Origin of the sequence: Streptomyces sp. NPDC006430 (assembly GCF_040612395.1) — a bacterium.
In the GTDB taxonomy this organism is placed as follows: domain Bacteria; phylum Actinomycetota; class Actinomycetes; order Streptomycetales; family Streptomycetaceae; genus Streptomyces.
On sequence record NZ_JBEXQA010000023.1, the window covers coordinates 1 to 56429 of the forward strand.

The window sequence follows — 56429 nt, forward strand, 5'->3', positions numbered from 1 at the left end:
CGTCGGATCGGACAGTGTCGCCCTGCACCCCAACCAAACCTGACCGGGCCACCCTCAGGTTCTCAGCAGCCCTTGACTGCCAATAGGAGCATCAGTCGCCACGGGAGCGGGTCGCGGGCAGCGGGTCGCTCGCTCACGGCCGCTGCCCGCGCCGCTACGCTCTCTGCCGACCGGCGCCCCCACTCCCCGTCCCCGTCCCCCTCATCCTGGTCCTGGTCCTGGTCCTGGTCCTGCGGATCGGGTGTGCGCCCGCCGGGCCCACCTGGACAGGAAGGCGTGCGATGACTGCCGAGCGGCGCGGGATCCTGCGGCCGTTGGCCGCACTGCTGTTTCCGCCGGAGCCGGAGAGCGGGAACGCGCCCCACGGGACGCTGCCGCCGCTGCTGGTCGCGCTCACCTTCGTGAGCGGGGTGGTGGACGCGGTGAGCTTCCTCTCGCTCGACCACGTCTTCGTCGCCAACATGACCGGCAACGTGGTCCTGCTCGGGTTCGCGCTCGCCGGTGACGGCGAACTGTCGGTCGTGGCCTCCCTCTTGGCGCTCTTCGGCTTCCTGTCCGGGGCGTTCACCGCCGGCCGGTTGCGTCTCGGCCGGGAGCCGGCGCGGATGTTCGCGCCGCTGGTGGCGGCCCAGGCCGTACTGGTGGCCACCGCGCTCGCTCTGACGGCGAGCAACGCGGGCCGACTGCCGGCCGTGGTGCTGCTCGCCCTCGGCATGGGCCTGCAGAACTCCGTCGTCTTCCGGCTGGCCGTGCCCGATCTGACCACCGGCGTCGTCACCCGGGCGCTCACCGGCCTGGCCGCCAGCGCGTGGGATCACGCCGCGGTACGGCGGCTGGTGTCGGTGATGGTGCTGTTCTGCGGAGCGCTGACCGGCGGGCTGCTGACGCTGCACCACGGATCGGCCTGGGCCCTGGCACTGACGGTGGTCCTGCTCGTGTGGACTGCCGTGGCGGGCGCCCTGAACGCGGCCGTAACACGCCGCTCCTAGCGCTGTGACTCCCGGGCGGCTACGGCCGACGTGCGGGCGCCAGCGGCGCAGCTCGGCGGCGAGCGCCCTCGGACCCGATGAGGTACAGGCCGGCGGAAAGGATGCCGGCGGCCATGACGGCGGCATCCGCGGCCGGCGGCAGACCCGCCCACCACCGGCGGCCGGGCAGGGAGAACACCTGCTTCACCCTGCCAGCGGACACCGCCGGCCCACGGCCCGCGAGCGCGGTGGGCCATTGGTGCCCGGCGCCGGGCACCGCGGGGTCGGGGCGGGCGCTCCCGTGACTTCCGTGGACACGGGGCGCGGAGGTCACGGCGACGGCGACCCGGCGTCAGTCGGAGGGCGCACGGGCCACCGTGAGGGTGAACATCGCCCCCTCGGGATCGCGCAGGGAGACCCAGCGGTCGGTGGCGCTGGAGACGATGGTCGACAGCGTGGTCCCGCCGGCTGCGGTGGCCGCCTCGATGGCCTCGTCGAGGTCCGGGACGCGGAAGTAGACGTGCCACCGGGGCCTGGTCTCCGGGGCGTGCAACGCGCCCTCGATGATCCCGCCGTTCAGGCGGGCGACGGGCTCGCCCGCCTGCCGCAGGACGACCTGGTCGTCCTCGTAGGAGACCTCGCAGCACCCGGGGCGGCCGGTGGCCCACTCCAGCACCTCACCGTAGAAGATCGCCGCCTCGAAGCCGTCCCTGGTCCGCAGCTCCAGCCAGGCCGGTGCCGGGCCCCGGCCCACCCGCCAGTCGGCCGACACGCCGCCTTCCCAGATCCCGAAAACGGCCCCGTCCCGGTCGGCGGCCAGCGCACCCCGGCCGCCGGAGGGGAAGGAGACCGGGCCGACCGCGATCGTGCCGCTGCGTTCGCGGATCCGGTCCACCACCACGTCGGCGTCGTCGACGGCGAAGTACGGCGTCCACGCCACGGCGATCGGGAAATCCGCGGTCAGCGTCCCGATGCCGGCCACCGGCACCCCGTCCAACGCGGCGACCGTCCATCCCTCACCGAGTCGGGCGGGTCTGAACTTCCAGCCGAGGACCGCACCGTAGAACTGCTGGGCTCCTTGGAGATCACGGGCCATCAGGCTGACCCAGCACGGGGCGCCGAAGACCTCCCTCGTAGAAATCTCCACCACTCACGCTCCGTCCTTCGTCCCGCCCATCCTCGCGGCGGCGGTATTCCCGCGCACGTCGGGGGCGCAGCTGCTCCGGCCGGCCGGAGCAGCCGGTTCTCCCCTCCCATCATCCGTCACCACCCATGTCCGCCGTGTCTGCATTGCCCCTGAATCGTGACGTTCGGTAGCGTGGGGCGCACTCCGGGCGACACAGGAGGTACACGCGGTGCCGACGTCGACACGGAAGTCAGGCTTGGGGGAGGGAACGAAGCGCACCGCACTGCGCGGCGCCGGCGGGCTGGACGCCAGGCTCCCCCTGGCGGAGCTCACCCGTGCGGTCCTGCGCAAGGTGTTTCCCGACCACTGGTCGTTCCTGCTGGGCGAGCTGGCCCTGTACAGCTTGGTCGTCCTGCTGCTCACCGGGGTGTTCCTGACCTTCTTCTTCGACCCCTCGATGGCGGAGGCGGTCTATCGCGGCTCGTACACGCCCCTGCAAGGGGTGCGGATGTCGCAGGCCTACCTCTCCACCCTGCGGATCAGCTTCGACGTGCGCGGCGGGCTGCTGATCCGACAGGTCCACCACTGGGCGGCGATCGTCTTCATCGCCGCCATCGGCGCCCACATGCTGCGCGTGTTCTTCACCGGCGCGTTCCGGCGCCCGCGCGAGGCCAACTGGACGGTCGGCGTCACGCTGTTCCTGCTGGCGCTGCTGGAGGGGTTCGCCGGCTACTCGCTCCCCGACGACCTGCTGTCCGGTACCGGCCTGCGCATCGCCCAGGGGATCATGCTCTCCGTACCACTCGTCGGCACCTACCTCAGCATGTTCGCCTTCGGCGGCGAGTTCCCCGGTGACGACATCGTGTCCCGGCTCTACCCCGTGCACATCCTGCTCGTCCCCGGCCTACTGCTGGCCCTGGTCACCGTGCACGTCGTGCTGGTCTTCGTGCTGAAGCACACCCAGTGGCCGGGACGCGGCAGGACCGGCCGCAATGTCGTGGGCCTCCCGCTGTTCCCCCAGTACATGGCCAAGTCCGGCGGGCTGTTCTTCACCGTCTTCGGCGTGCTGACCTGCCTCGGAGCCGTGGCGCAGGTCAACCCCATCTGGGTGTACGGCCCCTACCGCCCCGATCTGGTCTCCACCGGCTCCCAACCGGACTGGTACATCGGGTTCCTGGAGGGGGCGCTGCGGCTGATGCCCGGTGTGGAGACCCGTGCCTGGGGCCATACCCTGAGCTGGAACCCGCTGGTGACGGGCGTACTGCTGCCCGGGATGCTCTTCACCGCCCTGTACGCCTACCCCTTCTTCGAGCGCTGGATCACCAGCGGGACGGGCGAGCGGCACCTGTGCGACCGGCCGCGCGACCGGCCGGTGCGCACGGGACTCGGGGTGGCGGCCCTCTCGTGCTACGCGGTGCTGCTCGTGGCGGGCGGTCAGGACATCGTGGCGTTCGTCTTCGACGTGTCCGTGAGTGCGGTGACGTGGGTGCTGCGCGCCGCCTTCTTCGTGGTTCCGGTGGCGGCGTTCTGGCTGACCAGGCGGCTGTGTCTGGCCCTTCAGGCGCAGGAGGCGGGCCGCCTGGCCGGGGGCGTCGAGTCCGGGCTCGTGCGCCAGGACGCCGGGGGCGGCTTCCACCCGGAGCACCGGCCCCTGTCGGCCGACGAGCGGTACGGCCTGCTCGTACGGGAACGGCCGCAGCCCCGGCGAGCGCCCTCCTCCGCGGGCGGCGGGCGGCTGCGGGTCCTGGTGAACCGCTCGCGGGCGGCGATCGGCTCCTGGTACTACCGGGATCGGGTCATCCTTCCGACGACCCCCTCACAGCGGCGCAAGGCCACGGCCATCGTCGCAGGACCGGACCGCCCGTCGCACGGATCGGACGGATCGGACGGATCGGACGGCTGAGCAAGACCGGTACGCGGCCGGGCTCAGGCCCGGGCCCGGCTACTCGGGGTGGTCGAGGTCCTGGAAGGCGAAGCCCAGGACCCCGGGCAGCAGCACCCCGCACCCGATGAGGCACAACCACAGCCCCTGCACCACGCCCAGCCCCACCAGCGCGCTGCCCGCGGCGGCCACGACCGGGAAGTAGCTGCGGGCCGGAAAGAATCCCCGCCGGCCGGCCGCTTCCCGCACCTCTCCCGTACTGCGGTCCTCCGGCCGCTCTCCGCCGCGCCGGTGTTGGCGCCAGAAGAACGCGGCGACCAGGCTCGCCATGAGGAAGGACACGCCCAGGGCGGCAGTTCCTGCCGGCTCCGCGGAGAACCATCCGTAGACGGCGGTCGTGGCCCCGAAGAACAGGGCCGTGCCGGTGAAGAGCCAGGCCTCAGTCTTCACGGGGCACCTCCGGGTGGTGCAGGTCGAAGGCCGGGGACTCGGAGCGGATCCGGGGCAGGACGCCGAAGTTGTGCCGCGGCGGCGGACAGCCGGTCGCCCATTCGAGCGAACGGCCCCATCCCCAGGGGTCGTCGACGGTGACCCGCTCGCCGTGGCGCTGGGTCTTCCACACGTTGTAGAGGAACGGCAGCGTGGACAGGCCCAGGAGGAAGGCACCGATGCTGGAGACCGTGTTGAGGGCGGTGAAGCCGTCGCTCGCCAAGTAGTCCGCGTACCGGCGGGGCATGCCCGCCTCTCCGAGCCAGTGCTGGACCAGGAACGTGGTCTGGAAGCCGATGAACAGCGTCCAGAAGTGGATCTTCCCGAGCCGCTCGTCGAGCATCCGGCCGGTGAGCTTGGGCCACCAGAAGTAGAAGCCGCCGAAGGTGGCGAACACGATCGTGCCGAAGAGGACGTAGTGCAGGTGGGCGACGACGAAGTAGCTGTCCGTCAGGTGGAAGTCCATCGGCGGCGAGGCCACCAGAACGCCCGTCAGCCCCCCGAGGAGGAACGTGACGAGGAAGCCGACCGACCACAGCATCGGCGTTTCGAAGGACAGCGACCCCTTCCACATGGTCCCGATCCAGTTGAAGAACTTCACCCCCGTCGGGACGGCGATCAGGAAGGACAGGAGGGAGAAGAAGGGCAGCAGGACCGCGCCCGTGGCGAACATGTGGTGCGCCCACACCGTCGCGGACAGGCCGGTGATGGCGATCGTGGCGGCGATCAGGGACACGTAGCCGAACATCGGCTTCCGGCTGAAGACCGGGAGGATCTCGCTCACCACGCCGAAGAACGGCAGGGCGACGATGTACACCTCCGGATGACCGAAGAACCAGAAGAGGTGCTGCCACAGCAGCGCACCCCCGTTGGCCGGGTCGAAGACGTGCGCGCCGAACTTCCGGTCCGCTTCCAGGACCAGCAGGGCGGCGGTCAGTACGGGGAAGGCCAGGAGCGCCAGGATGGACGTGAAGAGCACGTTCCAGGTGAAGATCGGCATGCGGAACAGCGTCATGCCCGGCGCGCGCAGGCAGACGATGGTGGTGATGAAGTTGACCGCGCCGAGGATGGTGCTCAGACCCGATACGGCCAGTCCCATGATCCACAGGTCGGCGCCGGAGCCCGGTGAGTACGGGGCCCCGTTGAGGGGTGCGTAGGCGAACCAGCCGAAGGCCGCGGCCCCGTCCGGCGTCAGGAAGCCGGAGACGACCAGGAGTCCACCGAAGAGGTACACCCAGTAGGTGAAGGCGTTGAGCCGCGGAAAGGCCACGTCGGGCGCGCCGATCTGCAGCGGCATGACCGCGTTGGCGAAACCAGTGAAGGTCGGGGTCGCGAACAGCAGCATCATGATCGTGCCGTGGACGGTGAACAGTTCGTTGTACTGCTGGTTCGAGAAGATCTGCGTTCCGGGGCGGGCGAGCTCTGCGCGCATCAGCAGGGCCAGCACCCCACCGAACAGGAAGTAGGCGAAGGCCGTCACGAGGTAGAGGTTGCCGATCACCTTGTGGTCGGTGGTCGACAGCCAGCGCACTACCGCCGCGCCTTGCCCGACACGTCGTGAGGTGCGCCGCTCGACGGGTTCGGTGCCTTCGACGGGGGGTGTCGCGTGCGGTGGTCCGTCCAGTGACGTCATCCGTCCTCCAGATTCTCGCCGCGTCGAGAACGGGCGGCCGCCGTGCTTGTATCCCACTCCCCTACAGGTTGCGGGGCGTCACGGTCGGGCGGCGCGCCGCGGAGGGACCCGGGCCGGGCCGGATGTGCGGGCCGGCGGGGGTCAGCCGCCGGCTCCGGGGAGCTGTGCGGTGATCAGGTCGGCGAGGGCCGGCATGCCGCCCTGCGCGAGGGCCCTGCGCTGCCGGTCCGCGGGCGTGCCCTGTTGGAGGAGCCGGTGCAGCAGGGCGCTCACCTCGCGCAGGTCCCCGGCCTCCTCCAGGGCGGGGGTGATGTACTGCATCAGCAGGCAGAGCACGTCGCCGGCGCTGCGGTTGTGCCCCATCGGATCGACGAGCGTGCTGTCGAGGCCGTGCCGGGCGGCGTGCCACATCGCGGCCTGCAGTAGCTCGGGGGCGCACTCCACCGGTGCGGCGCCGGCCTTCTCCTCGGCGATCGCGGTGCTGAGCAGTCCGCGGATGATCCCGGTGAGCAGGACTGCCTCGGTCGCGTCCAACTGCACGTCCAGGCAGCGCACCTCCAGCGTGGGGTAGCGCTCGGACAGCCGGGCCTGCCAGTACACCTGCCCCCGGTCCGCGATCACCCCCGCCTCCATCAGCGCGTCGATGCGTTGCTCGTAGTCGGCGAGCGTACGAAAGTACGGTGGCGGGCCGCTGACCGGCCAACGGCCGAAGACGATGGTGCGCCAGCTGGCGAATCCGGTGTCACGCCCGTCCCACAGGGGCGAGTTCGCCGACATGGCGAGCAGCGTCGGAAGCCATACGCGCAGTCGGTTCAGGGCGGCGACGCCCATCTCCCGGTCGGGCACCGCCACGTGCACGTGCATGCCGTTGATCAGCTGCTCGTCCACCAGCCTGCGGGCTTCCTCGCGCATCTTGAGGTAGCGCGGCTTCTGGGTGACCGGAACTGGCACCTCCGCGTCTCTCAGCGGCGCCGTGGCGGAGGTGGCGAGCAGACAGCCGTGCTCGTCCGCGGCGGCTCCCAGCGCGTGCCGCAGGCGCAGCAGGTGCCCGCCCACCTCCTCCAGGTCCGTGCAGATGGGCGTGGCGACCTCGACCTGCGCCTGGAGCAGCTCGTTCTGCACCTCGCCCTCGTCCACCAGGGACGCGAGGCCCCCTGCGGCCCGTACGTCCTCCGCCCGGGCCACCGGCAGATGGGTGACGGCGTCCAACAGCACGTACTCTTCCTCAACCCCGACCGTGATCATGTCGCGACGAACTCCTTGACGAGGGCAGCGCAGAAGGCGTCCAGATCGGCCGGCTTGCGGCTGGTGACCAGCGTGGACGGGGCGGCGCGACAGACGTGGACCTCCTCGTCGACCCAGGTACCGCCCGCGTTGCGGACGTCCGTGGCCAGGCTCGGCCAGGAGGTCAGCGTCCTGTCCCGGACGACGTCGGCCTCCACCAGCATCCAGGGGGCGTGACAGATCGCCGCGACGGGTTTGCCGGCCTCGAAGAAGCTCCGGACGAAGCCCACGGCCCGCCGGTCCGTCCGCAGCGCGTCCGGGTTGGCGAGGCCACCGGGTAGGACGAGTGCGTCGAAGGCCTCGGCGGTGTCGCCCGCGAGCACGTGGTCGACGGTGAACCGGCCCGCCTTCTCCAGGTGGTGGTACGCGCGTACCTGCCCCGCTCTGGTCGAGACCAATTGCGGGTTCCATCCGGCCCTGATCACGGCCTTCCAGGGTTCGGTGAGCTCGATCTCCTCGACGCCTTCGGGCGCCATCAGAAAGGCGGTGCGCACCAGGTCCACCTCCTCCGGTTCAGGGCGTCGGCGCGGTCGGCGCCGATCGGTGCGGTTGCGCGGGTCCTGCGCCTGCCCGGCGGGCGCCTCGTCCAGCACGGGAGGCGAGCCCGTCCCGGGGGTGGGCATTCGGCGGTTCCTTCGGGCGAATCTGGTCCCGCATGCGTGCAGCACCAGTCCCAGCGTGGCAGTTCGTGGGGAAATATACCTATTGGGCCACGGCAGAGGCGGTACATGACCAGGCGATCCGCAGGGCGGCCGGAGCCCCGCCCGAACGGGCCGCGTACGGAGGGCCAGCAATCCCCCGTACGGGTGACCGCCCGGCGCGTAAGGGGCCCGCGGCCGGGCGGGCGGCCGACCGTCGGACCGTCCGGGTCCTCCGTGTCGCCGCTCCTACGCACTGCCTCGGAGCACGCCTGGCGGCTGCTGGTGGTGGGCGCCCTCGTGTACGTGGTGTTCATCGTGCTGGGTCGCTTCCACGAGGTCGGACTGGCCGTCTTCCTCGGCCTGGTCGTGGCCGCGCTGCTGCGCCCGGTGGCCGATCTGCTGGCCCGCTGGATTCCGCGCTCGCTCGCCGTGGCCTGCTCGCTGGTGGGGAGCATCGTGCTCGCGCTCGGCGCGCTCGCTTTCGTCGGGGAGACCGTGGCCGCGGAATGGAACTCGCTCGTGGCCGAGTTCCGAGTGGGGCTGGACCGCCTCCAGCCCCTGCTGGAGCAGCCGCCCCTGCGGTTGAGCCCCCATGCGCTGAGCGACCTGCGGGACCGGATCGGTTCGTACCTCTCCAGTCATCGCGCGACCCTGCTCAGCACGGCCGTGAGTGGCGCCGGGCGGCTCGTGGCGGCCCTCACCGTGGTGGCGCTGTCGCTGTTCTGCTCGGTCTTCTTCATCTATTCGGGTGACCGGCAGTGGCAGTGGCTGTGCAGCCAGTTCCCGCGGGGCGGCCAGGAGCGGCTGGCGGTGGCGGGGCGCGCGGCGTGGCGGACGTTCACCGGATACACCCACGGCATCGTGCTCGTCGCCGCGACCAACGCGGTCCTCGTGGGCGTGGCGCTCTACGCCCTGGGTGTGCCGCTGGCCGTGCCGCTCGCGCTGCTGGAGTTCTTCGCCGCGTTCATCCCGCTGATCGGCTCTCCGGTCGCCCTGGCGGTGGCCGTGGTGGTCGCGCTGGCGGCCAAGGGTCCGCTGGTCGCCGCACTCGTGGTCGCCCTGATCGTGATCATCGGGCAGATCGAGGGACACCTGCTGCACCCGCTGCTGATGAGCTGGGCGGTACGCCTCCACCCGCTGGTGGTGGCCCTGTCCGTGGTCGCGGGCGCCATCGCCGCAGGCGTGCTGGGCGCGGTGGTGGCGGTGCCGCTGGTATCGGTCCTCTGGTCGGTGCGCCAGGCCCTGCGCTCCCCGACGGCAGGCGCGTGAGCCGCTCGGCGCCGCCGCCGCGGCTTCAGGCCCCCCGGACGGGGGTATATCCCGGAGGACAGCTCACGAGACGGCCGTGCCGCACGGAGGCACGCGGTGCGACCACCCGTCGGAGGAGCCCACATGCTGTACGCACAGGTCACCGAAGGCATACCGCAGGACACGCTGAGTGTGAGCACCGGCGAGGCCCGGACGCTGTCGGAGGCACTGTTCCACCGGCTGCGGAGCCTCGAAGAGGGCAGCGCCGAGTACTCCTACGTCCGCAACACCCTCGTGGAGCTCAACCTGAGCCTGGTGAAATACGCTGCCCGTCGGTTCCGCGGCCGGAGCGAGCCGATGGAGGACATCGTCCAGGTCGGCACGATCGGTCTGATCAAGGCGATCAACCGGTTCGACCCGGAGCGGGGGGTGGGGTTCACCACCTTCGCGATCCCGACCATCGTCGGCGAGGTCAAGCGTTTCTTCCGCGACACCAGCTGGGCGGTCAAGGTGCCCCGGCGGCTCCAGGAGCTGCGGCTCGATGCCGCCAAGGCCCACGACGCCCTGGAGCAGGACCTCGGGCGCGAGCCCACGGACGCCGAACTGGCCGGGCAGCTCCAGGTCACCTGCGAGGAGCTCGCGGAGGGGCAGAGGGCCGCGCACGCCTACTCCGCACGCTCCCTCGACGCACCGACCTCACAGGAGGACGGCGACCGGGAGGGCCATGCCGAGCGGCCCTCGCTCGGCATGGAGGAGACGGCGTACGACAAGATCGAGTGCCTGGAGTCCCTCAAGCCGATCCTGGCCGGACTGCCCGCGCGGGAACGCACGCTGCTCTCGCTGCGCTTCGGCGAGGGGCTGACGCAGTCCGAGATCGGCGATCGGCTGGGGCTGTCGCAGATGCACGTGTCGCGGCTGCTCAACCGGACCCTGGCCGCCCTGCGGACGAGCCTCCTGGAAGACCCGTGACCGGGGCCGGGGGCAGCGGCGGACGCCCCACCGGAACGGGGACTTCCGCCCACACCGTCTTGCCGATGCGCCCGTCGGCGTAGGGCTCCCAGCCCCAGGCGCGGGCGAGTCGCTCCAGGATGACCAGGCCGTGCCCGAGCGGGAGGGCGGGGTCCTCGGTCCCCAGGCGACGGGGGTGCTGGGGGCTCCCGTCGCCGACCTCGATGCGCAGCCGTGCGGCACTGCGACGCAGGGCCAGTGCGTGGGGCCCGCCCGCATGGACGCAGGCGTTGCTGACCAGTTCGGACACGATGAGCAGGACGTCCTCGGCGGCCTCCCGCAGGTCCGCGTCGTCCTCCCGGCCGGCCGCTTCGACCGGGCCGGTGAGCCAGCGCCAGTCGACGAGTGCGCGCCGGGTGAAGTCCCGGCAGCGGGTCACGGTGCCCTGGGTCCCTCCGCCGAGGACCAGCGTGCGGGTCTCCTCGCTCATGGAGTCCGCCTACCCAAAGCGGAGGGGAAAACTCCATGAGGACGGGACCGCCCGGCCGGAGACGGCGCCGCGTCGACCCGTCCGCTCAGGAACCGATGCTCTGTCCGAAGCTGAAGAAGCCGTCGGGGTCGACACGCTTCTTGATCTCCACGAGCCGCGGATAGTTGGCGCCGTAATAGGCCGTGCGCCAGTCGGGCAGGTCCGGGTCGATGAAGTTCTGGTACGCGCCGTCGGTCACGTACGGCGCGACCGCTTCCCGCAGCCCCGCCAGCCAGCGGAGATTGGCTTCGACGGTGGCCGGACCGTCGTGTTCGGCCCAGGAGGTGTCCATGCTGACCAGGAACCGGGCGTCCCGGTGGACGAACGCGGTGTCGGCCGGGGCCACTCGGTTGATCGCGCCGCCCCAGGTGTACAGGGCCAGACCGCAGCCGTCCGGGTTGTCACTGCCCGGCCGGCGTTCGAGCCGGGCGAGGACCGCGGCCACGGCCTCGGCGGGCAGCGGCCCGGTGGCGAAGTTGGTCCGCACGGCGAACGGTCCGCCGGAGGTCTCGTGCAGCAGATAGTCCTTGGCCTCCCAGAACGTCCGGTCCGCTATGTCCTCGCGCACCGGACGGACCGCTGCGAGCACCGGGGCGAGCAGGTCCCGCAGTTCGCTCGCGGGGCCGAGGTGCAACCCGACGGCGGACACCACGGGATCCGAGCCGCCGGCCGCGCTGACGCCCAGGCGGACCGAGAACTCGTCCGGTGCCCGGAGCGCGACCTCCTGCACCGCCGCGAAGGCACGGGGGGCGTCGCCCCCCTCCCACAGCAGCAGGCAGGTGGAGACGTCCGACACGGCGGTGGCCCGGAAGGTGAAGGAGAGGTTGATGCCGAAGTTCCCGCCGCCACCGCCGCGGCAGGCCCAGTACAGGTCCGGGTTCTCCTGTTCGTCGCAGGTCAGCACCTGCCCGTCCGCGGTCATGAGGGTGGTCCGTACGAGCGCGTCCGCGGTGAGCCCGAGCTTGCGCGAGGTGGAGGAGGAGCCACCGCCGAGCGTGAGGCCGGCGATGCCGACCGAGGCTCCGTTGCCCAGCGCGAACGCCATCTCGTGGGGTTGGACCGCGGCGTAGACGTCGGCCATGCGAGCGCCGCCCGCGGCCGTGACGAGCCCGGTGGTGCCGTCGACGGACACCCGGTTGAGCGCGCTGAGGTCGACGACCAGACCGGAGGTGACCGAGTGGCCCGCGTAACTGTGGCCACCGCTGCGGGCGACGAGGTGGACGCCCGTGTCGCGGGCCCACTCGATGGCGTGCCGTACGTCGGCGTGGTTGGCCGCGGACACGACGCCGCTCGGCGCGGTCGAGGCGAAGCGCGTGTTGAACGGGGCGCTGGCCGCGCGGAATCCGGACGCGCCGGGACGCAGCACGCGGCCCGCCACGGTCTTCTCCAGACGCTGCCAGTCCGCCTCGGATGCGCCGTTCACCGCACCTCCTCGATGTAGGAGACCCCGGTCGCGGCGTGCGGGCCGTAGCGCTCCCAGACCTCGCGCAGCCGCAGGCGGCCGTCGTCGGCCACCTCGGGGGTGTTGACGGTGCGCCCGCAGACCACCTCGCCGGTCGCGAACACGATGGTGTAGCCCATGGAGAGGGTGCCGTCCGGCCTGCACGTGCCGACGGTCCACCCGCGCCGCACCGCGCCGCCGACGACCTCTCCCCAGACCAGATCGCCCTGTTGGTGGTAGACGGCGACGGTCCGGGTGTCGCCCTGTGGCGTGCGGAACCTCCGCCCCTCGTAGTCGATCACGTGGTCGAGTCCGCTCCGTCCGTCTCCCCACCCTCGTGCCGCAGCTCGTGGGCGAGGAAGTCCTCCGACATGCTCCGCCCCCACCAGATCGCGTAGTACGAGAAGTCCTCGTCGTGCTCGTTGACGACGAAGTGCTCCGTTGCGGCCCTCATGAGTGCGATGTCGCCGGCCGCCAGGGCGTGGCGCCGGCCGTTGCAGACCACTTCGGCACGGCCGGACAGGGCGATGAACAGCTCGCGTTCGTGATGGGCGTGCGCCTCCGACACGTCGCCGGGACGCAGAATGCACCAAGCCCCGCGAAATGGCGCCTCTAGCCCCGGCCACGGCTGAAGGAGTTTGAGATCCAGTCCGTGGGCCCGGACCGCATTGTCCGGCTCACCCGTGCGAATGGTCACGTCGGCTTGTTCCAGGTCGGTCAACGTACAGCTCCGATCGACGTCGAGCAATTCCCGTGGCGGGCGACGACGATCAGGCTAGGAGCAGACCTCTCCCTTTCGACAGGGGAACTATTCCCCTGTCGAAAGGGAATCTGACATCAGCCCTGTCCCAGGCCGGCGTCGCGGGCCAGCACGATGGCTTGCGCGCGATCGGCCACACCGAGTTTTCCGAAAATCACGGACACACGGTTGCTGATGGTCTTCGACGCGAGGACGAGCTCTCGGGCGATGGCCGCATTCGACTTGCCCGCGGCAATGCGTTCCAGTACGTCCCGCTCCCGGTCGGTGAGCTGAGGGAACGGGTAGCAGTACGGTCCGCTCGCCTGGCGCATCAGGGCGCCGAGCCGACCCGCGATCGACTTGTCCACGATGGCCTCGCCGGCCGCGACCGCCAGGATGCCGCGCAGGATCTGGTCCGCATCGGCCCGCTTGACGAGATAGCCGCGCGCCCCGGCCTGGAGCGCCGAGGTGATGACCTCGTCGTCGTCGACCGAACTGAAGGCGAGGACACCGGTTTCCGGCCTTAAGCTGAGCACCTGGGCTATCACGCGCATTCCAGCGGGTTCGTCCATCAGCGGGTCGACCACGAGGACGTGGGGCCGGCAGCGCGAGGTCTCGGCGATGACCTCGTCCGCCGTGGCGGCTTCGCCGACGACGGCTATCCCCCCGGACCGTTCGAGGACGGACCGGACGCCGTGGCGGATCGCGGGCTGCGCATCGGCGAGCACGACGGTGACGGTGGTACGGGGTCTACTGACGACCGCGAGATCGCCGTCGGGCCGTCGGCCCGCGAACTCCCTTTGCACCTCATCGGGTGACGACAGTGGCCGGAGCAACCCCTTGATGTTGGTTTTCTGATGCATTTATACCTTCCCCCCGACTCGATCGTTCACGGCGGCCCAGGCCGACCGACCGTCACCAGAGTGATGCAGAGGCCAGTCATACCGCAACGGTCAGGGGAATATCCGTGGAGCGAGATAATCATGTCAGCAATGACATTCACATCCGGCCATGTCAACTACCGATCGATCCTGCTAGTCCTACCTCTTGTGCTCGACGAAGAATTGCTTCTCGGTCCCGCCAATGAGCCCAGAACGCTCCGGTGTATCCGAGCCCACTGAGACTGGTCAGGAACGGGTTGTCCGCATAGTTGTTGTCGTGCTCGCTGGAGCCGGACAGCGTCGGCAGCATCACCCGGTGGTAGTCACCGGGATCGACGAGCTCCCAGAGCAGCTCCACGGACCGGCTCCACCGTCCGGAAGGGTCGGCGACCGTGGCGGCGTCCTCCAGCAGGTCGGGCGAGAAGTAGCAGACCAGGCGGAAGTTGCCTGACGCGTCGAACATGAACTGCCGCTCGTACTCCACCGGGCCGGAGCACTTGGCCAGCGGCTTCAGCACGATCGGCTCGGCGGCGGTGTTGGATTGCAGGCCCGCCACCGTGCGCACCCCGTCGCACTGCTCGGCCATCGAGATGCCCAGCGGGGTGTGGGGGAAGAGGCGCAGCCCCAGGGAGAACCCGGTCACGGTGGCGTCCAGCGCCATGAACGCCTCGACGCACTCGCGCATGCTCTGCGGCGTCTCGCCGGGCATTCCGAACAGCGCCTCGACCATCGTCAGCATGCCGTTGGCGTGGCAGAGCCGGACCAGCTTCTCCGTGTCGGCGAAGGAGTAGTAGGTGGTGCCCTTCTCCGTGACCTTCCAGCCGTTGAGCATGTCCGCGCGCACGTGGTCGGAACCCACGTTCACACCGCGGCACCCCGCGGCCGCCAGCAGTTCGGCGAACTCCTCGTCGAACGGGGCGGGCTGGCAGTAGACCCACAGCCGCAGCTCGTTCAGCGGATTCCCGGCATCCGCGTGTTTGCGCCGTACGATCTCGCGCAGCAGGCTCTTGGCGTGGGAGATGGACAGGTTGAACTCGCTGTCGGTCGTGTGCTGGTCGAAGATGCCCTGCTCGGCGAGCGACTGCATCTCGTCGACCACGGCGGCGACGTCGCGCCGACCGAAGCGGATGCCCTTGGCGTCCGGCTCCACGCAGTGTGAACAGCGGTAGGTGCAGCCGTTCTTGGTGAGGATGCCCGCCAGTCCGCCGCGCTGGTAGTACAGCAGGTTGTCCACCTTGTGCGGCTCTCCAGAGCGGCGCAGGTACGTGCCGGCCCGGTCCACCTGCCACGCCCGGTCCTCGAACTGCCCGGCGCTCGGCGGCGGCAGGCTGCGGCGGGGCGGTGGGACGAGCGCCGGGGGCGGCACCCGGGTGACTCCCTGCGGGCCGTTGCGCAGGAGCCCGGGCACCGTGCCCGGGTCACGGCCGGTGACCAGCGCGTCGGCGAGGTCGCAGATGATCTGCTCACCGGGCCCCTTGACGCCGAAATCGATGCCGAAGTAGTCGACCAGGGCGAAGGGCATGGCCGAGAAACCGATTCCGCCGCCGATGATCGGGGCGTCGGTCAGGCGCCTGATCTCGGTGATGATCTCCTTGTGCTCCCCCACGAAGGGACGCTGCTCGAAGGCGTAGACCGTATCGGTATTGCGGATGGTGACGCCCACGAGCAGGGGGCTGCGCGCCCCGAAGTACTCGCTCAGGTACGACTTCCAGTCCTCTCGGTGGAAGGTGAGGTCGATCACCTCGACCTCGAAGTCGGCGGCTTCCAACGCGGTGGTGAGCACGTCGAGCGCGTAGGGCGCGATCGGCGGGTGCACCTTGTTGGGGTTGACCAGTAGTACGAGACCTCTACCCATCGGTTCTCCTCCCCCGTGGCCTGCGCGCAGGCGAATGGCCGCCGCGGACCCCTCCCGTCGGGTACTCGGGGTCCACGCGGCGTACGAAGTGAAATATGCGGATTGCCCTACTTGACGATGCCGAGACAGATGCCGAACTCGGGCTTCGAGTCCAGCAGGTAGGCGCCGGCCGATTGGAGGATGCGGTCCTGGGCGGTGGCGTGCTGGCACATGGTGGTGGTGTCGCGCATCCAGCGGTCCATCGGCGAGGACCGGTTGATCGACCAGGCCTGGTGCAGGTCGTAGAGGCGGTTCACGATCGCCCGCGAGGTCCTGAAGGCGTGCACCCAAGACAGCGGTGACGCGGCCCGTTCCACCGGGGTGAGGTCGTCCAGGGTGCCGCCGGCGGCCAGGACCTCCCACTGTCGGCTCATGCTCGCGTAGACCCCGTTGCGGGTGGCGTTGAAGTCGGCTTCGCACTCCGCGAGGGCAACCTGCACGCGGAAGGTGTCCGCCCACGGCGTGTTGGTCATCCTGTCCACCCGGGTGAGCGCCGTTTCCCGGGCGTGGTCCAGCGCGGCGCGGGCCACGCCGAGCGCGACACCGCACATGCTGCGGGTGAAGGCATCCGGCTGGGCGAGCGGCCCCGGTCGTCCCTTCACCGTGCCGAAGTTGTACGTGTGTTCCTCGGGCACGAACACGTCGGTCATCTTGTAGTCGCAGCTGCCCGTACCGCACATGCCCGTGGTGTCCCAGTTGTCGATGACCTCGACCTGCGCGCGCGGCACCAGGAACTGGCGCGACGCGTGCGCGTTGCTGCCGTCGGGACTCGCCCACGGCTCGCCGTCCTGGTAGATGAACGCCCCCGAGGTCACCCAGTCGGCATGGGTGATCCCGCTGCCGAACGACCACCGGCCACTGAGCCGGAAACCCCCGGGAACCCGTTCGGCACGGCCGGTGGGCTGGAGCAGCCCGGCGGTGATCGTGTCCGGGCCGGGGAACATCTCCTTGGCGACGGCAGGCTCCAGGAAGGCGCTGTAGACGCCCGTGCTCGCGCCCATCACCCCGCACCAGGCGGCGGAAGCGTCCCCGTAGGCCAAGGCTTCGACGACCTCGGTCATCTCCATCGAGGTCAGCTCGGGGCCGCCCCACTCACGGCCGAAGGCCATCCGGAAGACCCCTGCACCGCGCAGCAGGTCGACCACGTCGGCGGGCAGCCGCCGTGCCCGCTCGATCTCGTCCGACTTCTCCCGCAGGAGCGGAGCCAGCTCCTTCGCGCGGGCGAGGATCTCCGCCGCGGTTCCCGGCACCTCGGCCACCGGAGTCCGGACCATGCTCATGTGATTGCCCCCCAGCTGATTGGTCGTACGGGTCGTACGGGGTCGGTCGCGGACGGATGAGGCCGCCCTACTTGACGATGCCGAGGCTCATCCGGAACTTGGGCGGACGGCCCAGCAGGTAGGCGCCGCCCGATTCGAGGATCAGGTCCGAGGCGGCGACGTGCTGGCACATGGTCGCGGTGTCGCGCATCCAGCGGTCCATCGGCGAGGACCGGTTGATCGACCAGGTCTGGAGCAGGTCGTAGAGCCGGTTCACGATCGCCCGCGAGGTCCTGAAGGCGTGCACCCAGGCGAGGGAGGACGCGGCCCGTTCCACCGGGGTGAGGTCGTCCAGGGTGCCGCCGGCGGCCAGGACCTCCCAGTGCCGTCGCGAGCTGCCGTAGACCCCGTTGCGGGTGGCGTTGAACTCCGCCTCGCACTCGGCGAGGGTGACCTGCGCGCGGAAGGTGTCCGCCCACGGCGTGTTGGTCATCCGGTCCACCCGGGTGAGCGCCGTCTCCCGGACGTGGTCCAGCGCGGCGCGGGCCACGCCGAGCGGCACGGCGCTCAGGCTGCGCATGAAGGAGTCCGGCTGGGCGAGCGGGCCGGGCCTGCCCTTCACGTTGTAGAAGGTGAAGGTGTGCTCCTCGGGCACGAACACGTCGGTCATCGTGTAGTCGCAACTGCCGCTGCCGCACAAGCCCGTGGTGTCCCAGTTGTCGATGACCTCGACCTGCGCGCGCGGCACCAGGAACTGGCGCGACGCGTGCGCGTTGCTGCCGTCGGGACTCGCCCACGGCTCGCCGTCCTGGTAGATGAACGCCCCCGAGGTCACCCAGTCGGCATGGGTGATCCCGCTGCCGAACGACCACCGGCCACTGAGCCGGAAACCCCCGGGAACCCGCTCGGCACGGCCGGCCGGCGCGATCAGCCCCGCGGTGATCACGTCCAGGTTGGGGAACACCTCCTTGACCGTGGCGGGTTCCAGGAAGTTGCTGATCGCCCCGGTCATGGCGCCGATCGCCGCACACCAGCCCGCCGAGGCGTCCCCGTAGGCCAGCGTTTCGACGATCTCGACCTGCTCCATCGAGGTCAGCTCGGGGCCGCCCCACTCACGGCCGAAGCACATCCGGAACACGCCGGTGTCCCGCAGCATCTGCACGACGTCCTGCGGCAGTTGCCGGGCCTGCTCGATCTCCTGCGACCGTTCACGCAGCCGCGGGGCCAGCGCCTTCGCACGGTCGAGGATCTCCGCCGCGGTTCCGGGCGCCTCGGCCCCCGGGTTCCAGGTCGTGCTCATGTGGTCCCCCTCAGGTGTTGGTGTGTGCCGGTCATCCGTCGACGTCGAGCAGACCGGCCGGCATCTCGAACGGCGCGTCCGGATCGGGCGGGCCGATCGGTTCGGCGTCCAGTTCGACGAGCGCCGCCGCCGTGTCCAGCCGGTCGAGGCAGGTCCGCGCGTCGTCGGCCTCGCACACCACGAAGGAGTGGCGTGCCAGGTAGCCGCCCGGGGGCAGCCGCAGGGTGGTGCCGGGCTCGGCCATGGGAGCCGCGGCGACCAGACCGGGCGCCGCGGTCGGCACCGCGACCGATCTCAGGAGACAGTCCCGCTCGGGGTAGCCGAACCGGATTCCGGCCACCGCCCGCCGGGTGGGCCGGGTGTCCGGCCGTTGCCCGGTGGCCACGTCGAACAGCACCTCACCGGGCTCGATGCCGGTGGCGGTCCTGCCGAGGAAGGGGATCAGGTCCCCGCCCAGCCGGCCGTTGATCTCTACGATCAGCGGCCCGCGTCCGGTCAACCGCACCTCGCTGTGGGTGATGCCGTCCTCGATGCCGAGGACCCGGTGCGCCCGGGCCAGGGTGTGCATCAGCTCCTGGTCCTCCATCAGCGGGTCGGCCGCGTCGACGAGGTGCCCGACCTCCTCGAAGTACGGCTGGTCGCTGCTGTGCTTGCGGGCCACGAACATCGGGAGGTACTCGCCCTTGTGCACGGCGCCGTCGATGCTGATCTCCGGCCCCGGGGCGTATGCCTCGACGAGGGCGCTCGCGCGGTAGGGACCGGGGTCGACCTCGCTCGCGGACAGGGCGATGCGGTACGCAGCGTCCAGTTCGGCCTCGTCGGCCGCGAACACGACGCCGATGCTGGCGCCCATCGCGCGCGGCTTGATCACGACGGGATAGCCGATCCGCTCGGCCGCGGCCCTGGCTCCCTCCACCGTGGTGGTCAGCTCGAACCCCGGCTGGTGGAGGCCCGCAGCGGTGAGCTCGGCCCGGGTGAGCTGCTTGTCGCGGCAGCCGCGTACGCCGGGCACGGACAGCCCCGGCACGCCGAACTCGGCGGCGAGGAGCCCGGCGTCCAGGACCAGCGGCTCGTCCCAGCACATGAGGCCGATGATGCGGTGGCGTGCGGCGACCTCGCGTGCCGCCGCGCCCATCGCCTCGGAGTCGAAGACGTTGGCGACGACGATCTCGTCGAAGTAGTCGCGCTGCCAGGTGGGATTGAGGTTGTTGAGCAGCACCATCTCCAGGCCCGCCGCGCGGGCGCGGCGGCGGATCGGCGCGACGAGGTACTCGCGGTAGACCTTCAGCCCGCTGCCGATGACCAGCAGCGTGCCGTTGTGAGCGGTCATGCCGTACCTCCCACCGGGGTGGGCTGCTCGGCGGCGCGGCGGGCCAGGAGGTCGGTCAGAATGTCGTGGGAACGGTGCGCGAGGACGCTGATCAGAGAGTCAGCGATGCCATGGGTCTCCTCGTTCACCCCCTGGAGGTAGACCGCCCCCCAAGCCGACTCACCGAGATCGACCCGGTGCGCACGAGAAACCGACACCTCCTCGATCCCCACCCGCGCCGCCAACTCCCGCACCAGAGCAGGCTTGCGCGGGTCATAACCGGTACCGAGCAGAACCAGATCACACCGCAGGGGCTCCACCTTCCCGCTCAACCGGTCCCGCAGGTCCAACACCACCTCCCCCTCCTCCACCCGAGCCCCCACGACCTCGGTCATCGCCCGCACCTCGGAACGCTGCGGACCCAACGCCCGCTGCCGGTACAACATCGTGTACAACTCGTCCAAGAACGGCGGCGCCAACCCCGCATAATTCGTCAACCGCATCTCATCCAAAACCTGTGCCCGCACCTCCGCCGAACTGTCATAGAACTCATCCACGAACGACGGAAAGAACAACTCGTTCACGAACTTGCTCGTCTGATAGTTCTGCAACCCGATCGACCGCACCACCATCGTCACCCGACTCTGCGGCAAATTCTCATGCAACGCATAAAACATCTCCGCCGCACTCTGCGCCCCACCTACCACCACCACCCGCACCGGCTCATCACGCGGAACCCGCGCAATCCGCGTCCGATACTGCGCACTATGGATCAAGCGATCACCCGGCAAACCCGCAAACACCTCCGGCACCCGCGGATCACGACCACCACCCACCACCAGATCCCGACACCGGACGACATCCCCGTCCGTCAACACCACACTCCACCCCGACACCGACCCGTCCGCCCCACACACCGGATCGACCCGCGCAGCCCGCGCCCCGTAACGGATCTCCACCCGCTCCAACGACTGTGCAACCCACTGCAAATAATCCGAGAACTCCCACCGGAACGGATGGAACGTCCCCAAATTCACGAACTCGTCCAACCTCCCCTGCGCATGCAGGAAATTCAGGAACGTGAACCTGCTCGACGGATTCCGCAACGTCACCAGGTCCTTCAAAAAAGACACCTGACTACGCGCCCACGGCATCAACAGATCACGCTGCCACTTGACGTCCGGACTCTGCTCCAACAACAACATCCCGTCCGCCAACTCCGCCGAACCCGACTCCTCGACGGCCACCGCGAGCGCCAAATTCGCCGGCCCCGCACCAATCGCCAGAACACCGACCTCCCGAACAGTCACACTTCCCCCTCGATGTCGATCCGGATTCTGTCCGCGGCCGTGTCGGCCCGCCGGAGCGCCTCGGCAGGGCTGTCCGCGGTGGCCATGACGATCCCCGCCCGGTCCCAGGAGTGGCGCAGCCCGGTGAACCGGTCGCCCGGCTCGGCGGTGACCGCGACCAGGAAGACGCCGTCCACCTGCCGCGCCTCCTCGACGCCGTGAACGCCCACGACCCGGCCCGGCCCGGTCGCCAGGAACCGTACGGCCGCTCCGCCCTTGGCCCGCCGGGGCAGTTCGGCCGGCAGGTCCTCGCCCTTCATCACCGCGTAGTAGCTGCGCATCAGCTCGACCGGGTAGGCCAGTTGGATGGTGTCGATGATGCCGCCGCCGGCGAGCCGGCCCGCGCATTCCACGAGGTACGGGACACCGTCCGAGACGATCCATTCGCAGTGCACGATCCCGTCGCGGAAGCCGACGGCCTCCACCACGCGTGCCGTCTGCGCCCCGAGCGCGTGCGCGAGGTCCGCCGGGATGTCCGCCGGCACGATGTGCGCCATCTCCACCGGATGGGGCCCGGGGAACAGCTGCTTGCCGGTGACGTTGACGAACAGCGCGCCCCCGTCGCGTACGAGCATCTCGACGCTGTACTCGGGTCCGTCCACGTACTGTTCGACCAGCATGGACCGTTCCATCGGCCGGTCGGGCACGAAGATGCCCTCGTCCTGGACCAGGCAGTCGGCCCAGGCCTGCTCGACCTCGGCCGCGTCGCGGATCACCCGGGTGCCCACGGCGGCCTGGCGGTTGGCCGGCTTGAGCACGACGGGGCCCGGCCGGTCGCGCAGGAAGGCCAGGACGTCGGCGGGGCCGGTCACCCGGACACTGGCCGGATTGGCGATCCCGGCCGCGGCGCTGACCTGCCGTAACAGTGCCTTGTCGCGCAGGATCTGCGCCGCCCCGAGACCGGCGCCGGGCAGGCCGTAGCGTTCGGCGAGGCGCGCCGCGAACGGGGTCGCGTACTCGATCGCCGGGACGATCGCGCAGGGAGCGAGGTCGGGGTGGGCCTGGTGGAACTCGTCGGCCTTGCCCGCGAGGTGGTACTCCCACTCGATCAGGCCGCGGACGAACCCCACCCCGTCGATCTGGTCGCGGACGTGCCGCTTGCGGACGACGTCCGGCTCCTCGACGTAGATCACCGAGTCGTCCGGCTGGAACTCCCCCAGGGCCGCGAGCGTGACACCGACGAACCCGACGACCAGGACCGGCCCGCTGGTCGTGCCGGGCTGCTCGTTCACGACGTGCCTCCGACGACTTCCGCCGGGTCTTCGGCGCTGGGGTCCGCGGCCTGTGCGGGGCTGGGTGGGGGCGGCTGTTTGACGCCCGCCAGGGCGAGCAGTCCGGCCCCGGCGGTCACGACGCCGCACAGGAGCCAGAACCCGCCACCGAGCGTGGTCCAGAGGAAGACGCCGAACAGCGGCGCGAGCGCCGAGGCCGCCCCGCCCACGGCCTGCATCGTGGCGATGTAGCGGGCCTTCACCGCCGCGGGGAAGGTCGCCGGGTGGGCGAACATGCTCGGCGCGGCGATCATGATGCCGCAGACGACCAGCACCGCCCCGGTGATGGTGAACGCGCCGGACCGCGAGGACAGTCCGTAGACCGCGAGGCCGACGGCCTCCACCAGGTGGCCGGCGATCACCCGCACGTGCTTCGGCAACCTGCTGAGGTAGGCCGTGATCTTGAGCTCGCAGGTGATCAGCACGACGGACGACACCGTGAGCACCGTGCTGTAGAAGCTGGTCGGGTAGTCGTCCGCGGCCAGCTCCAGCGGCAGGGCGATGTGGCCCTGCGCATAGGTGAGGGAGCCGAGCAGGATGGCGGCCAGATAGAAGAGGTACTTCCGGTCCCGCAGCATGGTGGCGTACGCGGACGGGCCGTCCGCGGTGGGTTCGCTGCCGGCGGGTTCGCTGCCGGCGGCCCCCGTCTCGGCGGCTCCGGTCCCGGTGCCCGCTTCGGCCCCGGCGGCCGCCCGCGCCTCCTCGGCCTTCTTCGGGAGCAGGGCGAAGGCCAGCAACGAGTAGACCAGCGCGGTCGCACCGTCGATCCAGAACAGCAGGTCCCAGTCGACCAGGATGAGGACCGCGGCGATCAGCGGGGCCAGTGCCGCGCCGATATTCAGCGCGATCCGCATCATCGAGAACGCCATGACCTGGTACCGCTCCGGCATCAGGTCGCTGAGCATCACGGCCGCGGCCGGCCGGTAGGCCTGGGTGAACAGACCGGCGAGTGCGACCACGACGAGCAGCGGCCACAGCGTCCCCGGCCCGCTCAGCCAGGAGATCGAGGCCACCAGCGGAGCGGAGGCGGCCATGACCGTCATGATGGTGACCCGCGGTCCGAAGCGGTGGGTGACCTCCCCGCCCAGCATCGTGCCGAAGACGGAACCGATGCTGTAGGCGACGAGCGCCAGACCCGCCGCGTTGACCGACGCGCCGCGGAAGGTCAGGTACAGCACGAGGAACGTCTGGACGAACGCGCCGAGCTGGTTGATCAATACGCCGCCGAGGAGATATCGGACCGGTGTCGGAGTCGCCTTCAGCGCATCGAACACCCGGATCGGAGCATCCTCCGTCATGCCGCCCCTTCCCTCAAGACATCGACGATCCGGCCCGCGACGAGCGGTGCCGAACTGAATCCGGAGCCACCGCACGCCGGCCGCGACCAGACGGCCGGCGCGACGCGGGCGAGCAGCGCGCCGCCGGTGTCCGCGTCGGTCGCGTAGTGGCACGCCGTGATCGCGGCCACGGTGTAGCGGTCCAGGCCGCTCACCGGTGGTGCCTGGGCCAGCCGTTCCACCCAGGGCGCCTGGCCCTCCTCGTCGCCGTCCCCGGTGGTGTCCACCGCGCGGCACACCGCGTCGGAGCTGATCTTCAAGAGCGTGCCGTGTCCGGGCGGCACCGCCCAGGCCCGTCCGTCCGCGCCGAGGCCCCCTGCGGCGGGTGCGCTCTCCCACCACCGGACCGTGTCCTGCGGTGGTCGCAGGTAGACCATGGTCTGGCGGTGCAGGACGACCGGCGGCCCGACCAGGTCGCGGGTCCACGGGCCGGCCGCAACGAGCACCAGGTCGGCGCCCACGGACGCGCCGTCGGCGAGCCCGACCTCGCCGCGGTCCCCGTCGATCGCGGTCACCTCTCGGTACGGACGCACGTTCACCGCGGCGTGCCCGGCGAGCCACCGGGCCGCGGCGTGCAGCACCCGTTCGGCGAGCAACACCCCCGCGTCCACGTCCAGTACGCCTGCCGAGCCGGCCGGGAACTCCAGGTGCGGCAGCGCCCGCGGCTCGACCGTCCGTACGCGGGCCCCCATCTCGGCCGCCGACGCGGCGACCGCGTCGAGCCGCTCCCGCGGCCAGGCCGTGACCACCCCGACCGGACGGCGCAAGCGGGTGGCGAACAGGGTCTCCAGCTCCTGCCACCGGCGGTGGGCAGCGGTCATCTTCCGGGTGGCATCGGCGTCGTCCGGGCTGAAGGTACGGATGACCCGGTGCTGGTCGAAGGAACTGGACTGCGGGTTGGGGATCGGGCCCCGGTCCAGCACGGTCACGCGGTGGCCGGCGAGCGCGCACTCCACCGCGGTCAGCAGCCCGGTGACGCCCCCTCCCACGATCACCACGTGCTGGGCAGAAACCGCTGCCCTCACCGACCCGTCCCCGCCAGCCGGGGCAGCCGTACGGGCGTGAACTGCGTGGCGTGCGGCTCGGCGGGGATCGTACGGTCCGGGAGGGCCGTGTCGGCCAGGTCGATCAGGAGCGGCGCCGCGCAGCGCAGGAACAGGTCCACCTCGTGGCAGAAGTCGCCCGCGTCGGCCGCCCGCACCTCCCACCGGTCCAACCGTGCCAGTTGTTCGGACAGGGTGAAGGCGGCGGCGGTCAGGTTGAACCGGCGGACGTCGTAGGCGGCGGCGAAGCGCTCCACCAGGCGCGCGCCCGCTGACCTGGACCGTTCGGACACCGGCAGCGGACCGCGGCCCACCCAGCTGCCGACCTTGTCCACCACCCGGTTCCACGGCTGCACGAGCCGCTCGTCGGTCACGCGGGCCATGGCCTCGCGGGTGAAGTTGGTGCGCTGGTAGTCCGGGCTGGTCACCGCGAGGTAGAAGCGAATGAGGTCCCGGGGCACTTCGGCGGCCAGTTCGCGCCCCGACACGACGTGGCCGCGGCTGGTGGAGAACTTGTCGTGGTCGAGCTCGTAGAACTCGTTGGTGACGAAGTGCTCAGGCAGGGTGTAGCCGCCCAGCGCCTCCAGCATCGCGGCGCCGACGACCGCGAAGGCGAAACCGGCGTCCGACCCGAAGAAGTACACCACCTTGTTTCCGGTCTCGGAGAACCACAACTCGTCCTCGGAGGACATGACTTCACCGTGGTGTTCGGCTGCCAGCGCGGTGCAGTGCATGCTCCAGGCGATGGTCTCGGCATCCGCGTAGATCACCTGGCCGGCGACTTCCGGGAAGGGGGCGGGTATGCCCCACGCGATGGGGAGGGTGATCGGGTAGTCCGGGAGCGGCCGGGCCAGGATCTCCTCGATCATCTGCGCCAGGCGGGGCCGCATGGTCGCGCTCTGCCGGGCGAAGTAGGCGACGAGCGCGTCGCGGTGGTCCTCCAGCGGCAGCACCAGGACCTGCTTCTCGCGCAGTTCGACCGGTTCGTCGGGGTGCAGGGTCGAGCGGGGGTCGATCAGATCGCCGGAGGCGATCCAGTGGCCGCAGTTCTCGCAGAGGCCGGCGCACCCGTCGGCGAGGCACACCGGGCAGCCGCCGCGTACGTACGCGTCGGTGAGGTAGGCGCCGGTCCGCGGCGCGTAGGGGAACTGCACGCCCTTCAGGCGGAGTTTGCCGCTGCTGTGCAGGCGCTCGAAGAAGGTCCGGACGGCCTTGACGTACCGGTCGCCGAAGCGGACGAAGCCGTCCGGCCGGATGCCCACGGCCGTCAGGGTCTCCTCCACCTGCCCGGCCGACCGGATGCGCAGGTCCTCGGGTTCCACGCCCAGTCTGCGCGCGGTGGTCACGATGTAGCTCTGCGTGAAGTGCACGCCCGTGCCGAACAGCACGTCGCGGCCCGCGGCGCGCGCGTACCTCGTGCAGACGTCGGCGGCCAGGAACGGGCCGGCCAGGTGACCGAGGTGCAGGTCGCCGTTGGCGGTAGGGCCGGGGGCGATGACCAGTGTCCGCTCCATCAGGCGCTCCTGGATCCGGTGACGGCGCGGCGGGCCAGGAGGTCGGTCAGAATGTCGTGGGAACGGTGCGCGAGGACGCTGATCAGGGAGTCAGCGATGCCATGGGTCTCCTCGTTCACCCCCTGGAGGTAGACCGCCCCCCAAGCCGACTCACCGAGATCGACCCGGTGCGCACGAGAAACCGACACCTCCTCGATCCCCACCCGCGCCGCCAACTCCCGCACCAGAGCAGGCTTGCGCGGGTCATAACCGGTACCGAGCAGAACCAGATCACACCGCAGGGGCTCCACCTTCCCGCTCAACCGGTCCCGCAGGTCCAACACCACCTCCCCCTCCTCCACCCGAGCCCCCACGACCTCGGTCATCGCCCGCACCTCGGAACGCTGCGGACCCAACGCCCGCTGCCGGTACAACATCGTGTACAACTCGTCCAAGAACGGCGGCGCCAACCCCGCATAATTCGTCAACCGCATCTCATCCAAAACCTGTGCCCGCACCTCCGCCGAACTGTCATAGAACTCATCCACGAACGACGGAAAGAACAACTCGTTCACGAACTTGCTCGTCTGATAGTTCTGCAACCCGATCGACCGCACCACCATCGTCACCCGACTCTGCGGCAAATTCTCATGCAACGCATAAAACATCTCCGCCGCACTCTGCGCCCCACCTACCACCACCACCCGCACCGGCTCATCACGCGGAACCCGCGCAATCCGCGTCCGATACTGCGCACTATGGATCAAGCGATCACCCGGCAAACCCGCAAACACCTCCGGCACCCGCGGATCACGACCACCACCCACCACCAGATCCCGACACCGGACGACATCCCCGTCCGTCAACACCACACTCCACCCCGACACCGACCCGTCCGCCCCACACACCGGATCGACCCGCGCAGCCCGCGCCCCGTAACGGATCTCCACCCGCTCCAACGACTGTGCAACCCACTGCAAATAATCCGAGAACTCCCACCGGAACGGATGGAACGTCCCCAAATTCACGAACTCGTCCAACCTCCCCTGCGCATGCAGGAAATTCAGGAACGTGAACCTGCTCGACGGATTCCGCAACGTCACCAGGTCCTTCAAAAAAGACACCTGACTACGCGCCCACGGCATCAACAGATCACGCTGCCACTTGACGTCCGGACTCTGCTCCAACAACAACATCCCGTCCGCCAACTCCGCCGAACCCGACTCCTCGACGGCCACCGCCAGCGCCAAATTCGCCGGCCCCGCACCAATCGCCAGAACACCGACCTCCCGAACAGTCACACTTCCCCCTCGATCGCAGTGATTCCAGTCGCGGACAGGCAGTAGCGAGGCTAGATTTCTGCCGTTCCCGATCGATAGGGGAACTTGTCCCTTCGACTGGGGAATCTGAGGAGGGAAAGAGTAGGGAAAGGGGTTTTCCCGGGAACGCGGGTGTCAGGACACGGGTGCAGGATCGTTCCCCGCCGGCGCGCAGGAGCCGGTCGATGCGGCGTGCAGGGCGTCCAGTCGCCGCAGGGCGGCCCGCCGTTGGAGTACGGACAGCCCTGCGACCGCCGCTCCGAGCACCAGCCAGCCCGCCGGCCCGGCCGCCATCACCGCACCGGTCAGCAGCAGCGGCCCGGCGGACTTCTGTACGGACGGGGACATGCCCGCCACCCCCAGGTACGAGGCCCTCGCCTCCGGGGGCGCGAGGGAGACCGCCAGTTCCCAGGAGCTCACCGAGCGCATCAGCTCCGCCGCGGTGACCAGTACGGCCGCGGCCACCAGGGCGATCGAGGCGGCCCAGGCCCCGTGTTCCGGCGTGAAGGCCAGGAGCGTGCAGCACCCGAGCATCGTCAGTCCGTACAGCCGGACCGCGCCGGCGGCCCGGCGCGGTTCTTCGACCTGCGCCGAAACCCTCAACTGGAGGACGACGACGAGCACGGTGTTGACGACGAGGAAGGCCGGGACCACGGCGTGCGGCGCGTCGGTGTGGTCGACCAGCCATAGGGGCAGTCCGACGCCCAGGATCGAGTCGTCCAGGTTCATCGCGGTGTCCAGCAGGACGAAGCGGAGGTAGCCGCGGTCCCGCCACGGGCTCGGGGCGCGGCCGTGGCCCGCCACGGGCGCCCCGCCGGTCCGTGCGGCCACGCGGCCGTGCCCGTGCGGCTCCCGGGTGCGCCACACCAGTGCCGCGGCCGCCAGGAACGACAGCGCGTTGCCCAGGACGAGGGCGTGGTACGCCTGACGGGTTCCCACGGCGAGACCGAGGGCGGCGATGCCCGCGCCGAGCGCGTAGCCGGCGTTGGCGGCGCTGCGCGACAGCGCCTGGTAGGTAGCGCGCCGCTCGCCCGCCGCCCGCGTGGCGAAGAGCATCTCCATGGTCTTGGCCCCGCGGTCCCCCAGGGAGGTGACGGCGACCACGGCCAGCAGGACGTCGTAGCGGGTGACCACGAGCAGCGCGCTGATCGCGCCGAGGCGGAGCAGGTGAGCACCGATCAGGAGCGTGCGGACCGGGAAGCGGCCGGCCAAGTGGCCGGCCAGCGGCGAGCCGGCGATGCCCGCGATGCCGGCGGCACCGAGCAGCAGGCCCAGCCGTCGGGCATCCAGTCCGACCACGAAGGTGAAGAACAGGACCGAGGAGGCGGCCCAGACGCCCGTCCCGGTGCGGTCCAGCAGCTGGGCGAACAGCATGATCCGCGCGTCCCGGCCCCCGGGCGGACGGCGCAACTGCGCCAACAGGCCGGTCCCGTCCCGCCCGGCCTTCCGGGTCCCCGCGCCACGCCGCCACACCATTTCAGGCCTCCCCACCCCTCAAAGTATCTCGACATCGAGATACTTGGCGGCATCTTGCCTGCAATTAATCTTGACGTCAAGATAATTGGGTGGCGACCGGCGCCGGCGATACGCTCGTCCCCCAGGGGGCCTTGAGGGAGGAACCGTGACCGAGCGCAAGCCACCGGGCGTCAGTTTCGAGTCCTTCGTGGACCGGCAGATCAGGGAGGCCGCCGAGCGCGGCGACTTCGAGCAGCTACCGGGTTACGGCAAGCCGTTGGCCGCGATCGACGCCCCGTACGACGAGCTGTGGTGGATCAAGGACAAGATGCACCGTGAGGGCTTCGCCGCCCTGCCGCCCGCACTCGCCCTGCGCAAGGAGGCCGAGGACGCCCTGGAGGCGGCCCGCGCGGCCCGCTCCACCCGCGAGGCACGGGCCGTCCTCACCGAGATCAACGAGAAGATCCGCGCGGCCCTGCGCATGCCACCGCCGGGACCGCCCCTGAATCTCACCGAATTCGACGTCGAAGAGGTGCTCAGCACCCTGCGGGAGCCCCGCTCCGGCTGACGACGCCCGGGGTGGCGGTCGCGGCTCTCCCGGCCGCGGACGACCGACAGTGCTACAAATGGTTCGTGGCCCATCCTTGCAACCCGTGCCGGGGACGTCGGTGCGGTCACTGAGCAAAAAGCGCCCGCGCAGCGTCGCCCGACAGGCATTCGTCCTCCAGGTGGCGATCGTGGTGCTGCTCGCCGCCGGCGCGGTCCTGGCCCTGGTGCTCCAGTCCCGGCACGACGTCGACCGGGAGGCCCGCACCCGCTCGGTGGCGGTCGCGCAGACGTTCGCCCATTCGCTCGGTCTGCGCGCGGCCCTCAAGGCCCCCGATCCCTCCAAGATCCTCCAGCCCGTCACCGAGACGACCCGCAGGGCCGCCGGGGTGGACTTCATCGTCGTGATGGACACCCGCGGGATCCGCTACACCCACCCCCTCCCCGACCGCATCGGCAAACAGTTCGTGGGAACGATCGAGCCCTCGCTGGCCGGCCAGGTGTACACCGAGAGCGTGCACGGGCCGCTGGGCCAGGAGATCCAGGCCGTCGTCCCCGTCTACGCCACCCCCACCAGCACCAGCGGCAAGGTCATCGCCCTGGTGTCGGCCGGCCTCACCGTGAAGAACGTCACCGGTGTGGTCGACCGACAACTCCCCGTCATCCTCGGTACCAGCGCGGCGGGCCTCGCCCTGGCCACGGCCGGCGCGGCGCTGATCAGCAGCCGCCTGCGGCGCCAGACCCACGGGCTCGGCCCCCTCGAAATGACCAGGATGTACGAGCACCACGACGCGGTGCTGCACTCCGTACGCGAGGGCGTGCTGATCACCGACGGCGGCGGCCGACTCCTGCTCGCCAACGACGAGGCGAAGCGGCTCCTCAGACTGCCACCCGACGCCGAGGGGCAGCACATCCGGCAGCTGTCGGGACTCGACCGGCAGATGGCCGACCTCCTGCTGTCCGGCCGGGTGGCCACCGACGAGGTGCACGAGGCCGGGGACCGGCTGTTGGTCGTCAACCAGCGTCCGACCCGCCCCCGCGGCCGGCCCGAGGGCACGGCGGTCACCATCCGGGACTCCACCGAGATGCAGGTGCTCAGCACCCGCGCCGAGGCGGCCCGCAAGCGGCTCAAGCTGCTGTACGACGCCGGTGTCGGTGTCGGCACCACCCTGGACGTGGAGCAGACGGCCCAGGAGCTCGCCGACGTCGCCGTACCCCGGTTCGCGGACTTCGTGACCGTCGACCTGGCGGAACCCGTACTCACCGGCGACGAGCCCACTTCCGTCGCCGACCTGCGCCGTACCGGGTTCAGCGGTATCCGGGACGACGTCCCGCTCTACCCCAAGGGCCGGCTGATCGACTTCCTGCCCTCCACACCCCAGGCGCGCGGCCTCAACAGCGGCCGGGCCGAGAGGGTGACCGATCTGGCCGACGCGCCGGGCTGGCACGCCCAGGACCCGGCACGGGCCCGGGCCATCATCGACTACGGCGTCCACTCCCTGATCACGGCACCGCTCAAGGCCCGCGGCGTCGTACTGGGCGTGGTGAACTTCTGGCGCGCGGAGAAGCCGGAGCCCTTCGACGAGGACGACCAGTCACTGGCGGAAGAGCTTGTCGCCCGGGCCGGGGTCAGCATCGACAACGCCCGCCGCTACACCCGTGAGCACGCCCTGGCCGTGACCCTCCAGCGCAGCCTGCTCCCGCGCGACCTGCCCGTGCAGAGCGGCGTGGAGGTCGCCCACTACTACCTGCCCGCCCAGTCCGGGGTGGGCGGCGACTGGTTCGACGTGATTCCGCTGCCGGGCAGCCGGGTGGCCCTCGTCGTCGGTGACGTCGTCGGGCACGGCCTGTACGCCGCCGCGGCCATGGGCCGACTGCGTACGGCCGTGCTCAACTTCTCCTCCCTGGACCTGCCTCCCGACGAGCTCCTCGCCCGCCTCGACGACCTCGTCCAGTACACCGACCAGAGCGCGGACGGCGGCGGCGCCGAAGGCGGCCTGCTCGGAGCAACCTGCCTGTACGCCGTGTACGACGCGGTGACCCAGCGCTGCACGGTGGCCCGGGCGGGGCACGTCCCGCCGGCCGTGGTGCGCCCGGACGGCACCGTGGAGATCCCCGAACTGCCCGCGGGCGCACCGCTGGGGCTCGGCGGGTTCCCCTTCGAGTCGGCGGAACTGGACCTGAGCGAAGGCACCCAACTGGTGCTGTACACCGACGGGCTCATCGAGGACCGCACGCGCGACATCGACGAGGGTCTCGCCCTGCTCCGCGCCGCTCTGGCGCACGCCGACCGCAGCCCGCAGGAGACCTGCCGGGCGGTCCTCGATCAGCTGCTGCCGGTCCGCCCCCGCGACGACGTGGCCCTCCTGGTCGCCCGGACGACGGCGCTGCCCGCCGACCGCATCGCCGAATGGGACGTGCCGTTCGAGCCGAGCGCGGTGGGGGCCATGCGGGCCGTCGCCATGGAGAAGCTGGAGGAATGGGGCCTGTCCGAGCTCGCCTTCGGTACGGAACTCGTCCTGAGCGAGCTCATCACCAACGCCATCCGGCACGGCGCCGAACCGGTCCGCGTACGCCTCCTGCGCGACCGGGTGCTGACCTGCGAGGTCTTCGACGGCAGCAGCAGCTCCCCACGGCTGCACTACGCCACGACCACGGACGAGGGAGGCCGCGGACTGTTCCTCGTCGCCCAGATCAGCCGCCGGTGGGGGGCCCGGTACACCCCGGAGGGCAAGGTCATCTGGTCCGAACAACCCCTGCCGGAGCCCGAGGAGCCCTGACCGGGCCGGGCTGGGTGGGGCCGGGCCGGTGGCGCGTCGGGCGGGCGGGTGCACGCCCCCGTGGTCCGCTCAACCGATCCGCCGCACCCGCTGACTGGTGAGTTCGTACCGGGCTCCGATGACGGCCAGCTTCCCGGCCGCGATCCGACGGGCCAGTTCGGGCTCCGCCGCCAGGCGCGCGCGCACGAGCCGCACGTTCTCGGTGACCGCGGCGTCGATGCGTGCGTCCCCCACCAGCGCACGGTCGATCGCCGGGCGGATCTGCTGCACTAGGTACCGCATGTGCCCGGGCATCTCCCATGCGCCCTCGGCGGCACGGATCGCCGCGGTGACGGCACCGCAGGACTGGTGCCCCAGCACCACGATCAGCGGAATTCCCAGCTCCACGACCCCGAACGCGATGCTGCCGAGCACCGCCTCGTCCAGGACCTGCCCGGCGGACCGTACGGTCATCAGGTCACCGAGCCCCTGGTCGAAGACCAGCTCCGGCGGAACCCGGGAGTCGACGCAGCCGAGCACGACGGCGAACGGGTGCTGGCCCCCGACCAGCGCCGTCCGTACGGTCCGCGTGGCGTCGGGATGCCGCTCGTGCAGCGTCCGCCAGCGCAGGTTGCCGGCCGACAGCTCCCGCAGCGCCGCCTCGGGCGTGGTGGGCCGCGGGCCGTGCGGGCGGGTACGGGAGCCGTACACGGTGGAGCCGGCCCCGGCGGCCAGACCGGCGCACACGGCCACGGCGGCGCCGGTCAGGGCACCCCGGAACAGTCCCCGCCGCGCAGGAGTCCTGCCGACCCGGTGACGCTCGCCATGGACGCTCATGCGGGCCCAAGCTAGGCCCCTGCGGGCCGGGGAAGCGCAGGCGTGCCCGGCCTTGGGGAATCCTTGGACAAATGATGTACGGGCCCCGTCAGCGCTCCGCACCGCTCCCCGAACCCCCGGCAGACGCGGCCCGCTGCCGGCCCCGTGACCGCCCCCGAGCCCCCGTCCTCGTCCCCGGACCCTCCTGGGGCGGCAGCCGGTTCATCCGCCCGGCCGAGCACCGGATGCCGCACGCGCCCCTCCGGGGCAGGCTGTGGGCAAGGACAGCCACCATCGCACAGACGAGGACCGCGCCATGTCCCTCAGCCGGCGTATCAGCGTCATCATCGGGGCGGCAGCACTGCTGCTGACCGCCACGGCCTGCTCGAGCCTGGGCCGGAGCACCGTCGGAATGCTCAGCTTCCGCGCCCAGGACTCGCCGTTCGTCCTGAGCTACTCCAACACGCCGGTCCAGGGCTGCCACCGGATCCGTCTCCCGCGGGGCGCCACCCACGTCGAGAACAACACCCTCGTCGACGTCATCCTGTACCGCACGCTGAACTGCGAGAAGACCGACCGGGGCGACGGCATCTACGTCGCCACCACCCTTTCGAACGTGACTGCGCCCGCCAGCCTGCCCTGGCGCAGCTTCAGCGTCGTCCACTGATCGGGCGGGCCTCACCGGTCGGGACCGTTTCCCTCCCCGGCCTTCCACGCGCGGTAGGCGGCCACGGCCGTCGGCAGGGTGGGGTAGATCCGGTCCTCGCCGATCGAGGCCGTGAGGCCGTAGGCGTCGAGGTCCTCCCGGAGCTCCTGCTTGACGCGGGCCAGCGCGAGGACGATGCCCCGCCGGTCGAGTTCCCGGCGGAGGGCCTCGACCGCGTCGAGGGCCGTGATGTCCACCTCGACGTTCGCCTCGGTGTTCAGCAGGAACCACTCCACCGGCTCGCGCTGGGCATCGAGCGCGGCCAGCGCCCGGCGGTGGAAGTCTTCCGCGTTGGCGAAGAAGAGCGGCGAGTCGTAGCGGTAGACGAGCAAGCCCGCAACGGTGCGGGCCCCCGGGTAGTCGTCGATGTCGTGCATGCCGGCGACGCCCGGGACGAGGCCCTCGACGGCGTCGTGGGGGCGGGCGACCCTCGCCAGCAGTTCCACCACGGAGAGCGCCACCGCCAGGAGGACGCCGTAGAGGATGCCGAGGGCCAGCACGCCCGCGGTGCAGCCGAGCGCGAGGAGGAGTTCGCGGCGGCGGAAGCGGGCCAGGCGGCGGAACTCGCCGAGTTCGACCAGGCGGACGGCCGCGTAGATGACGATGGCGCCGAGGACTGCGGCCGGGGTGTGGGCGAGGAACGGGGCGAGGAAGAGCAGCACCGCCAGTACGCCGAGGGACGCGACGAGCGAGTACGCCTGGCTCCGGGCCCCGGTCGCGTCGGCGAGGGCGGTACGGCTCGCGCTGCTGCTCACCGGGAAGCCGTGCAGGAAGCCGGCTCCGAGGTTGGCGGCGCCCAGCGCCAGCAGCTCGCGGTTGGCGTCGAGGGGCCGGGGGTCGTCGGGGGCGGCGAAGGCCCGCGCCGTGAGGACGACGTCGGAGAACCCGACGATCAGGACGCCGAGCGCGGGTAGGAGCAGTTCGGGCAGGTCCGCGAGCGAGGGGAGGGCCGGGGCCGGCAGCCCGGACGGGACGGTTCCGATCACCCTGATCCCGTACCGGACGTCCAAGCCGAACATCGTCACCGCCGCCGTGGCGAGGCCCAGGACGACCAGCGGGGCGGGGACGGCCCTGGACAGCCGGGGTGCGGCGAGGAGGAAGGCCAGGGCCGTGAGCGCCAGGACGAGCGTGGGCCCGTGGACGGCGGACACGTGGCCGGCGAAGGACCACAGCTGGCGGAAGAAGCCGGATTCCCCCGCCGGTACCCCGGTGAGCCGGGGCAACTGGTCCACGATCATGATCAGGGCGACGCCCGCGAGGTAGCCGACCAGCACCGGCCGTGACAGCAGGTCCGCGACGAAACCCAGGCGCACCGCCCAGGCCACCAGGCACAGCAGTCCGACGATCACCGCAAGCCCGGCGGCGAGGACGGCATAGCGCGCCGGGTCGCCGGCCGCGAGGGGTCCCACGGCGACGGCGGTCATCAGGGCGGTGGTGGACTCGGGCCCCACCGACAGCAGTCGCGACGTGCCCGACAGCGTGTAGAGGACCATCGCGGGCAGCACGGCCCACAGCCCGGACACGGGCGGCAGGCCTGCCACCCCCGCGTAGGCCATGACCTGGGGCACGAGGTAGGCGGCGACGGTCACCCCGGCGAGCACGTCGCCGCGCACCCATCCGCGCCGGTATCCGGTCAGCCCGGGCGGTGTCAGGGCGGATCTCAGCAAGGACGGCATCGGTCTCCTCAGGGCGCCTGTCGCCATCATCCTGCGGACGCGATCTGGCCGCGAGGGCCCACGGACCCCGCCGATGGAGCCTCGGGTTCCGCCAGGTCTCGATACGGTGAGGCTGAAACGGACGATGGGCACAGAAGGAGCTGGTGGGCGTGGCGGATCCGTTGCCCCAGGTACCGCGGATGCAACTGGACGAGCTGCTGGAGGAGCTACAGGCCCGGATCGACGCGGTGCGCGGCACCCGGGACCGGGTGCACAGCCTCCTGGAGGCGGTCGTCTCGGTCGGCCGGGAGCTGGACCTCTCCCAGGTCCTGCGGCGCATCGTGGAGGCCGCCGCCCTCCTGGTCGAGGCCGACTACGGTGCACTGGGCGTGATCGGTCCCGACGGCCGGACCCTCTCCCAGTTCCTCACCGTGGGGCTCACCGACGAGCAGATCGCCCGGATCGGCGCACTGCCCGCCGGCCACGGCCTGCTGGGCGAGGTCATCCACCATCCCGAGCCGCTGCGCCTGACGGACCTCGGATCCCACACCGCTTCGCACGGCTTCCCGGCCGATCATCCGCCGATGCGCACCTTCCTCGGCGTCCCGATCCGGGTCCGCGACGAGGTGTTCGGCAACCTGTACCTGACCGACAAGCGCGGCGGGCAGGACTTCGACACCGAGGACGAGGCGGTGATCTCCACCCTCTCCGTCGCCGCCGGGGTCGCCATCGACAACGCCCGCCTGTACGAGGGCTCCCAGCGGCAGCAGCGCTGGTTGAAGGCGAACGCCGAGATCACCAACAGCCTGCTGTCCGGCAGCCCGCGGCCGGCGGTGCTGGAGCTCATCGCGCGCCGCGCCCGGGAGATCACGGGCGCCGAGCTCGCCGACATCTCCATGCCGCTCGACGGCACCGGCGACCTGGTGGTGGAGCTGTCCGTCGGGCCGGGCAGCGAACTGCGCCGTGGCCTGGTCGTCCCCGTCGAGGGCAGCCTGGCCGGGGCCGCGTACCACGGCGGCAGCCCCGTCACCACGGTCAGCCTCGCCACTGACGACCTGCACGGCGACAGCGCCCAGCAACGGGTGACGCTGGGGCCCGCGGTCGCCGTCCCGCTCGGCACGGCCGCCGAGGACGGGCGCGGCGTACTCCTGCTGGCCCGGTCGGCCTCCGAGCCGGTGTTCACCGAAGGTGAGCTGGAACCGCTGCTGGCCTTCGCCGGACAGGCCGCACTGGCGCTGGAACTGGCCGATCGACGGCGCGACGCCGAACAGATCGCCCTGCTGGAGGAACGCGACCGCATCGCCCGCGATCTGCACGACCTCGCCATCCAGCGGCTCTTCGCGACGGGGATGACCTTGCAGAGCGCGGCGCGGCTGGTCCAGCACGACGGCGCCGCGGACCGGGTGGGCCGGGCCGTGGACGACCTGGACGAGACCATCAAGATCATCAGGTCCACGATCTTCGGTCTGCGCGCCAGGGACCACTCCTCGGACCCGGGCCTGAGGGCGCGCGCAGCCCGGGCGGTCAGCGAGGCGGGGGCCGCGCTCGGGCACCCGCCCCGGCTCAGCATGGAGGGGCTCCTGGACACCGACGTCCCCGCCCAGGTGGCCGACCACGCCGTGGCCGCCCTGACCGAGCTGCTGAGCAATGCCGCACGCCACGCAGACGCCACCCGGGTGGGCGTCTCGCTAAGGGCCACCCGTGAGGAGATCGTCCTCACGGTGACCGACGACGGACGGGGCGTTCCGGCTCAGGGCCGCCGCAGCGGGTTGCGCAACCTGGAGGAGCGCGCCCGGAGCCTGGGCGGCACCTTCGCCGTGGAGCGGCCGGCCGCCGGAGGCAGCGAGTTCGTCTGGAGCGCCCCGCTGATCGGCAATTCGGGAGGGTGACCGGTCAACAGCCACCCACGGTCATCGCCTCGGGCGGCTCCGCCACCAGCCGGAAGCCCGTGACCAGGTCGGGCGTGATGCGCAGGGCTCGGGACGCGGTGTGGCTCGCCCAGGGGTGCAGCCAGCGCGCGTACCGCTCCAGGTCCTCCGGGTCCACCACGGGGGTGGCGTAGCCGGTCACCACGACGCTCCAGCCCAGGTGCGTCTCGGGGTCGATCACATCGGCTTCGTAGGCGACCACCACCCCCGGGGTGCCGGGCGAGGAGATCAGGGAGGCGAGGGCACCTCCGTCGTGGAGCCGTACGACGACGCTCTCGCCGTCCACGACGTGGTTGACCGGTCGGACGGCCGGCAGGGCGTGCTGCGTGAAGATGATCCGGCCCAAGGACACCGTGCCCAACAGTCTGAGTGCCTCACCGCGGTCGATCGGCTTCATCCGGCGGGCGGGCACCGTGGTCCGGCCCGGGCCGGCCCGTCGCCCCGTCACCTCTTGATCCATGGTCCGCACCTCCGTTCGAGTCCGCCTGCCGCTGCTTCGGTTTGATCACCAGCCTCGCTCGACGCGTCCGGCCCGCACCAGGGCCGAACGGTCCCTTCACCAGCCGTACGACAGGGCCGTCCGGTCACTTTCCGGACGACAGGAGCACGCGGTCGTCGCCCAGCGCCCGCATCGACTCGGCGATCAGGGAAGGGACGTTGACGAGCCGCAGTCGGGTGCCGCTGACGGCGCACTGCCGGTGTATCCGCACGAACAGGTCGATTCCGGAGCTGTCGCAGAAGGTGAGGCCGGACAGGTCCAAGGTGAGCTCGGGGCCCCACGACCCCGCGAGCTGCACGAGTCTCGGGCCGATCTGCGAGCTGGTGTGGAAATCGAGCTCGCCGTGAAGAGCGACCGGACCGTCCTCGTGAACCGCACGTGTCAGTGCGATCAGTTGAGTGGTCATGGCAACCCCTTCGTACTGCGGCTCGGTGCACCGAGCCGGGCCGTTCCCCGTGCGTTCCCCAGCTCATCGGATGATTCCGTCCCCCGGAAGGACCAGTTGCCCCTCCGTACAGGGCCGAAGGTCCCTGATTTCGAGACCGACCGGGGAAGAGCAGCGGCGCGCGGCCCACCAAGGTCCACGGCGATGGCACCGAGATCCATGGATCGGGGGCCGAGCGGCTCCGGCCCCCGCCCGGCCGTCCCTTCCGGGCCGTCCGGAAGGGACGGCCCGGAAGGAGACGGTCCGGCTCCGCTCAGTCGTGCGGGACGACCGCCACGGGGCAGGGCGCGTGGTGGAGGGCGGCGTGTGCCACCGACCCGATCCGGGTGCCCACGGCGGAGTGGCGTACGCGCCGGCCGACGACGAGGAGGTCGGCGCCGGACGCGGCGGAGAGCAGGGTCTGACCCGCGCTGCCCATCTGCACCTGCTCCACGACGGGTACGTCCGGGAACTTCTCCCGCCACGGTTCCAGGGCCTGCTCCAGGGCGGCCCTCTCGTACGGCTCCAGCCCGCCGAGCTGGTCCGCGACCCACATGGACGTGGGGCTGTAGGCGTAGACGGGCGGCAGGCTCCAGGCCCGTACGGCGCGCACGCTCGCGCCGCGGGCGGCTGCCGCCTCGAACGCGAAGCCGAGGACGGCGCGGCTTTCCTCCACCCCGCCCTGCTGGCCCACGACGACCTCGCCGGTCCGGGGCGGGGTGACCTCGCCGGTGGTACGGCGCACCGAGACCACGGGGCACGGCGCGGCGGCGATGACCTGCTGCCCGTACGAGCCCAGCAGGAAGCCGCGCAGGGCGCCGTGGCCGCGCGTGCCGATGACCAGCATCCCGGCTTCCTCGGCGAGCCCGAGCAGAGCGGGGACCGTGTCGTCGGACACCAGGGAGGCCGATACGTCCAGGTCCGGGTACTGCCCGGTCACCGCGGCTTCGGCCTCCCGCACAACGGTCTGCGCGCGGTCCGCTTCGATCTGCCGATCCGGGGCGTACGGGTGGGCGAGCGGCTGCCACAGCCAGGCGTGCACCAGGTGCAGTCGCGCTCCTCGGCGTACGGCTTCCCGAGCGGCCCAATCCGCTGCCGCCAGGCTCTCCGGGGATCCGTCGATTCCTGCGACGAGGGTTGCGGTCACTGGTCTGTCCTCCGTACTGCCCCGAGGCGGGACGCATGGTGTGGGTGAGCAGGGCTTCGGGTGGCGCCGGGCGGGGGATGACCGGCGCCACCGGCCTTCAGCGTCGCTCCTGGAGTGCGGGGGCGATAAGGGCCGACAGTCCCTCGGCGAGGGCCGGCCCTCCCCTGGCGGCCTCCCGCGCAGGGGGGCACAGTCCTGACATCGGCTCAGTCGACGCACGCCGCGATCTGCCGCACGAAGGAGCGCAGATGACGAAGTACCCGATCTCCGAGCTCGACGCCCACTGGCGCGCCGCGAACTACCTGGCCGTGGGTCAGATCTACCTGATGGACAACCCTCTCCTGGCCGAACCGCTGCGCCCCGAGCACATCAAGCCCCGGCTGCTCGGCCATTGGGGCACCTCCCCCGGCCTCAACCTGGTGCACACGCATCTGAACCGGGTGGTCAAGGAGCGGGCTCTGGAGGCCCTGTGCATCTGGGGTCCGGGCCACGGCGGTCCGGCCGTCCTCGCCAACTCCTGGCTGGAGGGCTCGTACACGCAGACCTATCCGGACGTCAGCCGGGACGCCGAGGGGATGCGGAAGCTGTTCCGGCAGTTCTCCTTCCCCGGCGGGGTTCCCAGCCATGTCGCGCCGGAGACCCCGGGGTCGATCCACGAGGGCGGCGAACTCGGCTACTCGCTCGCCCACGCCTACGGTGCCGCCTTCGACAACCCCGACCTGCTCGTCGCGTGCGTCATCGGCGACGGCGAGGCCGAGACGGGGCCGCTGGCGGCCTCCTGGCATTCGAACAAGTTCCTCGATCCGGTGCGCGACGGCTCGGTCCTGCCGATCCTCCACCTCAACGGCTACAAGATCGCCAATCCCACCGTCCTGTCCCGGATCCCCGAGGCGGAGCTGGACGCGCTGCTGCGCGGGTACGGGCACGAGCCGCTGTACGTCACGGGCAACGATCCCCGGAGCGTGCACCAGGCCATGGCCAAGACGATGGACAAGGCCCTGAACCGTATCTCCGAGATCCGGCGCGAGGCGCGGGCCGGCAAGGGCGACTACGCACGCCGCCCGTGGCCCGTGATCGTCCTGCGGACCCCCAAGGGCTGGACCGGCCCGGCCCGCGTGGACGGCGACCCCGTGGAGGGCACCTGGCGGGCCCACCAAGTGCCGCTGGCCTCCGTACGGGAGAACCCGGAACACCTGCGCCTGCTGGAGCGGTGGCTGCGCTCGTACCGCCCGCAGGAGCTCTTCGACTCCGAAGGCCGTCCCACGGCGCAGGTACTGGCGTGCGTGCCGACGGGTGACCTGCGGCTCGGTGCCAATGAGCACGCCAACGGCGGCCGGCTGCTGCGCCCCCTCCCACTGCCCGGCCTCGACGCCCACGCGGTGCCGGTGGACAAGCCCGGCAGCACGCTCCACGAACCCACCCGGGTGCTCGGCTCCTTCCTCGCCGACGTGATGAGGGCGACCGAACGGAGCCGGGACTTCCGGGTCGTCGGCCCCGACGAGACCGCCTCCAACCGGCTCGACGACCTGTACGAGGTCACGGGCAAGGCGTGGCAGGAGCCGACCGAGCCCACCGACCGGAACCTGGCGCGGGGCGGGCGGGTCATGGAGATCCTGTCCGAGCACGTCTGTCAGGGGTGGCTGGAGGGCTACCTGCTCACCGGTCGCCACGGACTGTTCTCCACGTACGAGGCCTTCGCGCACATCGTGGACTCGATGGTCGCCCAACACGTCAAATGGCTGAAGACGGCCCGCGGGCTGCCGTGGCGCGCCCCCATCGCCTCCCTGAACTACCTGCTGACCTCACACGTCTGGCGCCAGGACCACAACGGCTTCTCCCACCAGGACCCCGGGTTCGTCGACCACGTGCTGAACAAGAGTCCGGAGGTCGTGCGGGCCTATTTCCCGCCCGACGCGAACACCCTGCTGGCGGTGGCCGACCACGTCCTGCGCAGCCGGGACCAGGTGAACGTGGTCGTCGCCGGCAAGCAGCCCTGCTTCGACTGGCTGTCGATGGCCCAGGCACGGACCCACTGCGCCCGGGGCGCCGGCATCTGGGAGTGGGCGGGCACGGACGACGGCGTGCGCGAGCCGGACGTGGTGCTGGCCTGCGCCGGCGACGTCCCGACGCTGGAGGTGCTGGCCGCGGCGGCCCTGCTCCGCGAGCACCTGCCCGCCCTGGCCGTCCGGGTCGTCAACGTCGTCGACATCGCACGGCTGATGCCCAGGGAAGAGCACCCCCACGGGATGACGGACGTCGAGTACGACGCCCTGTTCACCCGGAACACCCCGGTGATCTTCGCGTACCACGGCTATCCGTGGCTGATCCACCGGCTCGCCTACCGCCGGGCCGGCCACCCCCAGCTGCACGTCCGCGGCTACAAGGAGTCGGGCACCACCACCACGCCCTTCGACATGGTGGTGCGCAACGACCTCGACCGCTACCGCCTCGTGATGGACGTCATCGACCGGGTCCCCGGCCTCGCCGACCGCGCCGGGGCCCTACGCCAGGCCATGTCCGACCAGCGGATCCGCCATCACGACTGGATCCGGGTCCACGGAAGCGACCTTCCGGAGATCACGGACTGGTCCTGGCCGTACTGACGCTGACGGCGCGACGAAAGGCCCGTCCGGGCCGTTCGGGCCGTTCGGGCCCGGGCGGGGACCGATCGGCCCCTGCCCGGGCCACCGGCCGCAGCCGGAAACTGAAGGCGCACCTGAACGGAGGCCGTCATGCGCACCCCTTCTCCCACCCGGATCACCGCCCTGCCCGCGGAGTACCGCGCCCACCTGATGGAGCAAGCCCGCGAGGTCAACTTCGCGGAGGGCTTCCGCCTGTTCAACGAAGGAGGCCTGGCCGACCGGTTCTGGATCGTGAAGTCCGGCGTCGTCACCCTGGACCTCCACGTGCCCGGCCGTCAGCCCGCGGTGGTCGAGAGCCTCGGCCCCGGCGAACTGGTCGGCTGGTCGTGGATGATCACGCCGCACCGGTGGCAGTTGGGCGCCGAAGCCATGACGCCCGTACGTGCGTACGAGTTCGACGCCGCCACCGTGCGGAAGCTGATGGACGACGACCCGGCCTTCGGGTCCGCCATCGGCAACTGGGTGACCCAGGTCCTGGCGCACCGCCTGCACGCGGCACGCGTACGCCTGCTCGACCTGTACGCCCCCTACGGCAGCGGAAGCACCGTGTGAGCACCACGTCCCCACCGATCGTCCCCCGAGGAGTCGGCCATGCCCGTGCCGCAGTACACCGTCAGTGACGTCATGTCGCACACCGCCATCGCCATCGGCCGTGAGGCCTCCTACAAGGAGATCGTCGAGCTGATGCACCAATGGAAGGTCAGCGCCCTGCCGGTGCTGGAGGGCGAGGGACGCGTCGTGGGCGTCGTCTCGGAGGCCGATCTCCTGCCGAAGGAGGAGTTCCGGCGGGAAGATCCGCAGCTGCCCGAGCAGTACGACGAGGCGTCCAAGGCAGGTGCCGTCCTGGCCGAGGAACTGATGTCCAGCCCTGCCGTCACCGTGCACCCGGACGCCACGATCGCCGAGGCCGCGCGCATCATGGCCCGCAAGGGTGTCAAGCGGCTGCCGGTGGTCAACGAGGTCGGAATGCTGGAAGGCGTCGTGAGCCGCAGCGACCTGCTGAAGGTGTTCTTGCGCCCGGACGAGGAACTGGAAGAGGAGATCAGTCGGATCGTCCTCGCGGAGGCGACGCCGCCGCTCCAGGTGGAGTTCTCGGTGCTGGACGGCGTCGTCACCCTTCGGGGACCGCTCCGGGACCGCTCCCTGGTGCCGTTGCTGGTGCGCGCGATGCGGGCGGTCGAGGGCGTGGTGGACGTGCGCATCGACCTTGAAGGCGCGACCGGCACGGCGGCCTGACCCCTGGGCCGGGCCCGGCTCCCCGGCACAGCGTGCGTCGGGGCCTCCCCCTGAGACAATGCGTACGAGGCACGTGCCCAGCGGACCGACCACAGGGGTGCAGATGTCCGACGCAGCGAGCACCTCCATCGAGGCGCCCATCAGGGTTTTCCTCCTCGACGACCACGAGGTGGTCCGTCGCGGTCTGCACGACCTCCTCGATGCGGAACCAGACATCGCGGTGGTCGGCGAGGCCGCGACCGCCGACCAGGCGCTGGCCCGCGGACCCGCGCTGCGTCCCACTGTCGCGGTGCTCGACGTCCGGCTGCCCGAGAGCGACGGGATCACGGTCTGCCGCGAACTGCGCTCACGCATGCCGGACCTGGCGTGCCTGATCCTGACGTCGTTCGACGACGAGGACGCCCTGCTCGACGCGATCATGGCCGGTGCGGCCGGCTACGTCCTCAAGCAGATCAAGGGGGCGGACCTGGTGGCGGCCGTGCGGACGGTCGCGACGGGTCAGTCCATGCTCGACCCGGCGACCACGGCTCGGCTGATCCGCTCGTTGAGGGACCCGCCGGCGGCGAAACCGCCCGAGGACGCGCGGCTGGAGGGGCTGACCGAGCGCGAGCGGTCGGTTCTGGACCTCATCGGTGACGGGCTCACCAATCGGCAGATCGCGAAGGAGCTGTACCTGTCGGAGAAAACGGTCAAGAACCACATCTCCCGGCTGCTCGGCAAGCTGGGCGTGGAACGGCGCGTCCAGGCGGCCGTCATCGCAGCGGAGGTGCACGAACACGAGAGGGGCGAGCACTGACGGGGCCGGGTGCCGGTCAGTCCTCGCTCCCCTGGTCGTCGTCGTCCCGCGGGACGAGCAGCACGGGGCCGAAGGACCCTGGCGCGGGAGTGACGCGGGAGTGACGCGGCGTGCGGCATCCGGCCGGTCCCGACTGGAGTGCGGTGCGCGCGGCGCGGATGATGGAGGAGCACGAGGTCAACGGCTGCCTTCGGGACCACCGGCCGCGACCGACCGGAACCAAGAGCACCCGGCAGCCCGGAACACCGGCACACCGGGACGTGCACGACGCCCGGACACGGGATGGTGACGCAACGATGTCGACCAATGTTCCTTCGTACCGCTCAGTCACGGTGAGGGCCGACCTCGACAGTCCGCTGTCACGCTGGCTGTGGCTGGTGAAGTGGATCCTCGCGATCCCGCACTACATCGTGCTGTGCTTCCTGTGGATCGCCTTCTTCGTGGTGAGCGTGATCGCCTTCTTCGCGATCCTGTTCACCGAGCGCTACCCGCGGGGCCTGTTCGAGTTCAACGTCGGCGTGCTCCGCTGGTCGTGGCGGGTCGGGTTCTACGCGTACGGCGCCCTCGGCACCGACCGGTACCCACCGTTCAGCCTCGGCCCGGAACCCGACTACCCCGCAGGCCTCGACGTCGCCTACCCGGAACGTCTCTCGCGACCGCTGGTGCTGTTCAAGTGGTGGCTGCTGGCGATCCCGCACTACCTGATCATCAGCTTCTTCGCGGGTTCCCCGCGCGCCGGCTGGTGGGGCGGCGGACTGATCTCCCTGCTGGCCCTCATCGCCGTGGTGACGCTGGCCTTCACCGAAAAGTACCCACGTGACCTCTTCGACCTGGTGGTGGGGTTGAACCGGTGGGTACTGCGCGTTGCCGCGTACGCGGCCCTGATGACGGACGAGTACCCGCCGTTCCGTCTCGACATGGGTGGTGCGGAACCCGACCGCACGATCTGGCCCCAAGGGCAGTACGGGGACGGTCGGGCCGACTGAGGGCCTCTCGGCCCCTCTCGCCGTGCACGCCACCGCGGCGACCCTGGATCCACGTCACCGTTCCGGTCAGCGCCCACGACCGGCCCGCACAGACAGGACGCGACCATGTCCGCACAGCCCCTTGACGCGAAGGCCGTGGTGTCCCTGGTCGAGGACGCCGTTACCGCGCCGTCCATGCACAACGCCCAGCCGTGGAAGTTCGTCTTCCACACGGACAGCGACACGATCGAGCTGTACGGCGACCCCACGCGCACCATGCCGCAGGCCGACCCGAACCTCCGAGCGCTCCACCTCGGATGCGCCGCCGCCCTGTTCAACCTCAGAGTGGCCGCCGTACAGGCGGGGCGGGAACCGGACGTCCGGATCCTGCCCGATCCGGACGACCCGTGGCTGCTCGCCGAGGTACGCCTGCGGGACCCGGCTGCCGCGGAACGCGACCTCGCCGTCTTCCACCCCGCGCTGCGACGCCGGCACACCAGCCGTTTCCCCTTCACCGACGAGGAGATCCCGGCCGCCCTCCAGGACGAACTGCGCGCCGCCGCCCTGCTCGAAGGGTGCAGGCTGATCATGCCGGACGCCTGGCACACCGAGGCCGTACTCGACCTCGTCCACGACTCCGAGTACGGCGAGGCCCTGAACCGCCCCCTGCGCGATGAGACCGCCGCCTGGATCCGCACGGGCGAGCCCGGCGAGGGTCCCGCGACGGAAGGCATCCCGACGTACGCCTTCGGTCCCCACCAGTCCGGGATGACCGCTCCCGTCCGGGACTTCGGCGCGTGGCGCCCGGTACCGAACCGTGAGTCGGCCCCCTTCGAAAAGCATCCGCACATCGCTCTGCTCGGCACCACGGACGACACCCCGACCGACTGGATGAAGGCCGGCCAGGCCCTGCAACGCGTCCTGCTCCAAGCCACCCTCGACGGCCTCGTCACCTCCATGACCTCACAGCCCCTGGAGTGGCCCGAACTGCGCTGGGCGGTCCGCGACCCGAGCGGCGCGATGGGCCACGTCCACATGGTCATCCGGTTCGGTTACGGCCCTCAGGGGCCTGCGACCCCCCGTCGCCCCGCCCAGGACGTGCTAGAAATCCGGTGAGGGCAGAGCTCCGGTGGTGGGGGCAGAGATCCAGTGGGGAGCGGGGTACCCGCGATCGTGCCGGCCACCGGCCTCAGTCGTCTTCGGCTCCCGGTCCGCTGCGGAGCCGGCCGGACCAGCGGGGTTCGACCCGTGCCCAGTCGCGTTCCCACGCATCGAGGGCGCGGGCGTCGAGCTGGTGCAGTCCGAGGTGGACCACGCCCGTGGCTGCGAGCGCGATCAGGCCTGCGGCCCAGGTGCCGGCCGCGAAGGCGGACACGGCGATGTCGTTCCCGCTGCGCGGCGCCTGGGCCTCGCGGCCCGCATCGTCCACCCATACCTGCACCGTCCTGCCCGCCGGGGTCTGGGCGGGGACCGCGAGCGTGCCGGTGTGCCGGGTGGCTGCCGGGTACTGCCAGACGGCCCGCGCGGTGGCCTCGGGGCCACCGGAGACGCGTCCGCCCAGGCGGCGTTCCGCATCCGCGACGGTCGTGGCGGTGATCCGGTGCAGGTGGGCAGCCTGTTCCCGGGCGGCACGGCTGTCCGCGTTCCAGGCGGCGAGGCCGGCCGCCACGCCGCAACCGATCGCGGCGAGGAGGCCGAGGAAGAGTGCGGCGTGCCACCACCTGCGCGTCCGGTCGGCCGCTCGGCGCAACGGGTTCGGTGGGCTCCTGTGGTTCATGGCGTACCTCCTCACGGGGGATCACCGCGAGGGTCAAGCGGCGGAGGTGAGTTCGGAGGCGATGTGGTGGGCCCAGGCGTGGATGCGGTCCGGGTTGCGGTAGTCGCCGCCCTTGCCCTGGTGCAGGAGGGCCTTGGTGATCAGGCCGGGGGTGGCGGCGGTGACGCTGCCGCCGAAGGTGACGTGTTCGCGGGCACCGAGCTTCTGCATCTCACGGGCGACGGACGGGACCGGCGGGATGTCCTTCTCCTCGGCGCTGGCGTCGAGGGGGCCGCTGCTGAAGAGCCAGACCGGGCGGTGACGCAGGTCCTCCTCGTTGCGCTGGGCGCAACGGGCGGCCTCGCTGTTCCAGTGCCCGGCGTACAGGGCGCCCCCGAGGACGACCGCGTCGTAGTCGCGGACGTCGGTGACCTCGTCGGCCGCGACGACGACGGCGTCCAGGCCGTCCTCGCGCAGCGACTCGCCGATCTCCCGCGCTATCCCGGCGGTCGCGCCGTGCTTGCTGCCGTAGGCGACCAGGACTCTCTTCGTGCTCATGGTCTGCTCCTCGAGTCGGTCCTGTCGGGTGTGCGCGGCGCGTCGGTTCCACTGTCCGCCGTGCGGTGGGCCGGCCGCATGGGGCCATCGGGGTCCTGCCGGGACCATTCGGCCCTGGAGGGTCGGCGCGCGCTCGCGGCCCGGGCGGGTCGTCCGGAGGCCAGGTGGAACCAGTGCTGCGTACCCGGCTCGACGGTGACCTGCCGTTCTCCTGACAGGACCAGGGGGACGGGGCCGTGGACGGAGTCGGGGACGCTCACGGCCAGCCGCCCCGGCAGTACGCGGATGCGGATGCCGTGGTGGCCGCCGTAGCAGAACGTGAACGACAGGCGCGGGATCTCCCGCAGGGGTACGGGGTCGACGCGGAGTCCCTCCGCGCTGGCCTCCAGGCCCGTGAGCCCGCGTTCGACGAGGTCCAGGGTGCCGGCCATCGCGCCGAGGTGGATCCCCTCGCCGGTGGTGCCGCCCTGGATGTCGGACACGTCGCTGAGCAGGGCCTCCTTGCAGTACCGCCAGGCGTCCTCCCCTCCGCCGCGCGCCAGGACCCAGCCGTGGACCACGCTACTGAGCGTCGATCCGTGGCTGGTCCGCCGCAGGTAGTACGCGACGGTCGCCCGCCACAGCGCATCGTCAAGGCGGTAGCCGAGACGGGCGAACAGGTCCTGGAGCTCGGCCGGCCGGAAGAGGTAACCGAGCATCAGCGTGTCGGCCTGCTTGGACGCCTGGTAGCGGTTGACCGTATCGCCCTCGGCTTCCAGGATCCGGTCGAGCCTGCGGATGTCGGAGTACCGGTCGCTGTACGCCTCCCAGTCCAGCTCGTCCAGGTCGCCGTACCCCTCGAACTGGCTGATGACTCCGGCGTGGAACGGCACGTACAGGCGGCGGGAGACGTCCTCCCAGCGGTCGAGCGCCTCGCGGTCGAGGTCGAGGCTGCCCAGGAGTTCCTCGCGCCGGGCGGCCGGCAAGGTCCCGATCAGTTCGAGACCGCGCGCCAGGACCCATGCGGCGGTCACGTTGGTGTACGCGTTGTCGTCGATGCCGGGGGCGTCCGCATCGGGGTAGGCGTCGTGGTATTCGTCCGGGCCCAGCACGCCGCGGATGCGGTAGCGCCCGTACGCTTCGTCGAACACCGCGGCTCCTGCCCAGTGGCGGGCGATCTCCAGCAGCAGCTCCGCTCCCGGGCCGTGCAGGAAGCCGAGGTCCCCGGTGGTGCGTCCGTAGCGCCACACGTTCAGGGCGATGGCCGATCCGACGTGCCGCTGGAGGTGCGAGTGGTCGGGCAGCCAGCGGCCCGAACGGGGGTTGAGGTGCAGGGTCTGCGTCTCCTCGTGTCCCGAACTGCCGCTCTGCCAGGGGAACATCGCGCCCCGGCCGCCGGCACGGCGGGCTGCGTCCCGGGCGGCCGGCAGGCGCCGGTGCCGGTACATGAGCAGGGCCCGGGCCACCTCCGGGAAGTGCAGGGTGACGTAGGGCATGACGAACAACTCGTCCCAGAAGACGTGACCGCGGTACGCCTCCCCGTGCAGCCCGCGGGCGGGCACGCCCGCGTCGAGTTCCGCGGTGTGCGGGGAGAGCGTCTGCAGGAGGTGGAAGAGATGGAGCCGCAGGATCCGGCCCTCGGCGCCCGGTACCTGCAACTCGCCCTGCGTCCAGAGTCGTTCCCATGCCGAACGGTGGCTTGCGAGCAGCATGTGGAACGCGGGAGCCCGGGTCGCGTGTTCGACGGCGAGGGACACCGGGTCGCCCGCGGGCCGGTCCAGGGAGGTGCGCAGGGCGGCCGTCTTCACGACGGTGGCCGGGCGGTCGGGGGTGAGCCGCAGCCGGTAGGTCTGGAGCGTGCCGGTGGGCGTGCAGCTGATCCGGCTGGGGGCGAGGGGCCGGGTCGTGGTCCGGACGGCGAGGCCGATGCCGATCCGCGACGAGGAGGTCCGGCAAGAGAGCCAGGCGACGCCGTCCGGCTCGACGCCCGTGCTGTGGCCGGTGAGGTGGCGTCCGTCGAGGTCGCGGTACCGCTCGACGCCGCCGTTGGTGACGTCGCCGTTGAGGCCGGAGCACACCTCGATCGCCCCGCGCCAGCCGTACGCGCGGAAGGTTGTCCGCTGTGCGGCGAGGTACGGGTCGCCCATGTGCACGAGGCGGACGTGGGTGACGCCGAGGCGCCGGCCGGCCCCGTCCCGGAACTCCATGCGCCGGGTCAGGGTGCCGGCGCGCAGGTCGAGCAGGACCCGGTAGTGGCGCAGTTCCGGGGCGTCCGGGGTCAGCCAGTCCCCCGGTGTTGCGCCGTCGGGCAGGCAGCGGTAGCGCAGCGGCAGCCAGTCGGGCAGGTTGACCATGTCCTCGTTCTCGACCTGTTTCCCGGCGAGGTCCGAGACGAGCCGGTCGTAGCAGCCGGCCACGTACGTCCCCGGGTAGTGCACGGCGTCGGCGGACACCTCGGGGGCTGCGCCGCGGGTGGCGAACCTGCCGTTGCCGAGGGTGCACAGGGCCTCGACCAACCGTTCCGTCTTGGGGTCGTACGCGTCGTACTCCCAGGTCCACGTCGAGGTCATGACCCGGCTCCGCGGACCAGCTCCGGCAGCGCGCTCAGGTCGGCCGCCACCACGTCGGCGCCGTGCGCGCGCAGGGCCGGGCCCTTGTCGGGGTCCCCGGTCCGGTCGATGCCCACCACCAGGCCGAAGTGCCCGCGCCGACCCGCCTCCACGCCGGCGAGGGCGTCCTCCACTACGGCCGTGCGGCCGGGTGCGGCCCCCAGGCGCCGGGCCGCTTCGAGGAACAGGGCCGGATCGGGTTTGCCCGGCAGGGCGAGGCGGGCGGCGTCGGTCCCGTCCACCACGAGGTCGAACAGTTCGAGGAGCCCGGCCGCTTCCAGTAGCGGGCGGGCGTGCCGGGAGGCCGACACAGCGGCGCACCGTACGTCCAAGTCCCGCAGGGCGGCCAGCGCGGGCGCCACGTCACCGAACGGGTCGACGGCCCGGGTCCGCAGGGTTCGCGCGAACTCCTGCTCCTTGCGGGCGGCGACCGACCACACGGTGGCACAGCCCGGCGGATCATGGGGACTGCCCGGTGGCAGATCGAGCCCGCGGGCCGTGAGGAGGGCGCTCGCCCCGTCGTAGCGGGGTTTCCCGTCGACGATTTCCCGGTACTCGCGGTCGGCGTCGAACGGCTGCTGCCGCCCTGTGCCGACCGCCCATGCGTCCAGGCAGCCGTCGAAGGCGGTCTTCCACGCCGTGGCGTGGAAGACCGCCGAATCGAGCAGCACCCCGTCGGTATCGAGGACGACGGCTCGCAGCGCGCTCACCGGTGCACCACGCGGCGCCCGGTGATCCGGGTGGGGGTGATCGACATCCAGTGGGTGCGGTTGCCACCGGCCCAGGGCAGGGAACGGGCCACGGCGTCCAGGCGCCGGACGGCCGCGCCGTCCGTCACGCCCACGACCCGACCGACGGCGAGGACGCTCCAACCCTGCCTCGTCGCATCGTCGATGTGGTCGACCTCGAAGGCCACCTCGGTACCGGCGGCCCGGGCGAGCAGCGCTGCTCCGGAGGTCCTGAAGGCGATGTCGTTCCCGGCCACGACGTAGTTGACCGGGAAGATCCCGGGCCCTTCCGGGGTGAAGACGGCGATCCTGCCGATCCCGTGGGTCGACAGCAGCCGTCGGCATTCCGCGTCGCTCATGTCGACCAGCTCGGCGTCCGACCGCGCCGATGCCCGGCCGGGGGGTTCCTCCGTCGTCGCACCGGTCAGCTCCGCGACGGTGGTCTCAAGGGCGTCGGCGAGGCGTACGAGGGAGCCGCTGCCCGGATTGGCGGACCGTTCCTCCAGGTAGGCGATGTACGAGGCGTCGGCCCCGCAGCGCTGTCCCACCTGTTCGCGGGTGAGTCCGAGTTCGGCGCGCCGGGTGGCGATCCGCCGTCCGAGGTCGGTACGGCCGGTTTCCGTGGCGGGGGCCTGCTTGGGCGTGGTCCTGGTCATCGCATTCACTTCCCCTGGGCAGGAACGGCCATGACGTTGTGCTGGGGGCCGCCCAGTGCCACCTTGAGGGCACCGGTTTCCGCGGCGCGGGAGAAGACGTCGTAGGCCTCCTCCATCTGATCGAGCTCGAAGCGGTGGGTGACCAGTGAAGCGGACGGAAGCCGCCCGGCGGCCATCATGCGCAGCAGCATCGGCGTCGAGGAGGTGTCGACGAGCCCGGTGGTGAGCGTGACGTCCTTGATCCACAGGTCCTCCAGGTGGAGGGTCGCCGGCTTGCCGTGGACGCCGATGTTCGCGACGCGACCGCCGGGACGGACCATGCGGGTGCACATCTCGAAGGCTTCCGGCACACCGACGGCCTCCATGACGACGTCCGCGCCCAGCCCGTCGGTCAGGTCCTCGACCAGCTGCTCGGGCTCCTGGTCGGCGCTCACCGTCGCGTCCGCACCCAGCGCGCGGGCAGCGGCCAACCGCGGCTCGGCCAGGTCGACGGCGATGATCCGGCCGGGGCTGTACAGCTGGGCGGTGACCACGGCTGCCAGTCCGATGGGGCCCGCGCCCACCACGACGACCGTGTCGCCGGGCCGCACGTTGCCGTTCAGTACCCCCACCTCGTACGACGTGGGGAAGATGTCGGCGAGCAGCACGGCGTCGAAGCTGTCGACGGCGCTGGGCAGCGGGTGTACGGACAGGTCGGCGAACGGCACCCGGACGTACTCGGCCTGGGTGCCGTCGATCGTGTGGCCCAGCACCCAGCCGCCGCCTCCGCGGCACTGGCCGTAGCGGCCCTCGCGGCAGAACCGGCAGCGACCGCACGAGGAGATGCAGGAGATCAGCACCCGGTCGCCGGGCCGCACGCTGCGGACGTCGCCGCCCGTCTCGACGACGGTGCCGACCGCCTCGTGGCCCAGTACGCGGCCGGCGGTCACCTCGGGCACGTCGCCCTTGACGATGTGCAGGTCGGTGCCGCAGAGGGTGACGGCGTCGATGCGGACGATAGCGTCGGCTGCGTCCTTGATGCTCGGGTCCGGAACGTCCTGCCAGGAGATCTGTCCCGGGCCGTGGAAGACGAGTGCCTTCATGACGTCGCCCTTCTCTTCCGGTCTCGCTCTCTCGTCCAGTACGGGTCACCGTCAGGCTGGCCCAGCGGGGACGCGGTGCGCATGGGCCGGTCGGTCCCCAGGAAGGGCCTGTCGGGCCCCTCGGTCCGTGGCCCGGCCTGGCCACCGACCGCGGGCTGGTGCGGTCCGCGGAACTGAAGAACCATGGAGGTATCAGCGCGAAGCCCGCCACGAACGGGGGAACCGCGTACCGCGTACCCACGAGGGGAGCCTCGTCATGGCCGAACTCGGGCCCGTCGACCTGATCGTCCTTTCCCTTCCCGGCACGCGTCCACCCGATCCCGTCCTCCAGGCCATCGAAGCGGTCGAACGGCACCATGACGTCCGCATCCTGGACGCCCTGGTGGTGATGAAGGACGCGGCCGGCGCGGTGGAACGGGTGGAGATCACCGGCATCCAGGATCTGCGGGACGCTGCCGCCGATGTCGTGGCCCGCCGCACCCTGGGACTCGTCGGGGTCGAGCGCGTCGACGAGGTCGCAGCCCTGATGGACAACGGGACCACGGCCGTGGCCCTGCTCGTGGAGAACGTCTGGGCCCGTGAGGTCGCGGCTGCGGTACGCAAGCACGACGGGCGTCTGGTGGCCTCCGTACGGATTCCCCACGAGGAGATCACCGAGGCCGAAGCCGACCTCTCGGCCTCCGCGCCCACCGATGTGCCGTGACCGCGCCGTGACCGCGCCGGTCGACCAGCGTCGCGCGCCGGTCCGTGCCGCGTACGCACTGGGGTCGGCGGGCCTCGACGTGACCCTCACCGGTGTCAACACGGGCGGTACGGCGGCCCCGTACGGGGTGGGCCAACACCCCTACCTGACCGTCGGTACCGATCCGGTGGACGCGGCGCTGCTCACCGCCCCCGCCCGGCACTGGTTGCGGACCGACGAGCAGGGCCTGCCGGTCGGTCGCGAGTCCGTGGACGGCACGGCGTACGACTTCCGCACCGGTACCGGTCTGATCAGGCTGGAGCCGGGTGAGCGCCACGTGCTCCGCTGGGGTATGAGCCCGTGGGGAACGCCGTGACCTCGCCCGAGCGCCCCGGCTCCCGCGGCGGAGGGAAGCGGGCGTGACCGGCGACGAGGTCCTCCTGGGCATCGCGCTGACCGTCGTACTGGCCACCGGCTCGCAGATCGTGGCGAGCAAGCTCCGCGTGCCGGCGCTGGTCCTCCTGCTCCCGGTCGGCTTCACCGCCGGCGCCCTGACCGACCTCGTCGATCCGAACGAGCTGGCGGGGCAGGACTTCTCCGCCCTGGTGTCCCTGGCCGTGGCGGTGATCCTCTACGACGCCGGGCTGGGACTCGACCTGCGCCACCTCACCGGCCGGACCCGGAGCACCGTGGGCTGGCTGATCGTGCTCGGCGTGCTGGTCACCGCCGGGGCGATCTGCGGCCTCTCCGTGGTGCTGTTCAACATGCCGGTCACCACCGCGTCGATGCTGGGTGTCATCCTCGTCGTGTCGGGGCCGACGGTCGTGGGCCCGCTGCTCGAATACGTACGACCGTCGGACAAGGTGCGACGCATCCTGATCTGGGAAGGGACGCTGATCGACCCGATCGGCGGCATCCTGGGGGCACTCGTCTTCCAGGCCATCGCCTCGTCGAACGGTGTGCACGTCGGCAAGGGGTACCAGCTGGGCCAGTTCCTGATCAGTCTGGCCCTCGGGCTGGTCGGCGGGGCGGTGGGAGTGGCGCTGCTCTGGCTGACGCTGCGGGTGCTCCGGGTCGGGGAGATGCTCGGCACCCTGGCGCAACTGGCCGTGGTGATCGCCGTGTCGGCGGGCTGCGATGTCGTCCGCGACGACACCGGACTCATCGCCGCGATCATCACGGGCCTCGTCGTCGCCAACATCCGCGGGCTCGACATGCCGGCCCGCCGCCCCTTCTTCGAAACGCTGGTCCAGCTGATCACCGGGATCCTGTTCGTCTCCATCTCCGCCACCGTCACCCCGGCGTCCCTCACCCCCGTGCTGCTTCCGACGCTCGCCCTCATCGCGGTCCTGGTCCTGATCGTCAGACCGATCGTGGCCTTCGCAGCCACCGGGAAGGCGGGCCTGACCGGTGGGGAGCGGGGATTCGTCGGCTGGATGGCCCCCCGTGGCATCGTCGCGGCCTCCACCGCCTCCGTCTTCGCCGCCACCCTCGTCGACCAGGGACTGGAGGGGGCCTCGAAGATCCTCCCGGTCACCTTCCTCGTCATCGTCGGCACGGTCGTCCTGTACGCGCTCACCGCGTCGCCCGTGGCCCGACGACTCGGAGCGGTCAGATCGGCCCGTACCCGCCCCCTCCTGGTCGGGGGCGACCCGTGGACGATCGACCTGGGCAAGGCCCTGGCGGCCGCGGGGCTCGACGTCCTCATGTGGGCGGGTCGCGAGGTGGAGCGGCAGAGGATCGAGGAGGCGGGGATCGAACTGGCCGACGGGGAGCTCCTGGCGACGGCCACCAATCCCCAGGCGCGGTTGGAGGGGGTCACAGCCGTGTACCTGCTGACCAACGACGACGATTTCAACGCGCTGGCCTCGGTCATGGTGCGGGACAGCGTCGAGGGCAGCGTCTACCGGGTCGGGCCCCCGCACGCCGAGTACGGCGTGGTCGCCCCGTACACGGGCAGCGGCGTCCTCTTCGGTGGTGCACTGGCCCGGCACAACCTCGCGGACCGCCACCGGCGGGGCGCGCGCTTCCTGGTGCGGCCGGCTTCCGATCCGGTTCCACCCGGGCACGACACCCTGTTCGTGGTGAGCGGCGACGGCAGGCTGGAGCCGACGACCGCATCGCGGCCGGCCGCCCCGTCCGAGGGCGACACCCTCGTCGTGCTCGGTCCGGCTGCGGACGGACCATCGTAGGGAGGCTGCCGTCCGTCAGTGGCCTGTCGAACGCCGACCGTGCCGGCCGAGGTGGTGTTCGGCCGGTCGCGCAGCGCGCCGGACCGGGGGTGCCCTACCGTCGGCAGCTCGGGCGGGACGGACGAATCCGGGAGGAGCGCAGTGGAGCCGGCCTCCGTGCCACCGGTCGTGGTGGTGATGGGCGTCGCGGGATCGGGGAAGTCCACCGTGGGGCGCCTGCTCGCGGACCGGCTCGCGGTGCCCTTCGCGGAGGGCGACGACTTCCACTCGGCCGCGAACAGCGCCAAAATGGCTTCCGGCCGGCCGCTCGACGACGAGGACCGCGCTCCGTGGTTGGCGTCCCTCGCCGACTGGATCCGGGAGGTGACGGCCTCCCGACAGACATTCGGACGGGCGGGAAAGTCCTCATACGTGCGTTCGATGGGCGCGCCCGCTCCCACGGCCCTCCGTGCGCGCCACGGCGAGGACAGTCGACGACTCGACTCCTGGAAGCGGGGCCTCCCTATGGCCGGCGAGCAGCAATTCGACGTCATCATCATCGGCACCGGAGCGGGCGGCGGCGGGGAACGGGACGGCAGAGGAGTTCGGCGCGGACACCGACTGCAAGGCCCACGACCTCGACAACCTCTACGTGGTGGACACGAGTTTCTTCCCCGGCATCGGTGCGGTGGACCCGTCACTGACCGCCATCGCCAACACCCTTCGGGTCGGTGACCACCTCCTCGATCGGATGCGCTGACGACCGGCCCGGGACATCGACCCACCGCTACGTGGTGTCCCCGGGGGCTCGCGCCGCCTGCGTGTCGGCGTCGGTGAGCGGCTCCAGTTCACCCATGGTGTCGAGCCGGTAGAGCAGGACCAGGGCCGGACCGACCAGCACGACCGCGATGACGGTGACGAAGACCAGCCAGCGCAGCGTGTGCGGGGCTCCGGCCGCCTCGGCCACCTTCAGCGAGGTGGGTAGCAGGTACGGCCGCTGGGCGAAGCCCCAGCCGCAGACGGTCAGCGCGACCGTGGCGACCGAGGTGTGGCGGGTCCAGCGGTAGGAGCGGCGGACGAGCAGCAGTACCGTCGCCAGACCGCAGACGGCCGCCAGGATGACCACCAGCAGGCCGAGGCCGCCGGTGAGGCCCTCCCAGACGTACGTGGCGTCGTCGTGGGTGACGGGCAGGGCGATCAGCGCGAGGAGGACCACGGCGGCGAAGGCGAGGACGGCCCGCAGCCGGAAGT

General features: G+C 71.2%; 51 protein-coding genes and 2 pseudogenes (1 of these 53 running past the window's edge). 19 read left to right on the forward strand and 34 right to left on the reverse strand.

Going from position 1 to position 56429, the window contains the following annotated elements; genetic code table 11:
* Window positions 1-281 precede the first annotated feature (281 nt).
* Window positions 282-989, forward strand: coding sequence for a YoaK family protein (locus ABZZ20_RS26540; protein WP_356873712.1), 708 nt, complete (start codon window positions 282-284; stop codon window positions 987-989).
* Window positions 990-1008: 19 nt separating this feature from the next.
* Here the strand turns inward: ABZZ20_RS26540 and ABZZ20_RS26545 are convergent, their stop codons facing one another.
* Both ABZZ20_RS26545 and ABZZ20_RS26550 read right to left on the reverse strand, forming a co-directional pair.
* On the reverse strand, window positions 1009-1176 hold the full coding sequence (locus tag ABZZ20_RS26545) for a hypothetical protein (protein ID WP_356873714.1): 168 nt from the start codon (window positions 1174-1176) through the stop codon (window positions 1009-1011).
* Window positions 1177-1320: 144 nt separating this feature from the next.
* On the reverse strand, window positions 1321-2064 hold the full coding sequence (locus ABZZ20_RS26550; protein WP_356873893.1) for a VOC family protein: 744 nt from the start codon (window positions 2062-2064) through the stop codon (window positions 1321-1323).
* Between the two features lie 286 nt (window positions 2065-2350).
* Here ABZZ20_RS26550 and ABZZ20_RS26555 point away from each other — a divergent pair, with 286 nt between their 5' ends.
* On the forward strand, window positions 2351-3997 hold the full coding sequence (locus tag ABZZ20_RS26555) for a ubiquinol-cytochrome c reductase cytochrome b subunit (protein WP_356873716.1): 1647 nt from the start codon (window positions 2351-2353) through the stop codon (window positions 3995-3997).
* A 39-nt stretch (window positions 3998-4036) separates the two neighbouring features.
* Here ABZZ20_RS26555 and ABZZ20_RS26560 read toward each other — a convergent pair whose 3' ends face one another.
* The 4 genes from ABZZ20_RS26560 to ABZZ20_RS26575 all read right to left on the reverse strand — a co-directional run bounded on the left by ABZZ20_RS26560 (window position 4037) and on the right by ABZZ20_RS26575 (window position 7876).
* Complete coding sequence (locus ABZZ20_RS26560; RefSeq protein WP_356873718.1) at window positions 4037-4426, reverse strand: cytochrome c oxidase subunit 4; 390 nt, start codon at window positions 4424-4426, stop codon at window positions 4037-4039.
* Complete coding sequence (gene ctaD / locus ABZZ20_RS26565; RefSeq protein WP_356873720.1) at window positions 4416-6098, reverse strand: cytochrome c oxidase subunit I; 1683 nt, start codon at window positions 6096-6098, stop codon at window positions 4416-4418. Before ctaD ends, ABZZ20_RS26560 begins: the two co-directional genes overlap by 11 nt.
* 141 nt (window positions 6099-6239) lie before the next feature.
* Window positions 6240-7343 carry a glutamate--cysteine ligase gene (locus tag ABZZ20_RS26570; RefSeq protein WP_356873722.1) on the reverse strand — a complete coding sequence of 368 codons (1104 nt, stop codon included), beginning with the start codon at window positions 7341-7343 and terminating at the stop codon, window positions 6240-6242.
* On the reverse strand, window positions 7340-7876 hold the full coding sequence (locus tag ABZZ20_RS26575) for a type 1 glutamine amidotransferase domain-containing protein (protein WP_356873895.1): 537 nt from the start codon (window positions 7874-7876) through the stop codon (window positions 7340-7342). Before ABZZ20_RS26575 ends, ABZZ20_RS26570 begins: the two co-directional genes overlap by 4 nt.
* A gap of 381 nt (window positions 7877-8257) precedes the next feature.
* On the opposite strand from ABZZ20_RS26575, the gene ABZZ20_RS26580 reads away from it, so the two are divergent.
* On the forward strand, window positions 8258-9292 hold the full coding sequence (locus ABZZ20_RS26580; protein ID WP_356873724.1) for an AI-2E family transporter: 1035 nt from the start codon (window positions 8258-8260) through the stop codon (window positions 9290-9292).
* 123 nt (window positions 9293-9415) lie between these two features.
* Complete coding sequence (locus tag ABZZ20_RS26585; protein ID WP_356873726.1) at window positions 9416-10240, forward strand: SigB/SigF/SigG family RNA polymerase sigma factor; 825 nt, start codon at window positions 9416-9418, stop codon at window positions 10238-10240.
* Here ABZZ20_RS26585 and ABZZ20_RS26590 read toward each other — a convergent pair.
* From ABZZ20_RS26590 to ABZZ20_RS26665, 16 genes are all read right to left on the reverse strand, one after another.
* Entirely contained in the window at window positions 10191-10709 is a 519-nt protein-coding gene (locus ABZZ20_RS26590; RefSeq protein WP_356873728.1) for an ATP-binding protein, read from the reverse strand. The genes ABZZ20_RS26585 and ABZZ20_RS26590 overlap by 50 nt on opposite strands.
* Before the next feature lie 85 nt (window positions 10710-10794).
* The gene (locus ABZZ20_RS26595) at window positions 10795-12171 is read right to left on the reverse strand and encodes an FAD-binding oxidoreductase (RefSeq protein WP_356873730.1); all 1377 of its coding nucleotides are present in this window, start codon (window positions 12169-12171) and stop codon (window positions 10795-10797) included.
* On the reverse strand, window positions 12168-12491 hold the full coding sequence (locus ABZZ20_RS26600) for a hypothetical protein (RefSeq protein WP_356873732.1): 324 nt from the start codon (window positions 12489-12491) through the stop codon (window positions 12168-12170). The genes ABZZ20_RS26595 and ABZZ20_RS26600 overlap by 4 nt, the downstream gene beginning before the upstream one ends.
* Entirely contained in the window at window positions 12488-12886 is a 399-nt protein-coding gene (locus ABZZ20_RS26605) for a cupin domain-containing protein (protein WP_356873734.1), read from the reverse strand. The genes ABZZ20_RS26600 and ABZZ20_RS26605 overlap by 4 nt, the downstream gene beginning before the upstream one ends.
* A 140-nt stretch (window positions 12887-13026) precedes the next feature.
* Window positions 13027-13791, reverse strand: a complete 765-nt coding sequence (locus ABZZ20_RS26610; RefSeq protein WP_356873736.1) for a response regulator transcription factor — start codon at window positions 13789-13791, stop codon at window positions 13027-13029.
* A 151-nt stretch (window positions 13792-13942) separates the two neighbouring features.
* Window positions 13943-15664 (reverse strand): tryptophan 2-C-methyltransferase, encoded by a 1722-nt coding sequence (tsrT, locus tag ABZZ20_RS26615; protein ID WP_356873738.1) that lies wholly within the window; start codon window positions 15662-15664, stop codon window positions 13943-13945.
* A gap of 107 nt (window positions 15665-15771) precedes the next feature.
* Entirely contained in the window at window positions 15772-16983 is a 1212-nt protein-coding gene (locus tag ABZZ20_RS26620; RefSeq protein ID WP_356873740.1) for an acyl-CoA dehydrogenase family protein, read from the reverse strand.
* Between the two features lie 67 nt (window positions 16984-17050).
* Complete coding sequence (locus tag ABZZ20_RS26625) at window positions 17051-18262, reverse strand: acyl-CoA dehydrogenase family protein (RefSeq protein ID WP_356873742.1); 1212 nt, start codon at window positions 18260-18262, stop codon at window positions 17051-17053.
* 31 nt (window positions 18263-18293) lie between these two features.
* Entirely contained in the window at window positions 18294-19592 is a 1299-nt protein-coding gene (locus ABZZ20_RS26630) for an ATP-grasp domain-containing protein (protein ID WP_356873744.1), read from the reverse strand.
* Window positions 19589-20881 (reverse strand): SidA/IucD/PvdA family monooxygenase, encoded by a 1293-nt coding sequence (locus ABZZ20_RS26635; protein ID WP_356873746.1) that lies wholly within the window; start codon window positions 20879-20881, stop codon window positions 19589-19591. Before ABZZ20_RS26635 ends, ABZZ20_RS26630 begins: the two co-directional genes overlap by 4 nt.
* Window positions 20878-22152, reverse strand: a complete 1275-nt coding sequence (locus tag ABZZ20_RS26640; protein WP_356873748.1) for an ATP-grasp domain-containing protein — start codon at window positions 22150-22152, stop codon at window positions 20878-20880. Before ABZZ20_RS26640 ends, ABZZ20_RS26635 begins: the two co-directional genes overlap by 4 nt.
* Entirely contained in the window at window positions 22149-23489 is a 1341-nt protein-coding gene (locus ABZZ20_RS26645; protein WP_356873750.1) for an MFS transporter, read from the reverse strand. The genes ABZZ20_RS26640 and ABZZ20_RS26645 overlap by 4 nt, the downstream gene beginning before the upstream one ends.
* Entirely contained in the window at window positions 23486-24553 is a 1068-nt protein-coding gene (locus tag ABZZ20_RS26650; protein ID WP_356873752.1) for an FAD-dependent oxidoreductase, read from the reverse strand. Before ABZZ20_RS26650 ends, ABZZ20_RS26645 begins: the two co-directional genes overlap by 4 nt.
* On the reverse strand, window positions 24550-26085 hold the full coding sequence (locus ABZZ20_RS26655; RefSeq protein ID WP_356873754.1) for a class I tRNA ligase family protein: 1536 nt from the start codon (window positions 26083-26085) through the stop codon (window positions 24550-24552). Before ABZZ20_RS26655 ends, ABZZ20_RS26650 begins: the two co-directional genes overlap by 4 nt.
* On the reverse strand, window positions 26085-27365 hold the full coding sequence (locus tag ABZZ20_RS26660; RefSeq protein ID WP_356873756.1) for a SidA/IucD/PvdA family monooxygenase: 1281 nt from the start codon (window positions 27363-27365) through the stop codon (window positions 26085-26087). Before ABZZ20_RS26660 ends, ABZZ20_RS26655 begins: the two co-directional genes overlap by 1 nt.
* A 153-nt stretch (window positions 27366-27518) precedes the next feature.
* Window positions 27519-28859, reverse strand: coding sequence for an MFS transporter (locus ABZZ20_RS26665; protein WP_356873758.1), 1341 nt, complete (start codon window positions 28857-28859; stop codon window positions 27519-27521).
* Between the two features lie 145 nt (window positions 28860-29004).
* Between ABZZ20_RS26665 and ABZZ20_RS26670 the strand changes: the two genes are divergently transcribed.
* Together ABZZ20_RS26670 and ABZZ20_RS26675 are read left to right on the forward strand one after the other, a co-directional pair.
* Complete coding sequence (locus ABZZ20_RS26670; protein WP_356873760.1) at window positions 29005-29406, forward strand: DUF1992 domain-containing protein; 402 nt, start codon at window positions 29005-29007, stop codon at window positions 29404-29406.
* 58 nt (window positions 29407-29464) lie between these two features.
* The gene (locus tag ABZZ20_RS26675) at window positions 29465-32164 is read left to right on the forward strand and encodes a SpoIIE family protein phosphatase (protein WP_356873762.1); all 2700 of its coding nucleotides are present in this window, start codon (window positions 29465-29467) and stop codon (window positions 32162-32164) included.
* A gap of 69 nt (window positions 32165-32233) precedes the next feature.
* On the opposite strand, the gene ABZZ20_RS26680 is transcribed toward ABZZ20_RS26675, so the two are convergent.
* Entirely contained in the window at window positions 32234-32980 is a 747-nt protein-coding gene (locus tag ABZZ20_RS26680) for a carbonic anhydrase (protein WP_356873764.1), read from the reverse strand.
* A 295-nt stretch (window positions 32981-33275) separates the two neighbouring features.
* On the opposite strand from ABZZ20_RS26680, the gene ABZZ20_RS26685 reads away from it, so the two are divergent.
* The gene (locus ABZZ20_RS26685) at window positions 33276-33626 is read left to right on the forward strand and encodes a hypothetical protein (protein WP_356873766.1); all 351 of its coding nucleotides are present in this window, start codon (window positions 33276-33278) and stop codon (window positions 33624-33626) included.
* Window positions 33627-33637: 11 nt separating this feature from the next.
* Here ABZZ20_RS26685 and sulP read toward each other — a convergent pair whose 3' ends face one another.
* The gene (gene sulP, locus ABZZ20_RS26690; RefSeq protein WP_356873768.1) at window positions 33638-35341 is read right to left on the reverse strand and encodes a sulfate permease; all 1704 of its coding nucleotides are present in this window, start codon (window positions 35339-35341) and stop codon (window positions 33638-33640) included.
* Window positions 35342-35520: 179 nt separating this feature from the next.
* Here sulP and ABZZ20_RS26695 point away from each other — a divergent pair, with 179 nt between their 5' ends.
* Window positions 35521-37209: a GAF domain-containing protein gene (locus ABZZ20_RS26695; RefSeq protein WP_356873897.1), complete on the forward strand. Its 1689-nt coding sequence runs from the start codon at window positions 35521-35523 to the stop codon at window positions 37207-37209.
* Window positions 37210-37213: 4 nt separating this feature from the next.
* Here ABZZ20_RS26695 and ABZZ20_RS26700 read toward each other — a convergent pair whose 3' ends face one another.
* From ABZZ20_RS26700 to ABZZ20_RS26710, 3 genes are all read right to left on the reverse strand, one after another.
* Window positions 37214-37708, reverse strand: coding sequence for a pyridoxamine 5'-phosphate oxidase family protein (locus ABZZ20_RS26700; RefSeq protein WP_356873770.1), 495 nt, complete (start codon window positions 37706-37708; stop codon window positions 37214-37216).
* Window positions 37709-37832: 124 nt separating this feature from the next.
* Entirely contained in the window at window positions 37833-38153 is a 321-nt protein-coding gene (locus ABZZ20_RS26705; RefSeq protein ID WP_356873772.1) for an STAS domain-containing protein, read from the reverse strand.
* Window positions 38154-38445: 292 nt separating this feature from the next.
* A complete protein-coding gene (locus tag ABZZ20_RS26710; RefSeq protein WP_356873774.1) occupies window positions 38446-39318 on the reverse strand; it encodes a universal stress protein in 873 nt (290 codons plus the stop codon).
* Between the two features lie 248 nt (window positions 39319-39566).
* Between ABZZ20_RS26710 and ABZZ20_RS26715 the strand changes: the two genes are divergently transcribed.
* The 6 genes from ABZZ20_RS26715 (at window position 39567) to ABZZ20_RS26740 (ending at window position 46073) form a co-directional block, all read left to right on the forward strand.
* Window positions 39567-41921, forward strand: a complete 2355-nt coding sequence (locus ABZZ20_RS26715) for a phosphoketolase family protein (RefSeq protein WP_356873776.1) — start codon at window positions 39567-39569, stop codon at window positions 41919-41921.
* A 129-nt stretch (window positions 41922-42050) separates the two neighbouring features.
* Entirely contained in the window at window positions 42051-42512 is a 462-nt protein-coding gene (locus ABZZ20_RS26720) for a cyclic nucleotide-binding domain-containing protein (protein WP_356873778.1), read from the forward strand.
* A 39-nt stretch (window positions 42513-42551) separates the two neighbouring features.
* On the forward strand, window positions 42552-43196 hold the full coding sequence (locus ABZZ20_RS26725) for a CBS domain-containing protein (protein WP_356873780.1): 645 nt from the start codon (window positions 42552-42554) through the stop codon (window positions 43194-43196).
* Between the two features lie 103 nt (window positions 43197-43299).
* Entirely contained in the window at window positions 43300-43992 is a 693-nt protein-coding gene (locus ABZZ20_RS26730; protein ID WP_356873782.1) for a response regulator transcription factor, read from the forward strand.
* Window positions 43993-44288: 296 nt separating this feature from the next.
* Window positions 44289-44978: a DUF4389 domain-containing protein gene (locus ABZZ20_RS26735; RefSeq protein ID WP_356873784.1), complete on the forward strand. Its 690-nt coding sequence runs from the start codon at window positions 44289-44291 to the stop codon at window positions 44976-44978.
* 105 nt (window positions 44979-45083) lie between these two features.
* Window positions 45084-46073, forward strand: coding sequence for a nitroreductase family protein (locus tag ABZZ20_RS26740; RefSeq protein WP_356873785.1), 990 nt, complete (start codon window positions 45084-45086; stop codon window positions 46071-46073).
* A 73-nt stretch (window positions 46074-46146) separates the two neighbouring features.
* On the opposite strand, the gene ABZZ20_RS26745 is transcribed toward ABZZ20_RS26740, so the two are convergent.
* The 6 genes from ABZZ20_RS26745 to ABZZ20_RS26770 are packed head-to-tail and all read right to left on the reverse strand — an operon-like array spanning window position 46147 to window position 52325.
* A complete protein-coding gene (locus tag ABZZ20_RS26745; protein ID WP_356873787.1) occupies window positions 46147-46734 on the reverse strand; it encodes a hypothetical protein in 588 nt (195 codons plus the stop codon).
* A 33-nt stretch (window positions 46735-46767) separates the two neighbouring features.
* On the reverse strand, window positions 46768-47271 hold the full coding sequence (locus ABZZ20_RS26750) for a flavodoxin domain-containing protein (RefSeq protein WP_356873789.1): 504 nt from the start codon (window positions 47269-47271) through the stop codon (window positions 46768-46770).
* Window positions 47268-49820: a glycosyl hydrolase family 65 protein gene (locus ABZZ20_RS26755; RefSeq protein WP_356873791.1), complete on the reverse strand. Its 2553-nt coding sequence runs from the start codon at window positions 49818-49820 to the stop codon at window positions 47268-47270. The genes ABZZ20_RS26750 and ABZZ20_RS26755 overlap by 4 nt, the downstream gene beginning before the upstream one ends.
* Window positions 49817-50569, reverse strand: a complete 753-nt coding sequence (locus tag ABZZ20_RS26760; protein WP_356873793.1) for an HAD-IA family hydrolase — start codon at window positions 50567-50569, stop codon at window positions 49817-49819. The genes ABZZ20_RS26755 and ABZZ20_RS26760 overlap by 4 nt, the downstream gene beginning before the upstream one ends.
* Window positions 50566-51243, reverse strand: coding sequence for a pyridoxamine 5'-phosphate oxidase family protein (locus ABZZ20_RS26765; RefSeq protein ID WP_356873795.1), 678 nt, complete (start codon window positions 51241-51243; stop codon window positions 50566-50568). Before ABZZ20_RS26765 ends, ABZZ20_RS26760 begins: the two co-directional genes overlap by 4 nt.
* A 5-nt stretch (window positions 51244-51248) precedes the next feature.
* Window positions 51249-52325, reverse strand: a complete 1077-nt coding sequence (locus ABZZ20_RS26770) for a zinc-dependent alcohol dehydrogenase family protein (RefSeq protein WP_356873797.1) — start codon at window positions 52323-52325, stop codon at window positions 51249-51251.
* 256 nt (window positions 52326-52581) lie between these two features.
* Between ABZZ20_RS26770 and ABZZ20_RS26775 the strand changes: the two genes are divergently transcribed.
* The 5 genes and pseudogenes from ABZZ20_RS26775 to ABZZ20_RS26795 form a co-directional block, all read left to right on the forward strand.
* Window positions 52582-53028, forward strand: coding sequence for a DUF6325 family protein (locus tag ABZZ20_RS26775; protein ID WP_356873799.1), 447 nt, complete (start codon window positions 52582-52584; stop codon window positions 53026-53028).
* Between the two features lie 7 nt (window positions 53029-53035).
* The gene (locus ABZZ20_RS26780; RefSeq protein WP_356873801.1) at window positions 53036-53383 is read left to right on the forward strand and encodes a hypothetical protein; all 348 of its coding nucleotides are present in this window, start codon (window positions 53036-53038) and stop codon (window positions 53381-53383) included.
* Window positions 53384-53426: 43 nt separating this feature from the next.
* Window positions 53427-55199 carry a cation:proton antiporter gene (locus ABZZ20_RS26785; protein WP_356873803.1) on the forward strand — a complete coding sequence of 591 codons (1773 nt, stop codon included), beginning with the start codon at window positions 53427-53429 and terminating at the stop codon, window positions 55197-55199.
* A 177-nt stretch (window positions 55200-55376) separates the two neighbouring features.
* A pseudogene (locus ABZZ20_RS26790) lies at window positions 55377-55556 on the forward strand (gluconokinase); the annotation flags it as partial.
* Between the two features lie 235 nt (window positions 55557-55791).
* A pseudogene (locus ABZZ20_RS26795) lies at window positions 55792-55938 on the forward strand (GMC oxidoreductase); the annotation flags it as partial.
* A 27-nt stretch (window positions 55939-55965) separates the two neighbouring features.
* Here the strand turns inward: ABZZ20_RS26795 and ABZZ20_RS26800 are convergent.
* Window positions 55966-56429 carry the 3' portion of a cytochrome d ubiquinol oxidase subunit II gene (locus ABZZ20_RS26800; RefSeq protein ID WP_356873805.1) on the reverse strand. It continues 580 nt past the right edge of the window, so 464 of the gene's 1044 nt are visible here — the last part of the coding sequence; the start codon falls outside the window, past its right edge; its stop codon occupies window positions 55966-55968.

Bases quoted from the DNA above. Each gene is read 5' to 3' on its own strand.
- ABZZ20_RS26630 (WP_356873744.1), bottom strand. From the start codon at position 19,592: ATGACCGCTCACAACGGCACGCTGCTGGTCATCGGCAGCGGGCTGAAG.
- ABZZ20_RS26720 (WP_356873778.1), top strand. From the start codon at position 42,051: ATGCGCACCCCTTCTCCCACCCGGATCACCGCCCTGCCCGCGGAGTAC.
- ctaD (WP_356873720.1), bottom strand. From the start codon at position 6,098: ATGACGTCACTGGACGGACCACCGCACGCGACACCCCCCGTCGAAGGC.
- ABZZ20_RS26665 (WP_356873758.1), bottom strand. From the start codon at position 28,859: ATGGTGTGGCGGCGTGGCGCGGGGACCCGGAAGGCCGGGCGGGACGGG.
- ABZZ20_RS26590 (WP_356873728.1), bottom strand. From the start codon at position 10,709: ATGAGCGAGGAGACCCGCACGCTGGTCCTCGGCGGAGGGACCCAGGGC.
- ABZZ20_RS26745 (WP_356873787.1), bottom strand. From the start codon at position 46,734: ATGAACCACAGGAGCCCACCGAACCCGTTGCGCCGAGCGGCCGACCGG.
- ABZZ20_RS26645 (WP_356873750.1), bottom strand. From the start codon at position 23,489: ATGACGGAGGATGCTCCGATCCGGGTGTTCGATGCGCTGAAGGCGACT.
- ABZZ20_RS26700 (WP_356873770.1), bottom strand. From the start codon at position 37,708: ATGGATCAAGAGGTGACGGGGCGACGGGCCGGCCCGGGCCGGACCACG.
- ABZZ20_RS26750 (WP_356873789.1), bottom strand. From the start codon at position 47,271: ATGAGCACGAAGAGAGTCCTGGTCGCCTACGGCAGCAAGCACGGCGCG.
- ABZZ20_RS26770 (WP_356873797.1), bottom strand. From the start codon at position 52,325: ATGAAGGCACTCGTCTTCCACGGCCCGGGACAGATCTCCTGGCAGGAC.
- tsrT (WP_356873738.1), bottom strand. From the start codon at position 15,664: ATGGGTAGAGGTCTCGTACTACTGGTCAACCCCAACAAGGTGCACCCG.
- sulP (WP_356873768.1), bottom strand. From the start codon at position 35,341: ATGCCGTCCTTGCTGAGATCCGCCCTGACACCGCCCGGGCTGACCGGA.
- ABZZ20_RS26680 (WP_356873764.1), bottom strand. From the start codon at position 32,980: ATGAGCGTCCATGGCGAGCGTCACCGGGTCGGCAGGACTCCTGCGCGG.
- ABZZ20_RS26775 (WP_356873799.1), top strand. From the start codon at position 52,582: ATGGCCGAACTCGGGCCCGTCGACCTGATCGTCCTTTCCCTTCCCGGC.
- ABZZ20_RS26705 (WP_356873772.1), bottom strand. From the start codon at position 38,153: ATGACCACTCAACTGATCGCACTGACACGTGCGGTTCACGAGGACGGT.
- ABZZ20_RS26540 (WP_356873712.1), top strand. From the start codon at position 282: ATGACTGCCGAGCGGCGCGGGATCCTGCGGCCGTTGGCCGCACTGCTG.
- ABZZ20_RS26730 (WP_356873782.1), top strand. From the start codon at position 43,300: ATGTCCGACGCAGCGAGCACCTCCATCGAGGCGCCCATCAGGGTTTTC.
- ABZZ20_RS26675 (WP_356873762.1), top strand. From the start codon at position 29,465: ATGGTTCGTGGCCCATCCTTGCAACCCGTGCCGGGGACGTCGGTGCGG.
- ABZZ20_RS26685 (WP_356873766.1), top strand. From the start codon at position 33,276: ATGTCCCTCAGCCGGCGTATCAGCGTCATCATCGGGGCGGCAGCACTG.
- ABZZ20_RS26755 (WP_356873791.1), bottom strand. From the start codon at position 49,820: ATGACCTCGACGTGGACCTGGGAGTACGACGCGTACGACCCCAAGACG.
- ABZZ20_RS26585 (WP_356873726.1), top strand. From the start codon at position 9,416: ATGCTGTACGCACAGGTCACCGAAGGCATACCGCAGGACACGCTGAGT.
- ABZZ20_RS26550 (WP_356873893.1), bottom strand. From the start codon at position 2,064: ATGGCCCGTGATCTCCAAGGAGCCCAGCAGTTCTACGGTGCGGTCCTC.
- ABZZ20_RS26625 (WP_356873742.1), bottom strand. From the start codon at position 18,262: ATGAGCACGACCTGGAACCCGGGGGCCGAGGCGCCCGGAACCGCGGCG.
- ABZZ20_RS26715 (WP_356873776.1), top strand. From the start codon at position 39,567: ATGACGAAGTACCCGATCTCCGAGCTCGACGCCCACTGGCGCGCCGCG.
- ABZZ20_RS26765 (WP_356873795.1), bottom strand. From the start codon at position 51,243: ATGACCAGGACCACGCCCAAGCAGGCCCCCGCCACGGAAACCGGCCGT.
- ABZZ20_RS26695 (WP_356873897.1), top strand. From the start codon at position 35,521: ATGCAACTGGACGAGCTGCTGGAGGAGCTACAGGCCCGGATCGACGCG.
- ABZZ20_RS26620 (WP_356873740.1), bottom strand. From the start codon at position 16,983: ATGAGCATGGTCCGGACTCCGGTGGCCGAGGTGCCGGGAACCGCGGCG.
- ABZZ20_RS26735 (WP_356873784.1), top strand. From the start codon at position 44,289: ATGTCGACCAATGTTCCTTCGTACCGCTCAGTCACGGTGAGGGCCGAC.
- ABZZ20_RS26655 (WP_356873754.1), bottom strand. From the start codon at position 26,085: ATGGAGCGGACACTGGTCATCGCCCCCGGCCCTACCGCCAACGGCGAC.
- ABZZ20_RS26725 (WP_356873780.1), top strand. From the start codon at position 42,552: ATGCCCGTGCCGCAGTACACCGTCAGTGACGTCATGTCGCACACCGCC.
- ABZZ20_RS26570 (WP_356873722.1), bottom strand. From the start codon at position 7,343: ATGATCACGGTCGGGGTTGAGGAAGAGTACGTGCTGTTGGACGCCGTC.
- ABZZ20_RS26740 (WP_356873785.1), top strand. From the start codon at position 45,084: ATGTCCGCACAGCCCCTTGACGCGAAGGCCGTGGTGTCCCTGGTCGAG.
- ABZZ20_RS26610 (WP_356873736.1), bottom strand. From the start codon at position 13,791: ATGCATCAGAAAACCAACATCAAGGGGTTGCTCCGGCCACTGTCGTCA.